This window comes from Kitasatospora sp. NPDC041988 (assembly GCF_055588525.1).
The window spans coordinates 1-57,671 of the sequence record NZ_JBVJCO010000008.1; the positions used below are offsets into that span (position 1 = coordinate 1).

Annotated in this window: 41 protein-coding genes, 2 rRNA genes, 1 other RNA gene and 1 pseudogene (1 of these 45 running past the window's edge); 33 read left to right on the forward strand and 12 right to left on the reverse strand. The window is 73.0% G+C overall.

Annotated elements, in window-relative coordinates:
- The 3 genes from ACZ6NC_RS10435 to ACZ6NC_RS10445 all read left to right on the forward strand — a co-directional run.
- A 23S ribosomal RNA gene (locus tag ACZ6NC_RS10435) occupies nucleotides 1-93 on the forward strand; the annotation flags it as partial.
- A gap of 82 nt (nucleotides 94-175) precedes the next feature.
- Nucleotides 176-292: ribosomal RNA gene (gene rrf, locus ACZ6NC_RS10440) — 5S ribosomal RNA — on the forward strand.
- Nucleotides 293-545: 253 nt separating this feature from the next.
- Nucleotides 546-1,526: a DMT family transporter gene (locus ACZ6NC_RS10445; protein ID WP_465731025.1), complete on the forward strand. Its 981-nt coding sequence runs from the start codon at nucleotides 546-548 to the stop codon at nucleotides 1,524-1,526.
- Between the two features lie 49 nt (nucleotides 1,527-1,575).
- On the opposite strand, the gene ACZ6NC_RS10450 is transcribed toward ACZ6NC_RS10445, so the two are convergent.
- The 5 genes from ACZ6NC_RS10450 to ACZ6NC_RS10470 are packed head-to-tail and all read right to left on the reverse strand — an operon-like array spanning nucleotide 1,576 to nucleotide 7,156.
- Nucleotides 1,576-2,886 carry a DUF58 domain-containing protein gene (locus ACZ6NC_RS10450; protein ID WP_465731027.1) on the reverse strand — a complete coding sequence of 437 codons (1,311 nt, stop codon included), beginning with the start codon at nucleotides 2,884-2,886 and terminating at the stop codon, nucleotides 1,576-1,578.
- A 37-nt stretch (nucleotides 2,887-2,923) separates the two neighbouring features.
- Nucleotides 2,924-3,928 carry an AAA family ATPase gene (locus ACZ6NC_RS10455; protein WP_465731352.1) on the reverse strand — a complete coding sequence of 335 codons (1,005 nt, stop codon included), beginning with the start codon at nucleotides 3,926-3,928 and terminating at the stop codon, nucleotides 2,924-2,926.
- Nucleotides 3,929-3,954: 26 nt separating this feature from the next.
- The gene (locus ACZ6NC_RS10460) at nucleotides 3,955-5,268 is read right to left on the reverse strand and encodes a DUF4350 domain-containing protein (RefSeq protein WP_465731029.1); all 1,314 of its coding nucleotides are present in this window, start codon (nucleotides 5,266-5,268) and stop codon (nucleotides 3,955-3,957) included.
- Nucleotides 5,265-5,936, reverse strand: coding sequence for a DUF4129 domain-containing protein (locus ACZ6NC_RS10465; RefSeq protein WP_465731031.1), 672 nt, complete (start codon nucleotides 5,934-5,936; stop codon nucleotides 5,265-5,267). The genes ACZ6NC_RS10460 and ACZ6NC_RS10465 overlap by 4 nt, the downstream gene beginning before the upstream one ends.
- A gap of 5 nt (nucleotides 5,937-5,941) precedes the next feature.
- Nucleotides 5,942-7,156 carry a DUF7847 domain-containing protein gene (locus tag ACZ6NC_RS10470; protein ID WP_465731033.1) on the reverse strand — a complete coding sequence of 405 codons (1,215 nt, stop codon included), beginning with the start codon at nucleotides 7,154-7,156 and terminating at the stop codon, nucleotides 5,942-5,944.
- Between the two features lie 287 nt (nucleotides 7,157-7,443).
- On the opposite strand from ACZ6NC_RS10470, the gene mtrA reads away from it, so the two are divergent.
- From mtrA to ACZ6NC_RS10485, 3 genes are read left to right on the forward strand one after another with little or no spacing between them, the layout of a single operon-like run.
- Nucleotides 7,444-8,121 (forward strand): MtrAB system response regulator MtrA, encoded by a 678-nt coding sequence (gene mtrA / locus ACZ6NC_RS10475; protein WP_030061806.1) that lies wholly within the window; start codon nucleotides 7,444-7,446, stop codon nucleotides 8,119-8,121.
- A gap of 1 nt (nucleotide 8,122) precedes the next feature.
- Entirely contained in the window at nucleotides 8,123-10,273 is a 2,151-nt protein-coding gene (gene mtrB / locus ACZ6NC_RS10480) for an MtrAB system histidine kinase MtrB (RefSeq protein ID WP_465731035.1), read from the forward strand.
- A gap of 16 nt (nucleotides 10,274-10,289) precedes the next feature.
- Complete coding sequence (locus tag ACZ6NC_RS10485) at nucleotides 10,290-12,125, forward strand: LpqB family beta-propeller domain-containing protein (protein WP_465731037.1); 1,836 nt, start codon at nucleotides 10,290-10,292, stop codon at nucleotides 12,123-12,125.
- Here ACZ6NC_RS10485 and ACZ6NC_RS10490 read toward each other — a convergent pair.
- Nucleotides 12,109-12,894 (reverse strand): ComF family protein, encoded by a 786-nt coding sequence (locus ACZ6NC_RS10490; protein WP_465731039.1) that lies wholly within the window; start codon nucleotides 12,892-12,894, stop codon nucleotides 12,109-12,111. The genes ACZ6NC_RS10485 and ACZ6NC_RS10490 overlap by 17 nt on opposite strands.
- 368 nt (nucleotides 12,895-13,262) lie before the next feature.
- Between ACZ6NC_RS10490 and hpf the strand changes: the two genes are divergently transcribed.
- Both hpf and ACZ6NC_RS10500 read left to right on the forward strand, forming a co-directional pair.
- Nucleotides 13,263-13,955 (forward strand): ribosome hibernation-promoting factor, HPF/YfiA family, encoded by a 693-nt coding sequence (gene hpf, locus ACZ6NC_RS10495; RefSeq protein ID WP_465731041.1) that lies wholly within the window; start codon nucleotides 13,263-13,265, stop codon nucleotides 13,953-13,955.
- A 230-nt stretch (nucleotides 13,956-14,185) separates the two neighbouring features.
- The gene (locus ACZ6NC_RS10500) at nucleotides 14,186-14,944 is read left to right on the forward strand and encodes a response regulator (protein ID WP_465731043.1); all 759 of its coding nucleotides are present in this window, start codon (nucleotides 14,186-14,188) and stop codon (nucleotides 14,942-14,944) included.
- A 47-nt stretch (nucleotides 14,945-14,991) separates the two neighbouring features.
- On the opposite strand, the gene ACZ6NC_RS10505 is transcribed toward ACZ6NC_RS10500, so the two are convergent.
- Both ACZ6NC_RS10505 and ACZ6NC_RS10510 read right to left on the reverse strand, forming a co-directional pair.
- A complete protein-coding gene (locus ACZ6NC_RS10505; protein WP_465731045.1) occupies nucleotides 14,992-16,185 on the reverse strand; it encodes a winged helix-turn-helix domain-containing protein in 1,194 nt (397 codons plus the stop codon).
- 179 nt (nucleotides 16,186-16,364) lie between these two features.
- Complete coding sequence (locus ACZ6NC_RS10510) at nucleotides 16,365-16,931, reverse strand: GNAT family N-acetyltransferase (RefSeq protein WP_465731047.1); 567 nt, start codon at nucleotides 16,929-16,931, stop codon at nucleotides 16,365-16,367.
- 251 nt (nucleotides 16,932-17,182) lie between these two features.
- Between ACZ6NC_RS10510 and secA the strand changes: the two genes are divergently transcribed.
- Entirely contained in the window at nucleotides 17,183-19,945 is a 2,763-nt protein-coding gene (gene secA, locus ACZ6NC_RS10515; protein WP_465731049.1) for a preprotein translocase subunit SecA, read from the forward strand.
- Between the two features lie 173 nt (nucleotides 19,946-20,118).
- On the opposite strand, the gene ACZ6NC_RS10520 is transcribed toward secA, so the two are convergent.
- Nucleotides 20,119-20,646 carry an Rv3235 family protein gene (locus tag ACZ6NC_RS10520; protein WP_465731051.1) on the reverse strand — a complete coding sequence of 176 codons (528 nt, stop codon included), beginning with the start codon at nucleotides 20,644-20,646 and terminating at the stop codon, nucleotides 20,119-20,121.
- Between the two features lie 405 nt (nucleotides 20,647-21,051).
- Between ACZ6NC_RS10520 and ACZ6NC_RS10525 the strand changes: the two genes are divergently transcribed.
- The 7 genes from ACZ6NC_RS10525 to ACZ6NC_RS10555 all read left to right on the forward strand — a co-directional run bounded on the left by ACZ6NC_RS10525 (nucleotide 21,052) and on the right by ACZ6NC_RS10555 (nucleotide 32,343).
- Nucleotides 21,052-22,128, forward strand: a complete 1,077-nt coding sequence (locus tag ACZ6NC_RS10525) for a patatin-like phospholipase family protein (RefSeq protein WP_465731053.1) — start codon at nucleotides 21,052-21,054, stop codon at nucleotides 22,126-22,128.
- Between the two features lie 220 nt (nucleotides 22,129-22,348).
- On the forward strand, nucleotides 22,349-22,858 hold the full coding sequence (locus tag ACZ6NC_RS10530) for a DUF6912 family protein (RefSeq protein ID WP_465731055.1): 510 nt from the start codon (nucleotides 22,349-22,351) through the stop codon (nucleotides 22,856-22,858).
- A gap of 76 nt (nucleotides 22,859-22,934) precedes the next feature.
- Entirely contained in the window at nucleotides 22,935-23,591 is a 657-nt protein-coding gene (locus ACZ6NC_RS10535) for an HAD family hydrolase (RefSeq protein ID WP_465731057.1), read from the forward strand.
- Between the two features lie 142 nt (nucleotides 23,592-23,733).
- Entirely contained in the window at nucleotides 23,734-25,359 is a 1,626-nt protein-coding gene (gene pruA / locus ACZ6NC_RS10540) for an L-glutamate gamma-semialdehyde dehydrogenase (protein WP_465731354.1), read from the forward strand.
- A gap of 326 nt (nucleotides 25,360-25,685) precedes the next feature.
- Nucleotides 25,686-30,650 (forward strand): NAD-glutamate dehydrogenase, encoded by a 4,965-nt coding sequence (locus tag ACZ6NC_RS10545; RefSeq protein WP_465731059.1) that lies wholly within the window; start codon nucleotides 25,686-25,688, stop codon nucleotides 30,648-30,650.
- Between the two features lie 230 nt (nucleotides 30,651-30,880).
- Nucleotides 30,881-31,435 carry a hypothetical protein gene (locus ACZ6NC_RS10550; protein WP_465731061.1) on the forward strand — a complete coding sequence of 185 codons (555 nt, stop codon included), beginning with the start codon at nucleotides 30,881-30,883 and terminating at the stop codon, nucleotides 31,433-31,435.
- A gap of 95 nt (nucleotides 31,436-31,530) precedes the next feature.
- Nucleotides 31,531-32,343, forward strand: a complete 813-nt coding sequence (locus ACZ6NC_RS10555) for a hypothetical protein (RefSeq protein WP_465731063.1) — start codon at nucleotides 31,531-31,533, stop codon at nucleotides 32,341-32,343.
- 196 nt (nucleotides 32,344-32,539) lie between these two features.
- Here the strand turns inward: ACZ6NC_RS10555 and ACZ6NC_RS10560 are convergent, their stop codons facing one another.
- The gene (locus ACZ6NC_RS10560) at nucleotides 32,540-35,425 is read right to left on the reverse strand and encodes an FtsK/SpoIIIE domain-containing protein (protein WP_465731065.1); all 2,886 of its coding nucleotides are present in this window, start codon (nucleotides 35,423-35,425) and stop codon (nucleotides 32,540-32,542) included.
- A 426-nt stretch (nucleotides 35,426-35,851) separates the two neighbouring features.
- On the opposite strand from ACZ6NC_RS10560, the gene ACZ6NC_RS10565 reads away from it, so the two are divergent.
- The 3 genes from ACZ6NC_RS10565 to prfB all read left to right on the forward strand — a co-directional run bounded on the left by ACZ6NC_RS10565 (nucleotide 35,852) and on the right by prfB (nucleotide 40,415).
- A complete protein-coding gene (locus ACZ6NC_RS10565) occupies nucleotides 35,852-37,750 on the forward strand; it encodes a serine/threonine-protein kinase (RefSeq protein ID WP_465731067.1) in 1,899 nt (632 codons plus the stop codon).
- 213 nt (nucleotides 37,751-37,963) lie between these two features.
- On the forward strand, nucleotides 37,964-39,220 hold the full coding sequence (locus ACZ6NC_RS10570) for a serine/threonine-protein kinase (RefSeq protein WP_465731069.1): 1,257 nt from the start codon (nucleotides 37,964-37,966) through the stop codon (nucleotides 39,218-39,220).
- Nucleotides 39,221-39,299: 79 nt separating this feature from the next.
- On the forward strand, nucleotides 39,300-40,415 hold the full coding sequence (gene prfB, locus ACZ6NC_RS10575; protein WP_465731071.1) for a peptide chain release factor 2: 1,116 nt from the start codon (nucleotides 39,300-39,302) through the stop codon (nucleotides 40,413-40,415).
- Between the two features lie 126 nt (nucleotides 40,416-40,541).
- Here prfB and ACZ6NC_RS10580 read toward each other — a convergent pair whose 3' ends face one another.
- Complete coding sequence (locus tag ACZ6NC_RS10580; RefSeq protein WP_396250233.1) at nucleotides 40,542-40,736, reverse strand: hypothetical protein; 195 nt, start codon at nucleotides 40,734-40,736, stop codon at nucleotides 40,542-40,544.
- Nucleotides 40,737-41,085: 349 nt separating this feature from the next.
- On the opposite strand from ACZ6NC_RS10580, the gene ftsE reads away from it, so the two are divergent.
- The 8 genes from ftsE (at nucleotide 41,086) to ACZ6NC_RS10620 (ending at nucleotide 50,310) form a co-directional block, all read left to right on the forward strand.
- Nucleotides 41,086-41,775, forward strand: a complete 690-nt coding sequence (gene ftsE / locus ACZ6NC_RS10585) for a cell division ATP-binding protein FtsE (RefSeq protein WP_148644607.1) — start codon at nucleotides 41,086-41,088, stop codon at nucleotides 41,773-41,775.
- Between the two features lie 76 nt (nucleotides 41,776-41,851).
- Nucleotides 41,852-42,763 (forward strand): permease-like cell division protein FtsX, encoded by a 912-nt coding sequence (gene ftsX / locus ACZ6NC_RS10590; RefSeq protein WP_465731073.1) that lies wholly within the window; start codon nucleotides 41,852-41,854, stop codon nucleotides 42,761-42,763.
- 143 nt (nucleotides 42,764-42,906) lie between these two features.
- Complete coding sequence (locus ACZ6NC_RS10595) at nucleotides 42,907-44,049, forward strand: S41 family peptidase (RefSeq protein ID WP_465731075.1); 1,143 nt, start codon at nucleotides 42,907-42,909, stop codon at nucleotides 44,047-44,049.
- A 203-nt stretch (nucleotides 44,050-44,252) separates the two neighbouring features.
- The gene (gene smpB / locus ACZ6NC_RS10600) at nucleotides 44,253-44,729 is read left to right on the forward strand and encodes an SsrA-binding protein SmpB (RefSeq protein WP_396322759.1); all 477 of its coding nucleotides are present in this window, start codon (nucleotides 44,253-44,255) and stop codon (nucleotides 44,727-44,729) included.
- Between the two features lie 108 nt (nucleotides 44,730-44,837).
- Nucleotides 44,838-45,219, forward strand: a transfer-messenger RNA (tmRNA) gene (gene ssrA / locus ACZ6NC_RS10605).
- A gap of 184 nt (nucleotides 45,220-45,403) precedes the next feature.
- Nucleotides 45,404-47,707: a HelD family protein gene (locus tag ACZ6NC_RS10610; protein WP_465731077.1), complete on the forward strand. Its 2,304-nt coding sequence runs from the start codon at nucleotides 45,404-45,406 to the stop codon at nucleotides 47,705-47,707.
- 338 nt (nucleotides 47,708-48,045) lie between these two features.
- On the forward strand, nucleotides 48,046-49,518 hold the full coding sequence (locus tag ACZ6NC_RS10615; RefSeq protein ID WP_465731079.1) for an NAD-dependent malic enzyme: 1,473 nt from the start codon (nucleotides 48,046-48,048) through the stop codon (nucleotides 49,516-49,518).
- A 510-nt stretch (nucleotides 49,519-50,028) separates the two neighbouring features.
- Nucleotides 50,029-50,310, forward strand: coding sequence for an HU family DNA-binding protein (locus tag ACZ6NC_RS10620; protein ID WP_030059737.1), 282 nt, complete (start codon nucleotides 50,029-50,031; stop codon nucleotides 50,308-50,310).
- Between the two features lie 75 nt (nucleotides 50,311-50,385).
- Here the strand turns inward: ACZ6NC_RS10620 and murA are convergent, their stop codons facing one another.
- Nucleotides 50,386-51,726, reverse strand: coding sequence for a UDP-N-acetylglucosamine 1-carboxyvinyltransferase (gene murA, locus ACZ6NC_RS10625; protein ID WP_465550090.1), 1,341 nt, complete (start codon nucleotides 51,724-51,726; stop codon nucleotides 50,386-50,388).
- Between the two features lie 312 nt (nucleotides 51,727-52,038).
- On the opposite strand from murA, the gene ACZ6NC_RS10630 reads away from it, so the two are divergent.
- The 6 genes and pseudogenes from ACZ6NC_RS10630 to ACZ6NC_RS10655 all read left to right on the forward strand — a co-directional run.
- A complete protein-coding gene (locus ACZ6NC_RS10630) occupies nucleotides 52,039-52,623 on the forward strand; it encodes a YqgE/AlgH family protein (RefSeq protein WP_465731081.1) in 585 nt (194 codons plus the stop codon).
- Between the two features lie 63 nt (nucleotides 52,624-52,686).
- The gene (locus tag ACZ6NC_RS10635; RefSeq protein ID WP_174315682.1) at nucleotides 52,687-52,968 is read left to right on the forward strand and encodes a DUF3039 domain-containing protein; all 282 of its coding nucleotides are present in this window, start codon (nucleotides 52,687-52,689) and stop codon (nucleotides 52,966-52,968) included.
- 85 nt (nucleotides 52,969-53,053) lie between these two features.
- Nucleotides 53,054-54,664, forward strand: a complete 1,611-nt coding sequence (locus ACZ6NC_RS10640; RefSeq protein ID WP_465731083.1) for a beta-N-acetylhexosaminidase — start codon at nucleotides 53,054-53,056, stop codon at nucleotides 54,662-54,664.
- A gap of 311 nt (nucleotides 54,665-54,975) precedes the next feature.
- On the forward strand, nucleotides 54,976-55,842 hold the full coding sequence (locus ACZ6NC_RS10645; protein ID WP_396322794.1) for an FAD binding domain-containing protein: 867 nt from the start codon (nucleotides 54,976-54,978) through the stop codon (nucleotides 55,840-55,842).
- Nucleotides 55,843-55,913: 71 nt separating this feature from the next.
- A pseudogene (locus tag ACZ6NC_RS10650) lies at nucleotides 55,914-56,358 on the forward strand ((2Fe-2S)-binding protein); the annotation flags it as partial.
- An 865-nt stretch (nucleotides 56,359-57,223) separates the two neighbouring features.
- Nucleotides 57,224-57,671, forward strand: partial view of a xanthine dehydrogenase family protein molybdopterin-binding subunit gene (locus ACZ6NC_RS10655; protein ID WP_465731085.1) — the 5' end (the start) only. 1,880 nt of this gene lie beyond the right edge of the window; the window shows 448 of its 2,328 coding nt (coding positions 1-448); the start codon lies at nucleotides 57,224-57,226; its stop codon lies beyond the right edge, outside the window.

A 57,671-nucleotide genomic window follows, 5' to 3' on the forward strand; every position in this document is an offset into this window, starting at 1 on the left:
GGCTCCCAGTAGACGACTGGGTTGATAGGCCGGATATGGAAGCCCTGTGAGGGGTGGAGTTGACCGGTACTAATAGGCCGAGGGCTTGTCCTCAGTTGCTCGCGTCCACTGTGTTGTTCTGAAACAACGACCCCATGCATACACGTGCATGGTGCGGTTGACAGTTTCATAGTGTTTCGGTGGTCATAGCGTGAGGGAAACGCCCGGTTACATTCCGAACCCGGAAGCTAAGCCTCACAGCGCCGATGGTACTGCAGGGGGGACCCTGTGGGAGAGTAGGACGCCGCCGAACAATCATTCACAGAGAACCCCCGATCCATCACGGATCGGGGGTTCTTTGCGTTTTCCGGAGACTTCCCGCAGGTACGATCAGCGGGTGAACAGTTATTGGCACGTCGTTCTGCCACCGCTCTGCGCCTGACCGGGCGCCGACGCTGATGGTTTGACCCGGGATCCCGGCCGGCCCGCAGGGCGGTCAGGGGTTTCGTCGTGCGCCCGTTTCGAATCCGGCCCTTTGACGCATTCGACGACGGAAGACCACGACTGTGCCGAACCGCACCTCTCCCCGAGCCCTTTCCCGCCCGACCAGCGACGCCTCGCAGACGAAAAGCGCGGGCCTCCTGGGCGGGCCAGTACCCATCCTCACCGCCGCCGTCCTCTGGGGGACGACCGGGACCGCCGGGTCGCTGGCCCCAGCCGGTGCGCCGGTGGCGGCCATCGGCTGTGCCGGCCTCGCCCTCGGCGGCCTGCTGCTGTTCCTGACGTCCCGGGGTGCCCGCGCGCTGCCTGCAGCCTGCACGCGTGCCGAGCGTCGGCTGCTCGCCGTGGGCGCGTTGGCGGTGGCGGGGTACCCGGTGACCTTCTACCCGGCCGTGGGCCGCACCGGCGTGGCCGTGGCCACCGTGATCGCGCTGGGCAGCGCGCCGGTCTTCGCCGGCCTGCTGTCCTGGATCGCCGGAGACGGCCGGCCGGCCGCGCGTTGGGCCGGTGCCACCGCCGCCGCTGTTCTGGGCTGCACGCTGCTGGTGCTGGGCCCGGGGCTGAGCGGCCATGCCACGCCCATGGACCTGACGGGCATCGCCCTCGCGGCAGGCGCCGGGCTGTCCTACGCCGTGTACTCCCTGATCGGGGGCCGCCTCATCACGCGTGGGTACCCGTCCGACGCGGTGATGGGGGTGCTGTTCGGCGCCGCCGCGCTGCTCGTCCTGCCGATCGTGCTGTCCACCGGCCCGCAGTGGCTCGCCAGTATCCGTGGCGCGGCGGTGGCCCTGCACCTCGCCGTGTTCACCGTCTACCTGGCCTACCAGCTCTTCGGGCAGGGTCTGCGCCACACCGGCGTCTCGGTGGCCACGACGCTGACCCTGGCAGAGCCGGCCGTCGCCGCGGTCCTGGGCGTGGCCGTTCTCGGTGAGCGCCTGCCGCCGGCCTCGTGGTGCGGGCTGGCCGTCCTCGCCCTGGGGCTGGCCCTCCTCACGGCTCCCACCGGCAGTAGGCGCATCAGCCGCAGGGAGCGGCAGCAGCGGTAAGCAGCGGTAGGCAGCACGGGTAGCCGGAGCGGGCAGGGCCGCCCGGGCGTCAGAGGCGGCCGGCGGCCTTGAGAGCGAGGTAGGTGTCGGCGAGGGCGGGGGCCACCGCGGCGGGCGGGGCGTCGAGGACGGTGATGCCGGCGCGGGTGAGCCGGTCCGCGGTGAGGCGGCGGTCGGCGCGGGTCTGTTCGGCGGCGGCCGCGCCGTACACGGCCTCGACGGTGCCGCGGCCGGCGGCCAGTTCGTCCAGGTGCGGGTCGGAGACCGAGGCGAGGACGACCTCGTGGCGCTTGGTGAGGAGTGGCAGCAGCGGCAGCAGGCCGTCCTCGACGGGGGCCGCGTCGAGCCCGGTCAGCAGGACGATCAGTGAGCGGTGCGGCGCCATCTTCAACGCGGTGGCGACCAGCGAGCGCATGTCGGTCTCGTAGAGCGCGGGTTCGAGGGTGGCCATCGCGGTGGTGAAGGCGGGCAGGATCTCGTTGGGGGCGCGGCCGGCCACGGAGACGCGCTTGCGCAGGTCGTGGGCGAGGAGGTCGACGCGGTCGCCGGCCTTGGTGGCGAGCGCGGTGAGCAGCAGCGCGGCGTCGAGCGAGGCGTCCAGGCGGGGGGCGTCGCCGACCCGGCCGGCGGAGGTGCGGCCGGTGTCGAGGACGACCAGGATGTGCCGGTCGCGCTCGGGGCGCCAGGTGCGGACGGCGACGGTGTGGCGGCGGGCGCTGGCGCGCCAGTCGATGGAGCGGATGTCGTCGCCGGGCAGGTACTCGCGCAGGGAGTCGAACTCGGTGCCCTGGCCGCGGGTCAGGACGGAGGTGCGGCCGTCGAGTTCGCGCAGCCGGGCGAGCCGGGAGGGCAGGTGCTTGCGGCTGTTGAAGGGTGGCAGGGCACGGACCGTCCACGGGACGAGGTGCGAGCCCTGACGGCCCGCCAAGCCGAGCGGGCCGAGGGAACGGATCGTCACCTTGTGGGCGTGGTGGTCGCCGCGCCGGGTCGGGGTGAGCACGGTGGTGACGCGGCGTCGTTCGCGGCCGGGGATGCGAAGGGTGTGCCGGGAGGCGGCGATCTCGGTGCCTGGCCGCCAGGCGGAGGGGGCCCAGGCGTCGCGGACGTGGGCTCTGAGCGGGCGGCCGGCGGGGTTGGTGACGGTCAGTTCGACGGAGACGGGCTCGCCGAGCCGGACGGTGGTGTCGCCGCCCCGGGTGATCCGCAGCCTGCGGACCGGGGCGGCGATGACGAGGTCGGCCACGACGGCGAGCAGGATCGCGCCGGTGACGGCGGCGATCCCGGCCCAGGAGGGCAGGAGCAGGCCCACGACGAGCGCGCCGAGTGCGGCGAGCAGGGCGGTTCGCCCGGTGAGGGCCATGCGGTGCGCTCCTTCGTGAGCGAGGCGGTGGAGGCGGTCAGCGGGGGGCGGGCGTCTGGGCCAGGACGGCCTGGATGACGGAGTCGGCGGTGACGCCCTCCATCTCGGCTTCGGCACGGAGCGCGACGCGGTGGCGCAGGGTGGGCAGGGCCAGGGCCTTGACGTCGTCGGGGGTGACGTAGTCGCGGCCGGCCAGCCAGGCCCAGGCACGGGAGGCCGCGAGCAGGGCGGTGGCGCCGCGCGGGGAGACGCCGATGGAGAGCGAGGGGGACTGCCGGGTGGCCCGGCAGAGGTCGACGATGTAGGCGAGGACCTCGGGCGAGACGGTGAGCTTGGCGATCTGCTCGCGGGCGGCGGCGATGTGCTCGGGGCCGGCGACCGGGCGGACGCCGGCGGCGGCGAGGTCGCGCGGGTCGAAGCCGGAGGCGTGCTTGGCGAGGACCTGGTACTCCTGGTCGCGGTCGGGCAGCGGCAGTATGAGCTTCAGCAGGAAGCGGTCGAGCTGGGCCTCGGGCAGCGGGTAGGTGCCCTCGTACTCGACCGGGTTCTGCGTCGCGGCGACCAGGAACGGGACGGGCAGCTTGCGGGGCTCGCCGTCGACGGTGACCTGGTGTTCCTCCATGGCCTCCAGCAGGGCGGCCTGGGTCTTCGGCGGGGTGCGGTTGATCTCGTCGGCGAGCAGCAGGTTGGTGAAGACCGGGCCGGGCTGGAAGGAGAACTCGGCGGTGCGGGCGTCGTAGACCAGCGAGCCGGTGACGTCGCCGGGCATCAGGTCGGGGGTGAACTGGATGCGCTTGGTCTCCAGGCTGAGCGCCGTCGAGAGGGTGCGGATCAGCAGGGTCTTCGCCACTCCGGGGACGCCCTCCAGCAGGACGTGGCCGCCGCAGAGCAGGGCGACGACGAGGCCGGTGACGGCGGCGTCCTGGCCGACCACGGCCTTGGCGATCTCGGAGCGCAGGGCGGTCAGCGCCTGGCGCGGGTCGCCCGCGGTGCCGGGGACGGCGGTGGTGCCGGGGGTGGCGGGTGCCGTGCCGGGGGTGATGCGGAGCTGGGCGGTGGCCTGTTCGGTCACGGCTTCCGTACCTGCCTTTCGAGGGCGTCGAGGTCGTCGGCGAGTCGCAGCAGTGCGGCGTCGTCGGTCGGGGGCGGGCCGTACAGGAGGGTCCGTACGTCTCCGGCGGGTCGGTCGGGGAGGCGGTCGACGACGGCCGCGCAGAGTGCGGTCGGGTCGGGGGCGCAGGCACTGAGCGGAAGGCCGAGAACCGGGGCGAGGCGGTGGACCGTGGCGCGGCGCAGGGCGTCGGCGGCACGGCCGCGGGCCTTGGCCCGGCGGTAGAGGCGGGCCCGGCCCTCGGTGGTCTCGGCGGCGCGGACGACCACGGGCAGGTTCTCGCTGATCACGGGGCCGAGCCGGCGGGCGCGCCAGACGGCGGCCAGCAGGACGGCGACGGCGAGCTGGTACGCGCCCCAGCGCCAGCCGTCGGGGATGTAGTCGGTGAACCGCTTGTCGCCGCCTGCGGCCACCGGGGCGGAGTAGTCGGGCAGGTGCCAGGTCAGGTTGGGCTGGGAGCCGAGCAGGCCGAGGGCGAGCGAGGCGTTGCCGTCCTTCTTGATCAGCTCGTTGCTGAGGAAGTCGCCGCTGCCCAGGACGACGACCTCGGTGCCCTTGCCGGTCGGCACGACCACCAGGGGGTAGCCGTGGCCGCGGGGGTAGCAGCCCTCGCCGCGGCTGCCGGTGGTGTAGAGCAGGCCGCCGAGGTGGGCGGTGCCGGCCCGGACGGCCTCGGTGAGCGAGCACTGGGCGGCGGTGCTGCGGACCCCGGCGTACGGCACGCCGCCGCCCTCGTCGGAGGTGCGGACGCCGGGGGCCAGCGCGCTGAGCGCGGCCGGGCCGGGGGAGAGGAGGATCAGCCGGGAGTGCTTGGCGGCGGCGACGGCGCGCAGCTGGTCGGCGCTGAGCAGGTCGGGTTCGGGGACGACGAGGGTGTCGTTGCCGGCGGGGCGGGCGGTGGGGTCGGTGGTGATGTCGACCTTGAGGCCTTCGTGCTGGAGCAGGGCGACCACGGCGTGGGCGCCGGAGGGGTCGTAGGAGCGCGGGTCCAGCGGCGGGTACCGGCGGTCCTGGCCGAGGGCGGCCAGCAGGGCGCCGGCGAGCAGGACCAGCACGGCGGTGAGCAGGAACCAGCGCGAGCGGTACCAGAGGCTGCGGCCGGTGGGCGCGAGGCTGCTGGGGCTGACACGGGGCTCGGGCGGTGTGGGCGGCCCGGCGGGTGCGGGCACTGCGGCGGCGGTGGGCACGCCGCCGGGCGGTACGGACGGTGCTCCGGTCGGCGCCGGCGCTGCTGCGGGGCCGGGGGCGGCGCCGGGGGTGGTGGTGGTCATGCCGCTCCTCCCGGGGCCGCGGCGAGGGCCGGGCGGGCGCGTTCGAGGGCCTGGTCGAGGTCGCGGAGCAACTGGTACGCGGACTGGTCGGCGGTGCGCTCGCCGTACGCGATGTCGTCGAAGGTGCGGGCGGCCGTGGTGAGGGCAGCGGCGTGTGCGGGCAGCATGCGGCCCGCCTCGGTGGCGGCCTCGTCGGCGGTGCGGCCGGGGCGGGTGTCGAGCAGGGTGCGCTCCTCCAGGGCCCGGACGATGGCGCGCATCTGCTCGCGGACGGCTTCGGCCCACTGGCCGGCGGCGGCGTGCCGTTCGGCGTCGGCCCGGTACTGGGCGGCGCTTCGCGGGCCGGCGGTGCCGAAGACGTCGAGGGTGGTGCGGGCGGCCCGCTTGGGCGCGCCGAGGCGCCACCAGAGGGCGGCCGCGATCACGACGGCGACCACCAGGAACAGGATCAGGCCCGTGGTGCCGGTGGTGCCGTCACCGGTGATGGCGTTGAGCGCGTCGTCGATCCGGTCCATGATCCAGTCGAAGACCCGCTGCTGGAGGCTCGGATCGTGCCGGTGGTAGTCGGCCTTGAGCAGTTCGTCGCGGACGGCGTCGCGGGCCGGGTCACGCGGAGTGGTGACCGGGGCCCCGCCCGCGGCCAGCACCTTCTCCCCCCAGTTCGGCATCCGGCTCAGAGCCTCGCCGGGTTCTGGCCGACCGGGCCGCTCCAGCCGGTGCCGCCGTACTCGGGCAGGCCGGCGGCGCGGGCGAGCTCGATGTCCAGGGCCTCGCGGCGGATGCGCTGGTCGACGTAGAGCAGGACGCCGATGGTTGCGGTGAACGGGATGGTGAGGGTGGAGGAGAGCACCCCGGCGATCGCGTTGCTGATCAGCATGGCGACGGGCAGGGTGGCCGGCTCGCCGGAGTCGACCTGGTTGGAGAGGTCCTCGAAGCCGAGGACCAGGCCGATGACGGTGAACGGGATGCTGAGCATTCCGGCGACGATGCCGGCCAGCAGCCGGCTGAGGATGTTGATGCCGAACAGCCGCCACCAGGAGCCGCGGACCAGGCGGCGGGAGCGGGAGAGGGCCGTCAGGACGCCCTGCTTCTCCAGCATCAGGGCGGGGGCGGCCAGGCTGAGCTGGATCCAGATCCAGAAGGCGACCGGGATGCTGAGGAGGCCGACCACGGCCAGCAGGCCCACGATGATGGGTTCGTCCGCGCCGGCCACCAGGTAGCCGATCAGCGGGGCGAAGCCGAGCAGGACGATGCCGGCGCCGATCAGGCCGGTCAGCAGGGTCAGGCCGATCAGCTGGAGCAGCCGGGGGCGGGCGTCGCGCCAGGCGTCGCGGATGGTGGCGGCCTGGCCGAGGATGGCGCGGCTGACGACCATGGTCAGTAGGGCGGCGGCGACCACGCCGAGCAGCATCGCCACCGGCAGGCTGACCAGGGCGGAGACCACCGGGGTGAGGTCGCCGGTGTTGCCGTCGACGGCCAGCTGGGTGCCGACGACCGCGGCCTCCTGGACCACGGCGACACCGAGGGAGAGGCCGAGCGTGGTGCGCCAGTGCTTGCGGATGGTGGAGACGGCTCCGTCGAGGATCTCGCCGAGGCCGAGCGGGCGCAGCGGGATCACGCCGGGCTTGGGGCTGGCCGGGGCGCCCCAGCCGTACTGGCCGGGCTGTCCGTAGGGGCCCTGGCCGCCGTACTGGGGACCGCCGTACTGGGGGCCGCTGCCCGACTGCGGGCCGCCGTGGCCGGCGCCCCAGGCGGGGGGCGCGGCGGGCGCGCCGTGGGGTGGTACCGACTGCCCGGGCACGGCGGCGGGTGCGTCGGCCGGGGGCCGGGCCTCGTCGCGGGGCGGCTCGGACGAGCTGGGCGAGGCCCAGCCCGGGGTGTCGGTCATCACTGCTCCTCGGAGGGGCGTCAGGGTTCGCGGGGCCGGGTGGATCTTCACCCGCGCGCAGCGCCCATCGTGCCATGGTGGTCGGACGGGCCCCAGGGGTATCCGGTTGCTGAACCGCAACGGGGGGCCGGCGGGCAGTCGGCGGGAGGTCTGCGGGGCTCGGGTGACGGTTCGGGTCAGGACATTCGTCCGGTATGGCCGGAATTCGCCAGGCCGGGACTTGGCCGTTCTGGCGCATTGGGACTGCTGTGCGGCAGGTCACAATCCGGTAATGAGAGGATGGAGGCATGAAGGGACGCGTCCTCGTCGTTGATGACGACTCCGCACTGGCCGAGATGCTCGGCATTGTGCTGCGTGGTGAGGGTTTTGAGCCGTTTTTCGTCGCGGATGGGGACAAGGCGCTAGCCGCGTTCCGGGAGACCAAGCCCGACCTGGTCCTGCTGGACCTGATGCTGCCCGGACGGGACGGCATCGATGTCTGCCGGCAGATCCGGGCCGAGTCGGGCATTCCGATCGTCATGCTGACCGCCAAGACGGACACCGTGGACGTCGTGGTCGGCCTGGAGTCGGGGGCCGACGACTACGTCACCAAGCCGTTCAAGCCGAAGGAGCTGGTGGCCCGGGTACGAGCCCGGCTGCGCCGTGCCGAGGAGCCGACGCCAGAGCAGCTGACCATCGGCGATCTGGTGATCGACGTGGCCGGCCACTCGGTGAAGCGGGACGGCCGGGGCATCCCGCTGACTCCGCTGGAGTTCGACCTGCTGGTCGCGCTGGCCCGCAAGCCCTGGCAGGTGTTCACCCGTGAGGTGCTGCTGGAGCAGGTCTGGGGGTACCGCCACGCGGCGGACACCCGGCTGGTCAACGTGCACGTCCAGCGGCTCCGCTCCAAGATCGAGAAGGACCCGGAGCGCCCCGAGATCGTGGTGACCGTCCGTGGCGTCGGCTACAAGGCCGGACCCAGCTGACGTGACGTACCAGGCTGACGAGACCCCGTCGGGTACCGCGACCGACGGGGGCGCCGCCGTGCGCGGGGACGTGCTGAGCTCGACCACGCGCAGCCGCCGCCGACGCGGCCCCGCGGGCCTGCTCGCACCGGTGATCCGTCAGCTGCGCCGGCCCGTGAACCGGGTCATGGCGCTGTACCGGCGTTCGATCCAGCTGCGGGTGGTCGCGGCCACCCTGATGCTGTCGGTCGTCGTGGTGCTGGTGCTGGGTGTCGTGGTGGTGGCCCAGGTCCGCAACGGGCTGCTGGACACCAAGCGGGACTCGGCGCGCAGCCAGGCCCGGGCCGGCTTCCAGACCGAACAGAAGAAGATCGACGAGGCCAAGGAGCTGCGCCTCAAGGTCGCTCCGACCGCCGATCCGACCACCGAGGAGATCGGCACCTGGCTGCTGAAGCAGGTCGGCGACCTCGCGGCCAGCGGGCAGAACGTCTATTCGGTGATCGCCATCATGCCCGGCAGCGAGCAGCCGGTCTCGCTGGAGAACACCGGCCTCGGGCCGCGTTACTCCGGCGACATCCAGCCGAGCAGCATCCCCGACTCCCTGCGCGCCAAGGTGACGTCCGAGGCCGGGATCTTCGACCAGCCGACCGTCATCCAGCGCGCCCCGGAGGGCGGTGGCCGGACCGAGCCCGGTCTGGCCATCGGCATGCAGTTCTCCGGGCCCACCGGCGCCCCCTACCAGCTGTACTACGTCTTCTCCTTCGGCCAGGAGACCAACACCCTCGGCCTGGTCACCGGCACGCTGGCCACCGCCGGCGTCTTCGTGGTGATCATGATGGGCGGCATCGCCTGGCTGGTGGTGCGCCAGGTGGTGACCCCGGTCCGGATGGCCGCCGGGATCTCCGAGCGGCTGGCCGCCGGGCACCTGGAGGAGCGGATGAAGGTCACCGGGACGGACGACATCGCCCGTCTCGGCGAATCGTTCAACCGGATGGCCAACGCACTGCAGGCGCAGATCCGCCAGCTGGAGGAGCTCTCCCGGGTGCAGCGGCGCTTCGTCTCGGACGTCTCGCACGAGCTGCGCACCCCGCTCACCACCGTGCGGATGGCCGCCGACCTCATCTACGACAGCCGCGAGGACCTGGACCCGATGGCGGCCCGCTCCGCCGAGCTGCTCCAGGGCCAGCTGGACCGCTTCGAGTCGCTGCTCGCGGACCTGCTGGAGATCAGCCGCTTCGACGCCGGCGCCGCGATCCTCGACGCCGAGCCGGTCGACCTGCGCGAGATCGTCGGCCGGGTGATCGAGGCCGCCGACCCGCTGGCCCAGGCCAAGGGCAGCGCCGTGGTGGTCCGCGGCGACGGCGAGCCGGTCCTGGCCGAGGTCGACTCCCGCCGCATCGAGCGCATCCTGCGCAACCTGGTCGTCAACGCGCTGGAGCACGGCGAGGGCCGCGACGTCGTGGTGCGGCTGGGCTCGGCCGACGGCGCGGTCGCGGTCGGCGTACGCGACTACGGCATCGGACTCAAGCCCGGCGAGGCGTCCCGGGTGTTCCACCGCTTCTGGCGGGCCGACCCGTCCCGGGTGCGGACCACCGGCGGCACCGGGCTCGGCCTCTCCATCGCGGTCGAGGACGCGCACCTGCACGGCGGCTGGCTGCAGGCGTGGGGCGAACCCGGCGGCGGCTCGCACTTCCGGCTCACCCTGCCTCGCACCCGCGGCGGCGAGATCAGCCGGGCGCCGTTCCGGCTGGAGCCGGAGGACTCCCGCAACAACCGGGGCCTCGGCTCGTACGGGACCCCGTACCGGCGGGCGATCCGTCCGTCCGGCGCGACCGCGCTGACCGCCACCGAGGACCCGGCCGTGCCGGAGACCCCGGAGGGCGCCGGCAGCGCGTTCGGCAGCGGGCTCGGCGGTGTGCTGAGCATCGGCCCGCTACTGGGCACCCCCCGGTTGCCCGAGGGGCCGCGCTCCGACCCCTCGGACGTGCGGACCGTGGGGGCCGGGTACGGTGCCACCGGAGCCCAGGTCATGGTGGACCCGACGCCCGGACGGCCGTCGGTGGCGCAGCGGACGGCGGATCCGGACCTCGCGGGTGTGGCGGAGGCCGCGATCGGCACGGGCGGGACGGACACGGAGGGGTCGCAGCGTGCGAAGGACCAGCAGCAGTACTGAACCGCGGACGGCCGCGGTGACCGGCACGGTACTGGTTGCCCTGCTGGCGGGTGGCTGCGCGGCGATGCCGGACTCCGGCGGCATCGGCAAGGTCGAGCTATCGCAGGGCTCCGCGGACAAGAACCTCCAGGTCAGGGTCTTCCCGGTGGGGCCGGTCAAGGGCGCCAAGCCGGACGGCCTGCTGACCGGCTTCCTGGACGCGCTGACCGCGGACGAGAGCTACGACACCGCGCGCAAGTACCTCACCGACGAAGCGGCCGCCCGCTGGAACCCGGACGCCGGCATCCAGGTGCTGGAGGCCAACCCCATTCCGCGGTCCAACCAGACCGTGACGGACGCCGACACGTCGTACTCCACCCAGGTCCCCGGCAAGGTCGTCGCCAAGGTGGACGACAAGCACTCCTACGCCTTCTCGGGCGGGCAGCTGGACGTGGACCTCCCGTTCACCTTCGTCCGCGAGAAGGGCGGCGAATGGCGCATCGCCAAGCTGCCCGACGGTCTGATCATCAACCAGACCAACTTCCGCAACAGCTTCCGCCAGGTGGACCGTTTCTTCTACGCGGCCCAGGACTCGTCGGCGGCTGGCACCACGGCGGTCAGTACCCAGGAGGTGCTGATCGCCGACCCGATCTACCTGCGGCGCCGAATAGACACGCTGACCTCGGCCGCCAAGGCCGTGGTCGCCGGTCCGTCCGACTGGCTGTCGCCGGTGGCCCGGACCGCCTTCTCGCCCGGCGCCACCGTCGACCGGGTCAGCGTCGACGAGGGCCGCACCGCCCATGTGGTGCTCAACGGCGTCGACCTCGGCAACCAGATGGCCTGCCGGCAGATGGCCACCCAGCTCTTCTACACCCTCGCCGACCAGGGCAAGGGGCAGGTGGAACGGGTGGAGCTGAAGAGTCCGCGCGGCAACGGCTGCCAGGCCGCCCACCTCGACATACCCGCCACCGGCCCCGGCACGCTGGCCGGCTCGGCCGCGGCCAAGCAGTACTTCCAGCGCGCCGAGGACGGCGTGCTGATGGAGGCCCGCGACACCGACGGCACCGCCGTCCGCGGCCCGCTCGGCAAGCCCCAGCCCAACAAGCAGCCGGCGCTCGGCACGATCGCGGTGGCACGGGACGGCGAACGCGCCGCGGCGATCAGCGGCAACGGCCACCAGCTCTACTCGGTGGCCCTCTCGGACAGCGTGCCGACGATGCCCGAACCGCTGCTCGCCACCCCGACCCGGCCCGGCGACCGGACGGAGGACGCGCTCGCCTCCCCCAGCTGGGACGGCCGCGGCGACCTCTGGCTGGTGGACCGCGACCCGCAGAACCGGCGGGTGCTGATGGTGCGCGGCAGCAAGGTGTACACCGTGCCCGTCGACGGCCTCGACGGCAAGGTCGTGCAGGACCTCAAGGTCTCCTCGGACGGCGTCCGGATCGCCCTGGTCCTCAAGAACCCGGCCGGTGTGCGGTCGCTCTGGCTCGGCCTGGTGGTGCACGGCGGCACCAAGGAGGCGCCCACCGCACGGATCACCGGGCTGCGCGGGGCCGCCCCGCTGCTCACCGAGGTCGCCTCGGTGTCCTGGGCGGAGACCGACCAGCTGCTCGTGCTGGGCAAGGAGAACGGCCGCATCCAGCAGCTGCACTACATCAGCACCGACGGCTCGCAGAGCAGCGAGGCCTCGCTGCAGGGCGGGGAGGGCATGTCCTCGGCGGAGGCGTCGGAGTTCCGCGCGGAATCCCCGAACCAGGTGCCGCCGGTGATCGCACGGCAGGCCTCCACCGGCACGATCTACCGGCTGACCAACAGCCAGTGGCGGGAGGTCAACCCGAACCTGCGGGCGACCTCCTTCATCTACCCGGGCTAGGACCGGCCCGGCCGGCCGGGTTCGTACGGGCCGTGCGGCGCTCCGGCCCGGCGGGGCGGTGCGGGACGGCGGCCGCGACGGTGGCGGCCGCCTTCGGTGGGAGGCCGGCGGCGGCCAGGGCGCGGGCGGCCTCGGCGAGGCTGGTACCGGTGGTCACCAGGTCGTCCACCAGGACCGGCTGACGGCCGGTCAGCCGGTGGTCCGCGCGCGGCAGGACGGTCAGTGCGCCGTGCAGGTTGCGCCGGCGCTCGGCGGCGGTGAGGCCGGCCTGGTCGGCGACCGGCCGGGTGTGCCGCAGCAGCGCCGCGGCGCGCGCGTCCAGCCCGGCCCGGCGCAGCGACCGGGCGGCGGCGCCGGCCAGCCGCAGCGTCGGGTCGTGGCCGCGGGCGCGGACGGCGGCTCGGGCGGACGGCATCGGGACCAGCAGCAGCGGCGCGAGCCCGGCGCGCGGACCGAGCGAGGAGCGCACGGCCCGGGCGAGCGCATCTCCGAGCGGGCCGGCCAGCCGCAGCGCGCCGCGCTCCTTGTGGGCCAGCAGCAGCTGGCGGACCGGGTCGGCGTACGGGGCCGCGGCGTGCACCCAGGGCAGGGCGGTGGGGCCGGGGCGGGCGGTGGCCAGGGCGTTCCGGCAGGCCGGGCAGAGCTGCGCGCGGTCGGCGCCGCAGCCGGCGCAGCGGGCCGGCAGCAGCACGTCCAGCAGCCCGGCCAGTGCGTTGGCGAACGGCCCTTGGGCGGTCTGCGGGCGGGCGGTGCTGGGGGTGGGCGGCACGGCTGCTCCTGGCGGCGGCAGGCACGGAGAGTGAGCAAAGAATGCGCCGTACGGGGGGTGTTGTCCAGGCATTTACCCATGTTTCACTCGCGGGAGGGTAGACAGGGTGCAACAGCTTGACCGCCAGCCCACAGCATCGGGTCCTACCCGCTTTCCCGCCTGGGGAGGCGAAAACCCCCTGTGAGGTGTTCGATGAGGCTCCAGGGGGTTTCAACCGGCCCTGGTGGGGAGGTAGTGAGGTGAGGGCCAGTCGTTTCCGTCGCTCGCGGCGGGGCGGAGGGCCGGCAGTGGATTGGCTGGTCCGGCTGGGTCTCAGCCCGATCCGGTAGCACCCGGATCGGCGTCAGCACGAGGGATCGGAGTTCTGCGTGGACATCGTCGTCAAGGGCCGCAAGACCGAGGTGCCCAAGAGGTTCCGCGAGCACGTGGCCGAGAAGCTGGAGAAGGTCCAGAAGTTCGACGGCAAGGTGATCAGCCTCGACGTCGAGGTGTCCAAGGAGCACAACCCGCGGCAGGCCGACCGGTCCGAGCGGGTGGAGATCACTCTCCGTACCCGTGGGCCCGTGATCCGGGCCGAGGCCGCCGCCGGAGACCCGTACGCGGCGCTCGACCTGGCATCGGCGAAGCTCGACGCGCAGCTGCGCAAGTCCGCAGACCGGCGCCGGGTGCACAAGGGCGGCAACGGCCGCACCCCCATCAGCGTCGCCGAGGCGACCGCGGCTCTGGCCGCGCTGCCCGACACGACGCGGCAGGAGAGCGAGACCAACGGGGCCGTCCGCAAGACCATGATGGGATCCCTGGAAGTGGAGGGCGAAGGCCCGCTGGTGGTCCGGGAGAAGACCCACCCGGCCGCCCCCATGGCGCTGGACCAGGCGCTCTACGAGATGGAACTGGTCGGCCACGACTTCTACCTGTTCGTGGAGAAGGACAGCGGCCTGCCGAGCGTCGTCTACCGCCGGCACGGTTACAACTACGGTGTCATCCACCTGAAGGCCGACGGCTCGTCCACGGCCGGTGGTGGCGCAGGCGGCGCGATCGGCGGGTCCGACGACGAGGACTGACCGTCCGAGCAGTGTTGGGAGAGGGTGACCCCGGCGGCCGTTGCCGCCGGGGTCACCGGCGTTCCGGGGTGGCGTGGCGGCCCCGGGACCGGCCCCTGGCTGCCCCAAGGCCGCCCCTCCGATGCCCTCGGGGTCACCCGCTGCAGAGGAATCGGCGTCGGAGGGTGACCGGAGGGCGTCCGGGCCGTGGAATGATTGGCGGACGACGACAGGCGACGGGGGAGGAGCGGATGGGGGATCACTTCGGGCTGGGGCCCGCTACGGGGCCGGTCACGGGGGTGGCGCCCGGGCGGGGGGACGAGCCCGAGTACGCCCCGCACCGGGGGGAGCCGATCCGCGTCCTGGTGGTGGACGACCATGCGCTGTTCCGCCGCGGGCTGGAGATCGTGCTCGCGGAGGAGGAGGACATCAAGGTCATCGGTGAGGCCGGAGATGGTGCCGAGGCCGTGCTGAAGGCGGCCGACCTGCTGCCCGACATCATCCTGATGGACGTCCGGATGCCCCGCCGCAGCGGGATCGAGGCCTGCACCGCGATCAAGGACGTGGTGCCCAGCACCAAGATCATCATGCTGACGATAAGCGACGAGGAAGCCGACCTCTACGAGGCGATCAAGGCCGGCGCGACCGGTTACCTGCTCAAGGAGATCTCCACCGACGAGGTCGCCACCGCGATCCGCGCGGTCGCCGACGGGCAGTCCCAGATCAGCCCGTCGATGGCCTCCAAGCTGCTCACCGAGTTCAAGTCGATGATCCAGCGCCGCTCCGACGACCGGGACCTGGTGCCCGCACCCCGGCTGACCGACCGGGAGTTGGAGGTGCTCAAGCTGGTGGCCACCGGGATGAACAACCGGGAGATCGCCAAGGAGCTGTTCATCAGCGAGAACACCGTGAAGAACCACGTGCGCAACATCCTGGAGAAGCTCCAGCTGCACTCCCGGATGGAGGCCGTGGTCTACGCGATGCGGGAGAAGATCCTCGAAATAGGGTGACGAAACAGGGTGGCGCGGGCTGCAGTTGAGGGCCCGGGCGAGCCGACCTAGCTCGTGAGCAGCTTCTCCAGGGTCGGGCGCAGCGACTCGTCGTGCAGCGCCTCGACCCGGACGGCGTCGCAGCCCACCCACTCGGCGGCCTCGCGCAGGGCGGCCGCCAGCGCCCCGACGTGCCGCGCGGAGTCCAGCGAGATCTGACGGGCCACCAGCGTCCTTCCCTCGCGGGCCGGATCGACCCGGCCGACCAGCTGCCCGCCGGCCAGCAGCGGCATCGCGAAGTAGCCGTGCACCCGCTTGTGCTTGGGTGTGTAGGCCTCCAGCCGGTGCGCCATGCCGAAGATCCGCTCGGTGCGGGGACGGTCCCAGATCAGCGAGTCGAACGGGGAGAGCAGCGTGGTGCGGTGGCGGCCGCGCGGCAAGGTGGCGAGAGCGGCCGGATCGGCCCAGGCCGCCGCGGGGGCGCCGGCCGGACCCCAGCCCGCCACCTCCACCGGGACGAGGCCGGAGTCGGCCAGCACCGCGTCCAACTGGTCGGCGCGCAGCCGGTGGTAGTCGAGCAGGTCGGCCCGGGTGGCCACACCGAGTGCGGCGCCGGACTGCGCGACGAGGGTGCGCAGGCACTCCTCGTCGGTCGGCTCGGGCTCGAACAGCTCGGCGGGGACGGCCTGTTCGGCCAGGGCGTAGAGCCGCTTCCAGCTCCGGCGCTCGGTGCAGACCACGTCGCCGAAGGCCAGGGCCCGCTCCACCGCGATCTTGGTGTCGGACCAGTCCCACCAGTCGGCCGTCTTCTTGGCGCCGCCCAGCTCGGTGGAGGTGAGTGGCCCCTCGGCGCGCAGCTGGTCCAGCACCGAGCGGTAGGTGGCCTCGTCCACCTGCTTGCCCCAGACGTGCGCGCGCTCGCGGTAGCGGCGGCGGCGGAACGCGAACAGCGGCCACTCCTCGATCGGCAGGATGCAGGCCGCGTGCGACCAGTACTCGAAGCTCGCCCCCGAGCCCCAGTACGCCGCCTCGACGGCCGGGCGGCCGACCGCGCCGAGCCGCGCGTACGGGATCAGCTCGTGCGAGCGGGCCAGCACCGAGATGGTGTCGAGCTGGACGGCGCCCAGGTGCCGCAGCACCCCGCGGACCCCGCCACGGCGGTCCGGCGCGCCGAGCAGGCCCTGGGCGCGCAGGGCGATGCGGCGGGCGTCGTCGGCGCCGAGGGTGGCGACGGGGGCCGGGGCGGGAGTCGGGGCGGTCATGCCGGCGAGCGTAGACCGGGGCACTGACAACGCGCGCCCGCCGGCGTCCGCCCGCCGGCGTCCGCCCGCCGGCGTCCGCCCGCCCGCGTCCGCGCGCGACGGGCGGGTACGGGTGAGGGTGCGGGCGGCGCGCGGGACGTCCAGCGGCGGACCGAGCCGGCGAGCTGGGGCGGGTGAACTCAGCCGGTCAGGTCGGTGGCGAGCAGCCCGGCGACCCAGGAGTCGCGGAACTCGCCGCGCTGCTCCGCGAACGAACGCAGGGTGCCCTCGAAGCGGAAACCGACCTTCTCGGCGACCGCGCGCGAACCCTCGTTGCCCACGTACGCCACCCACTCCAGCCGGCGCAGGCCCAGCTCGGTGAGCCCGTAGCGGGCCACCTCGCGGGCGGCCTCGACGGTGTACCCGCGACCGCGGAACTCCTTGGTCGCCCACCAGCCGACCTCGGCGGTACCCGGGCGCCCGGGGCAGCGGACGAGCCCCTGGGTGCCGACCAGGGCACCGGTCTCGCGCTCGAGCACGCACCAGATGAGGTTGTCGCCGGTACGCCAGCCGTTGAGGGCCAGGTCGTTGACGAAATACTCCGCGTCCTCGCGCCGGTAGGGGCTCGGGACCACTGTCCAGCGCTGGATCTCCGCCTCCTGGCAGGCCTCGAAGATCGCGTCGAGGTCGGACTCCTGCGGCGGCCGCAGGACCAGGCGCTCGGTGCCGAGGGTGACGGGGCTGGAGGTGTCGGGTCGCTCTGTCATGCGCGGATTATTCCGTGCAGGGAGGAATGGGAGCATCCGATTAACCGGCTAAACCGCCCAACTGCCCGCAGCGCCGACCGTTTTGCCCCGGTGGGCGGTGCTATCAGGCCATGTGCTCGCACGAGTGACACGGGAATAGCGTGCTGACGCACCTCCCGGGGGGTTGGACTCCTCGCATACGATGGCCCGTGCGGTGGGGTGGACCCCCCGTGCAGTCGTCCAGTGCCAATACAGGCAAGGAGCCCGCTCAAGTGTCCGTCTTCGACAAGATCCTGCGCGCCGGCGAAGGCAAGATCCTTCGCAAGCTGCAGCGGATTGCTGCCCAGGTCAACTCCATCGAAGAGGACTTCGTCAACCTCACCGACGCCGAGCTGCGCGCCCTGACCGACGAGTACAAGCAGCGACTCGCCGACGGCGAGAGCCTGGACGACATCCTCCCCGAGGCGTTCGCCACCGTCCGCGAGGCCGCCAAGCGCGTGCTCGGCCAGCGGCACTACGACGTCCAGCTCATGGGTGGCGCCGCGCTGCACTACGGCTACGTCGCCGAGATGCGCACCGGTGAGGGCAAGACCCTGGTCGGCACCCTGCCCACCTACCTCAACGCGCTGACCGGCAAGGGCGTGCACCTGATCACCGTCAACGACTACCTCGCCGAGCGCGACTCGGAGTGGATGGGCCGGGTGCACCGCTTCCTGGGCCTGGAAGTCGGCGTGATCCTGGGCAACATGACGCCCGCCGAGCGCAAGCGCCAGTACGGGATGGACATCACGTACGGCACCAACAACGAGTTCGGCTTCGACTACCTGCGCGACAACATGGCCTGGTCGAAGGACGAACTCGTCCAGCGCGGCCACAACTTCGCCGTGGTCGACGAGGTCGACTCGATCCTCATCGACGAGGCCCGTACCCCGCTGATCATCTCCGGCCCGGCCGACCAGGCGACCAAGTGGTACGCCGACTTCGCCAAGCTGGTGCAGCGCCTGAAGATCGACCGCGACTACGAGGTCGACGAGAAGAAGCGCACCGTCGGCGTGCTGGAGGAGGGTGTCTCCCGGGTCGAGGACTACCTCGGCATCGACAACCTCTACGAGTCGGTGAACACCCCGCTGGTCGGCTTCCTGAACAACGCCATCAAGGCGAAGGAGCTGTACAAGGCGGACAAGGACTACGTCGTGATGAACGGCGAGGTCATGATCGTCGACGAGCACACGGGCCGTATCCTCGCCGGCCGCCGCTACAACGAGGGCATGCACCAGGCCATCGAGGCCAAGGAGGGGGTGGAGGTCCAGAACGAGAACCAGACGCTGGCCACCATCACCCTGCAGAACTTCTTCCGCCTCTACGACAAGCTGGCCGGTATGACCGGTACCGGTACCACCGAGGCGGCCGAGTTCCACCAGATCTACAAGCTCGGCGTGGTGCCGATCCCGACCAACAAGAACCCGCTGCGCATCGACCAGCCCGACCTGATCTACAAGTCGGAGCCGGCCAAGTTCGCCGCCGTGGTCGAGGACATCGCCGAGAAGCACGAGAAGGGCCAGCCGGTGCTGGTCGGCACCGTGTCGGTGGAGAAGTCCGAGTACCTGTCGCAGGAGCTGCGCAAGCGCGGCATCCCGCACGAGGTACTGAACGCCAAGCACCACGAGCGCGAGGCGCAGATCGTCGCGCAGGCGGGCCGCAAGGGCGCCGTCACCGTCGCCACCAACATGGCCGGCCGTGGTACCGACATCATGCTCGGTGGCAACTCCGACCACCTCGCGGCGGCCGAGCTGGCGCAGCGCGGGCTCACCCCGACCGAGACCCCGGAGGAGTACGAGGCCGCGTTCCCCGCCGCGCTGGAGAAGGCCAAGGCCTCCGTCAAGGCGGAGCAGGACGAGGTCAAGGAGGCCGGCGGCCTCTACGTCCTCGGCACCGAGCGGCACGAGTCCCGCCGGATCGACAACCAGCTGCGCGGCCGCTCCGGCCGTCAGGGAGACCCGGGCGAGTCCCGCTTCTACCTCTCGCTCGGCGACGACCTGATGCGCCTGTTCAAGGCCGGCATGGTCGAGCGCGTGCTCTCGATGGCCAACGTGCCCGAGGACGTGCCGATCGAGTCCAAGATGGTCACCCGCGCCATCGCCTCGGCGCAGACCCAGGTCGAGCAGCAGAACTTCGAGATCCGCAAGAACGTCCTCAAGTACGACGAGGTGCTGAACCGCCAGCGCGAGGTCATCTACGGCGAGCGCCGCCGTGTGCTGGAGGGCGAGGACCTGCAGGAGCAGGTCGGCCACTTCATGGACGACACCGTCGAGGCCTACGTCAAGGCGGCCACCGGCGAGGGCTTCGAGGACGACTGGGACCTCGAGAAGCTCTGGACGGCCCTGAAGCAGCTCTACCCCGTCACCCTGGAGCTGGAGGAGCTGGAGGAGGAGGCCGGCGGCACCGCCGGGCTCACCCCGGAGTTCCTCACCAAGGTCATCCAGGAGGACATCCAGGGCCAGTACGGCGCCCGTGAGGACCAGCTCGGTGCGGAGATCATGCGCGAGCTGGAGCGCCGGGTCGTCCTCTCGGTGCTGGACCGCCGCTGGCGCGAGCACCTCTACGAGATGGACTACCTCCAGGAGGGCATCGGCCTGCGGGCCATGGCGCAGCGCGACCCGCTGGTCGAGTACCAGCGCGAGGGCTTCGACATGTTCACCGCGATGATGGAGGGCATCAAGGAGGAGTCCGTCGGCTACCTGTTCAACCTGGAGGTCCAGGTCGAGCAGCAGGTCGAGGAGGTGCCGGTCGAGGACGCCGAGGTGCTGCTCGACAAGCTGGAGAAGGACGCCGCCCGCCCGGAGATCAAGGCCAAGGGCCTGGAGGCCCCCAAGCCGCAGCGGCTGCACTACACGGCCCCCTCGGACGAGGTCGGCGGCGGTGTCGTCGAGGGCGACTTCGACGACCTCGCGCCGGAGGACGAGGGCGACGGGCTGACCCGCGCCGAGCGCCGCAAGGCCGCCAAGTCCGCCAAGGGCCGCCGTCGCAAGAGCTGAGGCGCGGCCGGTCCGCCCGGCCCGCCGCCACGCAGGGCGCCACTCCCGTACGGGGGTGGCGCCCTGCGCCGTTGCGGCGGTCGGGGCGGGGACGGCGGCTGCGGCAGGGACGGCGGCAGGGGCGGAGCGCGCCGGCGTGGCGGAGGCCGGGGGCAAGGTCGTCAGGCCGGTGCTCATCGGGCCTCCACGGCTGTGCACTGCCACTGCCCGGCAGGTCCGCGCAGCTCCAGCCGGAACGCCACCATGTGGTGCCGACTGCCGAGGTCGACCCGGACGCAGGCCTCGACCGCGTCGGGGGAGGGCGATCTGTCGTGCACGGGCCCCAGCCGCGGCCGGTCGGCGGCGCCGCCGCGCCGCAGCGTGCCCGCGCGGACGAGGGCGGCCAGCTGGCCGTAGCCGTCCAGCGAGGTGTGGCGCATCAGCTGGCCGGACGGCCGGGCGCCGGTGAGCACCTCGACCAGCTGGTGGGCGAAGCGGGTGCTCAGCCCGCTGCGGAGGTCCGGGGTGGCGGCGGAGGTGCCGGCGGGGGTGCAGGCGGCCCGGGGGTGGCGTGGACGCCGGCCGGCGGGCGGGTGGTGGCAGGCCCGGGTGGTGGGGTGCGGCTGGTGCGGCCGGGCCGACGGCGGGCCGGTCCGGCCCGGGCGGGCGACGTGGTGCGGGCCGGTGGGAACAGGGCCGGTGGGGGTCGGGCGGGCGGTCATGCGGCACTCCTCGGAGCGGGTGGTGCGAGTACGGACGGGTCCTTGGTAGTTGCGCCTCACACGGGGCGGCAACCGGGTTCCCAGGCCGCCCCCGGTCGGTCCGGAGGTTCACCTATCCGGGTGAACGGGCCAGCGTGGCAGCGGGCGCCGGCACCGCCCGAGGGGCACGAGGTTGACGTGCGGGGCCGGGTGGGAAAGCCCGAAAGAGGACGGTCGGGTTCGCCGGGACGGGTGGTCGCGCCGCGGGTGCGGCGTTGCGCTGCCGGCCGGTCGGCGCGCACGATCGGAGCCGGACCGGAAGCCACGGCGGCCGACGGCAGCACCCCGGGACGGAGGACAGCGCCCCCGACCGGTCGGCGACCCCGACACGGACGACAACCGCCCCGACGACGACAGGCGGCCGGCATGACGACACGCGTATCGGAGACACGGGAGGCGGCGGCGCCGCGCCCCGCCGACAGCGCTCCCCGGCGCGGCCTGGTGCTGGGCGGCGGCGGGATGCTCGGCGCGGCCTGGACGGTCGGCGCGCTCTGCGCCGTCGAGGAGGCGGCCGGCTGGCAGCCGGGCAGTGCCGAGGTGGTGCTCGGCACGTCGGCGGGCGCGATCCTCGGCGCGATGCTGGCCGGCGGGGTCCGCGCCGACCAGCTCCGCGACCACCAGCGCGGCCTGCCCGTCACCACCGGCCCGCTGGCCGGGGTGGACTTCGACTACGACACGGCGGTCGGCGGCGCCCTGCCCCCTCGGCCGCGCGCCGGCATCGGCTCGCCGGGCCTGCTCCGGGACGCCGTCCGGCACCCGCGCGAGTACCCGCTGCTGACCATGGTCTCGGCGATGGCGCCGCACGGCCGCGGCTCGCTGGCACCGGTCGGCGACCTGGTGCGCGGCCTGCTCGGCCCGGGCGGCTTTCCGGACGGCTCGCCGCTGCGGGTGGCCGCGGTGGACTACCGCAGCGGCCACCGGGTGGTCTTCGGCGACCCGGACGCGCCGCCCGCGGTGGTCGCCGAGGCCGTGATGGCCTCCTGCGCGATCCCCGGCTGGTTCACCCCGGTCCGGGTGGACGGCTCGGCGTATGTGGATGGCGGCTGCTGGTCGGCCACCAACGCGGACCTCATGCTCGGCCGCGGTCTGGACGAGGTCTACGTGCTCGCCCCGATGGGCCTGCGGCTGAACCCCGGTGGTCGCACCGAATCGTCCGAGGGCCCCGGCCGGGGCACCCTGGCGGCGCTGCGCGAGTGGCGCGCCCGGGACCGCCCGCGCGGGGTGCTCGCCCAGCTGGTCGGCCGCTACCGCCGGGCGGTGACCCGGCAGCTGCTGCGCGAGGCCAGGGTGTTGCGGGAGAGCGGTGTCCGGGTGCACCTGCTCGCGCCGACCCTGGCCGACTTGGCGGTGATGGGCCCGAACATGATGGACCCGGCCCGCCGCGGCGCGGTGCTCGAGAGCGCGTTGCAGACCAGTCGGGCGGCCCTGGACGGGGTCCGGTGACCGGACGCAGGGCAGCCCCCGGGTGCGGGGTGGCCGCCGGTGCGGGGTGGCCGGGCCTGCGGTGACCAGGCACGCGGCGGCCGTCGGGCTGCGCCGCCCCCTCCGTACCCGGCGCAGGGGGCGCGGGCGGGGGTGAGCGCGTGATCACGGGCGCCGTCCCGGCGCTTATTCTTGGGGGCGCTGGAAGCTGTGCCGCTGGACGAACCGGAGAGTGCCACCCATGCGCGTGTACGTGCCCACCACCCTGACCGGCCTGGCGGCGGCGCACCCGGGCGGCGCCCTGGAGCAGTCCGCGGCGTACGCCGTGACCCCCGCGCTGCGCGAGTGGTACGTCAGCGACGACCTCGAGGAGCTGGAGTACGCGGCGCTCAACCGGGCCGCCCAGTCCTCCTTGCGCCTGCTGGCCGCGGATCCGGACGCGCCGCGCCGCCGGGTGGTGGTGGCGCTCGACGTCGCCGACTCCGCGGTCGCGCCGTTCCCCGGCGACGAGTACCAGGACCAGGCCTCGCTGGGCCGCGTGGTGCTGGCCGGCCCGGTGCGGCTGGCGAAGGCGGCCGCGGTGCACGCGGACGTGGCCGACCAGGAGGTGGTCACGGACGTCGAGGCGGCGGCGGCCGCGGTGGCGGCGGCCGACGCGGGCGACCAGGACGCCCAGTTCACCGTGGACGGCGCGGAGGACCACGACCTGCTCTGGTTCGCCACCCAGGAGATCCCCTCCCTGCTGGCCTGAGCCGCCGGCCCCGGCGGGCGGTCCGCGTGAGCCCCGTCCTACCGGCCTGTCGGTGGCCGGGGTTACCGTTCCCTCCGTGCGCACTCATATCGTCTGGGACTGGAACGGCACGCTCTTTCATGACATGGAGGCGGTGCTCGGCGCGAGCAACGCCGCTTTCGCGACCGTCGGCATCGCGCCGATGACCATGCAGGAGTACCGGGAGCAGTACGAGATCCCGATTCCCCGCTTCTACCAGCGGCTGCTCGGCCGGATGCCCTCCGAGGCCGAGTGGCTGCTGCTGGACGACGCGTTCCACGACCGCTACCGGGAGCTGAGCGCGGCCTGCGGTCTGACCGACGGGGTCGTGGAGCTGCTGAAGGGCTGGCAGGCGGCCGGGCACAGCCAGTCGCTGCTGTCGATGTACGACCACGAGAGGCTGCTGCCGGTGGTCGATGCCTTCGGTCTGACCAGCCACTTCCTGCGGGTGGACGGCCGCAGCGGCCCGTCCGGCGGCCAGAAGGCGGAGCACCTGACCCGGCACCTGGCGGCGCTCGGCGCGCACGTGGACCCGGCCCGTACGGTGCTGATCGGCGATGCCGCGGACGACGCGCTGGCGGCGCTGAACGCTGGCGCCCACGCGGTGCTGTACACCGGCGGCTCGCACAGCCGGGAGAAGCTGGAGCCGGTGGGCGTCCCGGTGGTGGACAGCCTGGCCGAGGCGGTCGAGCTGGCCGGGCGGGTGGCGGGCTGACCCCCGTGACGCCCGGGCGTGGCGTGAACCACGTCCGCCGGTGGCGTGTCTGAGCAGGCGAACCGGCCCGCCGCTGGTCAGTCTGGATTGACGCCGGGCCGCTGTGGGCCCGGCCACCAGGACGAGCGGAGCCGCCATGCCCATCGACGCAGTCACCCAGGTCCCCGTCCCGGGCAACGAGCCGGTGCACGGCTACGCGCCCGGCAGCCCGGAGCGGGCCCGGCTGGTGCGCCGGCTGGACGAGCTGGCCGCCGAGCAGATCCCGCTGCCGATGACGATCGGCGGTGAGCAGCGGTTCGGCGGCGGTGAGCGGATCGACGTCGTCCAGCCGCACCACCACGCGGCCAAGCTGGGCGTGCTCGGCAACGCCACCCGGGAGGACGCCCGGGCGGCGGTGGACGCGGCGCTGGTGGCCGGGCGGGAGTGGCGCTCGCTCTCCTTCGACGATCGCGCGGCGGTCTTCCTGCGCGCCGCCGATCTGCTGGCCGGGCCCTGGCGGGAGACGCTCAACGCGGCGACCATGCTGGGCCAGTCCAAGACGGCCCAGCAGGCCGAGATCGACTCCGCCTGCGAGCTGATCGACTTCTGGCGGTTCAACGTGCACTTCGCCCGCCAGATCCTGGCCGAGCAGCCGCTCTCCTCGCCGGGGGTGTGGAACCGCACCGACCACCGCCCGCTGGAAGGTTTCGTCTACGCGATCACCCCGTTCAACTTCACCGCGATCGCCGGCAACCTGCCGACCGCGCCCGCGCTGATGGGCAACACCGTGGTCTGGAAGCCGGCGCCGACCCAGACGCTGGCCGCCCACCACCTGATGCGGCTGCTGGAGGCGGCCGGCCTGCCGCCCGGGGTGATCAACCTGGTGACCGGCGACGGGCAGCAGCTCTCCGCGGTGGCGCTGACCGACCCGGGCCTGGCGGGGCTGCACTTCACCGGCTCCACCGCCACCTTCCAGTCGCTCTGGCAGACCATCGGCGCGAACATCGGCGGCTACCGGACGTACCCGCGGATCGTCGGCGAGACCGGCGGCAAGGACTTCCTGCTCGCCCACCGCTCGGCCGACCCGGAGATCCTGAAGACCGCGCTGATCCGGGGCTCCTTCGAGTACCAGGGCCAGAAGTGCTCGGCGCTCTCCCGTGCCTACCTGCCGCGCAGCCTCTGGCAGAAGATCAAGGACGACTTCCTGGCCGAGGTGGACGCGCTGGCCGTCGGCGACGTCACCGACCTCTCCAACTTCATGGGCGCGCTGATCGACCGGCGGGCCTTCGAGAAGAACCGCGACGCGATCGAGCGGGCCAAGAGCGACCCGACGGTGGAACTGGCGGCCGGCGGTCAGTACGACGACGCGATCGGCTGGTTCGTCCGCCCGACCGTGCTGGTCTCCTCCGACCACCGCAACGAGATGTTCCGGACCGAGTACTTCGGCCCGATCCTGGCCGTGCACGTCTACGAGGACGCCCGCTGGGACGACGTGCTCGGGCGGGTCGACTCCGGCGCACCGTACGGCCTGACCGGGGCGGTGATCGCCCAGGACCGCTACGCCATCGCCCGCGCGGTGGAGGAGCTGCGGTTCACGGCGGGGAACTTCTACATCAACGACAAGCCGACCGGCGCCGTGGTCGGACAGCAGCCGTTCGGCGGCGGCCGGGCGTCCGGCACCAACGACAAGGCGGGCGCCGCGCAGAACCTGCTGCGCTGGACCTCGGCCCGGTCGATCAAGGAGACCTTCGTCCCGCCGACCGCGTACGGCTACCCGCACATGGGCTGAGCGTGAACGCCGTACGGCCGTGGGTGAACGCATTCCAGCTGATGGCGAACATGACGGGCCGGATTGGACATGGTGTCCAGGACGGAGGGATCTTCCTGCAGGATTGTGCCTCCCTGTCCCCTGACACCTTCAAATCCTCCCGTTAGGCTGGCTGGCGTCGTCGGGTGCTGCAGGCCGAACGTCTCGTCCTACCCGCTGCAGAGGTGTTTCATGCGTGCCATGAAGGCCTTTCAGTCGGTCGGTGCGGCAGGATTGCGGTGGACCCGGCGGTGCACATCCACACACCACCGAGTCACGCAACGGCGCGCGACAGGAGCCAAGAAGTCATGCAGACCAAGCTGGACGCAGCCAAGGCCGAACTGCTCACGAAGGCAGCAGCAGCCGCTGAGAACAGCCAGGTGGGGGGAGCGGCGCCGGGGGAGGGCCTGAGCAACGGCGCTCTGACCGCGTACCTGCACCACTACTACCTGCACACCGCGGCCGAGGACCTGGTGAACCGCGACCCGGTCGACGTGTACGGCGCGGCCGCCTCGCACTACCGGCTCGGGCTCAAGCGCCCGCAGGGCACCGCCGAGGTGCGGGTGCACACCCCCTCGGTGGAGGAGAACGGCTGGTCCTGCGGCCACACCGTGGTCGAGGTCGTCACCGACGACATGCCGTTCCTGGTCGACTCGGTCACCAACGAGCTGTCCCGCCAGGACCGCGCGATCCACATCGTGATCCACCCCCAGCTGGTCGTCCGCCGTGACATCACCGGCAAGCTGCTGGAGATCCTGGACATCGACGCCTGCGCCCGCAGCCAGGCCGCCGGTGCCGAGTGGCCCGCCGACGCCGTGGTCGAGTCGTGGATGCACGTCGAGATCGACCGCGAGACCGACCGCGAGGACCTCCGCGAGATCGAGACCAACCTGCGCCGCGTGCTCGGCGACGTCCGCGAGGTCGTCGAGGACTGGTCGAAGATGCGCGACTCCGCGCTCCGGCTCGCCGACGAGCTCGCCGAGGAGCCCCCGGCCCACCTGCCCGAGCAGGAGGTCGGCGAGGCCTGGGAGCTGATGCGCTGGCTCGCCGACGACCACTTCACCTTCCTCGGCTACCGCGAGTACGACCTGGTCGAGCACGAGGGCGAGGAGGTCCTGAAGGCCGTCGCCGGCACCGGCCTCGGCATCCTGCGCTCCGACCCGATCAGCCATGACGACGACCACCACCCGGTGAGCGAGGCCTTCGGCCGGCTCTCCGCGCCGGTCCGCGCCAAGGCGCACGAGAAGAAGCTGCTCGTCCTCACCAAGGCCAACAGCCGCGCCACCGTGCACCGCCCGGCCTACCTCGACTACGTCGGCGTGAAGAAGTTCGACGCCAACGGCGAGGTCATCGGCGAGCGCCGCTTCCTCGGCCTCTTCTCCGCCGCCGCCTACACCGAGTCGGTCAGCCGCATCCCCGTCGTCCGGCGCAAGGTCCAGGACGTCATCGCCAGCTCCGGCTTCTCCACCGAGAGCCACGACGGCCGCGACCTGCTGCAGATCCTGGAGACCTTCCCCCGGGACGAGATCTTCCAGACCCCGGCCGCCGAGCTGCTCCAGATCGCCACCAGCGTGCTCTACCTGCAGGAGCGCCGCCGACTGCGGCTGTTCCTGCGCCAGGACGAGTACGGGCGGTACTTCTCCGCGCTGGTCTACCTGCCGCGCGACCGCTACACCACCCGCATCCGGCTGCGCCTGATGGACATCCTGATGCAGGAGCTCAACGGCGCCTCGATCGACTACACGGTCTGGTCGACGGAGTCCGTGCTGACCCGTCTGCACTTCGTCGTCCGGGTCACCCCCGGCAGCGAGCTGCCGCACCTGACCGACGCCGAGGTCGAGCGGATCGAGGGCAAGCTCGCCGAGGCCGCCCGGTTCTGGATGGACGGCTTCAACGACCAGCTGCACCTGGAGCTGGGCGAGGAGCGGGCCGCCGAGCTGTCCCGCAAGTACGCCAACGCCTTCCCGGACGGCTACCGCGCCGACTTCACCGCGCGCACCGCCGTCGCCGACCTGAAGCAGATCGAGTCGCTGCACGGCGAGGGCGACTTCCGCCTGAACCTGTACCAGCCGGTCGGCGCGGGCGACGACGAGCGCCGCTTCAAGATCTACCGGGTCGGCGGCCCGATCTCGCTCACCGAGGTCCTGCCGGTCCTGCAGCGCCTGGGCGTCGAGGTGCTCGACGAGCACCCGTACGCGCTGACCCGCTCGGACCACACCACCGCCTGGGTGTACGACTTCGGCCTGCGGCTGCGCGAGGCCGTCGACCTGACCGACGAGGCGCGCGAGCGCTTCCAGGAGACCTTCGCCGCCACCTGGACCGGTCGGGCCGAGAACGACGGCTTCAACGAGCTGGTGCTGACCGCCGGGCTGACCTGGCGCCAGGCGATGATGCTCCGCGCGTACGCCAAGTACCTGCGCCAGGCGGGCTCCACGTTCTCCCAGGACTACATGGAGGACGCGCTCCGCAACAACACCCACACCACCCGCCTGCTGGTCAACCTCTTCGAGGCCCGGCTGAGCCCCAGTCACCAGCAGGGCTCCGCCGAGCTGACCGAGGGCATCGTGGAGGAGCTGTCCGGCGCGCTGGACGAGGTCGTCTCGCTGGACGAGGACCGCATCCTGCGTTCCTTCCTGCACCTCATCAAGGCCACCCTGCGAACCAACTTCTTCCAGCACGACGGCACCGGCGAGTGGCACTCCTACGTGTCGATGAAGTTCGACCCGAAGGCCATCCCGGACCTGCCGGCCCCGCGCCCGGCGTTCGAGATCTGGGTGTACTCGCCGCAGGTCGAGGGCGTGCACCTGCGCTTCGGCAAGGTCGCCCGCGGCGGCCTGCGCTGGTCCGACCGGCGTGAGGACTTCCGGACCGAGATCCTCGGCCTGGTCAAGGCGCAGATGGTGAAGAACACCGTCATCGTGCCGGTCGGCGCCAAGGGCGGCTTCGTCGCCAAGCAGCTGCCGGACCCGTCGGTGGACCGCGACGCCTGGCTGGCCGAGGGCATCTCGTCCTACAAGACGTTCATCTCGGCGCTGCTCGACATCACCGACAACCTGGTCGGCGGCGCGGTCGTGCACCCGGCCGACGTGGTCCGCCACGACGAGGACGACACCTACCTGGTCGTCGCCGCCGACAAGGGCACCGCGACCTTCTCCGACATCGCCAACGGTGTCGCCGAGTCGTACGGCTTCTGGCTGGGCGACGCGTTCGCCTCCGGCGGCTCGGCCGGCTACGACCACAAGGGCATGGGCATCACCGCCCGCGGCGCCTGGGAGTCGGTCAAGCGCAACTTCCGCGAGCTGGGCCACGACACCCAGACCCAGGACTTCACCGTCGTCGGCATCGGCGACATGTCCGGTGACGTCTTCGGAAACGGCATGCTGCTCAGCGAGCACATCCGCCTGGTCGCCGCCTTCGACCACCGGCACATCTTCCTCGACCCCAACCCGGACGCGGCCACCTCCTACGCCGAGCGCCGCCGCCTCTTCGAGCTGCCGCGCAGCTCCTGGGACGACTACGACAAGTCGCTGATCTCGGCGGGCGGCGGCGTCTTCCCGCGCGGCGCCAAGTCGATCCAGCTCAGCCCGCAGGTCCGGGCCGCGCTCGGCATCGAGGAGTCCCGGCTCACCCCGGCCGAGCTGATGAAGGCCGTCCTGCAGGCGCCCGTCGACCTGTTCTGGAACGGCGGCATCGGCACCTACATCAAGGCCTCGGCCGAGACCAACGCCGAGGTCGGCGACAAGGCCAACGACGCCATCCGGGTCAACGGCGAGCAGGTCCGGGCCCGGGTCATCGGCGAGGGCGGCAACCTCGGCTGCACCCAGCTCGGCCGCATCGAGTACGCGGCCACCGGCGGCCCCGAGGCCCCTTCGGTCGGTCAAGGGGGCGGCGGCTGGATCAACACCGACGCCATCGACAACTCGGCCGGCGTGGACACCTCGGACCACGAGGTCAACATCAAGATCCTGCTCAACCAGGTCGTCGCCGACGGCGACATGACGGTCAAGCAGCGCAACGCCCTGCTGGCCGAGATGACCGACGAGGTCGGCCACCTGGTGCTGCGCAACAACTACGCGCAGAACGTGGTGCTGGCCAACGCGGTCGCCCAGGCCGTCAGCATGGTCAACGTCCACTCCCGGATGATCAACCGCCTGGAGCGCGACGGCCGGCTCGACCGGGCGCTGGAGTTCCTGCCCACCGAGCGGCAGATCCGCGAGCGCCAGCAGAACGGCCGGGGCCTCTCCCAGCCCGAGCTGTCGGTGCTGCTCGCCTACACCAAGATCACGCTGGCCGACGAGCTGCTCGCCACCGAGCTGCCCGACGACCCGTTCTTCCGCACCGCGCTGCACGAGTACTTCCCGAGCGCGCTGCGGGCCAAGTTCGCCGACGCGATCGACAACCACGCGCTGCGCCGCGAGATCATCACCACGCTGATCGTCAACGACACGATCAACCGCGGTGGCTGCACCTTCGCCTTCCGGCTGAAGGAGGAGACCGGCGCCACGTACGAGGAGATCGCCCGGACGCACACCGCCGCGCGGGCCGTCTTCGGCCTGGAGGAGATCTGGTCCGAGATCGAGGGCCTGGACAACCAGGTCCCCGCCCGCGCCCAGACCAAGATGCGGCTGCACTCGCGCCGGCTCGTCGAGCGTGCCACCCGGTGGATGCTCAACAACCGCCGCCAGCCGCTCGACATCGCCGCCACCATCGAGTTCTTCCACGACCGGGTCAACCAGGTCTGGGGCTCGCTGCCCAAGCCGCTGCGCGGTGAGGACCTGGCCTGGTTCGAGTCGGTCTACAACGAGCTGGCCGCCGCCGGCGTCCCGGAGGCCCTGGCCAACCGGATCGCCGGTCTCTCCTCGACCTTCCCGACCCTGGACATCACCGAGGTCGCGGACCGGTCCGGCAAGGACGTCGCCGAGGTCGCCGAGCTGTACTACGACCTCGCCGACCGCCTCCAGATCACCCACCTGCTCGACCGCATCATCGAGCTGCCGCGCACCGACCGCTGGTCGTCGATGGCCCGCGCCGCCATCCGCGAGGACCTCTTCGCGGCCCACGCGGCCCTGACCGCCGACATCCTGGCCTGCGGCCCCGAGGGCGCCACCCCCGAGGAGCGGTACACCGCCTGGGCGGACCTCAACTCCACCCTGCTGAACCGCGCCAAGAGCACGCTCGACGACATAAGGGGTTCGGACAACTACGAGCTGTCCAGCCTGTCGGTGGCCATGCGCGTCATCCGCACCCTGCTCCGCACGGGGTCGATGCGCTGACGATCCGGAGTCGGTAACGGCGGGCCCGCGTCCTCGGACGCGGGCCCGTCCTCGTTGCTGCCGTGAACACGCCGCAGCCGATCGGGAACCGGCTGGCCCCTGCGGACAGCCGGAGGTCGTGGAACTGTCGATACGAGCCCGGGTGCGGGCGGGGGACCAGGAGGCGTTCGGCAGAGACGCTGGTGGCCGACTACCGGATTATTCTGTTGCTCCACCCGGAGGGGGAGCCCGTGGACGACCTGGACATCGAGTACGACCTGGAGTGGGAGCAGCTGCCGGAGCCGGCGGCCTCCGCCCGCGCACGCTTCGAGACCTGCGTGGAACGGCTCCCCGAATGCCCGCACGCACCGCACTGCAGGGCGGAGTACGAAGCACTCGTGCCCGACTACCGGATGACCCTCGACGACTACCAGATGGACGTCTGCCGCGAGGGCATGCGCCGCACCCGGATGAGCTACGAGGCCGACGAACCGGACTTCCCCGACTGGCCGTTCGGCGGCCTGGCGGACTGGTACGCCGCACCCCAGAGCGTCCGGGACGCCCACAACGAGGCGGACCGCGCCGCCCGGGCCCACCGCGTCTTCGGCATGGTGGGGATCCCCGAGTTCAAGGTGACGGAGGGCGGCCCCTGGCTGGTCGGGCCCGAGGAGATCGCCGAAGCCCTGGCCCGCTACGCCACCGCGCCCGCCGCCGTCCGCCGCGAGCTGGAGGCCGGCCCGATCTGGCCCCTCTGGCTCGACTGGCTCCAGGAGACGGCCCAGCACGGCGGCTTCCGGGTGGACTGACCGCCCTCCCTCGCCGGGCCGGGAGCCGGATGCGGGTCGCAGATCCGGCTTCGGTACGGTGGCCTGCGGAAACAGGGGGGATGATCATCATGGGAATGACGCGCACCGGGCGTCTGACGGTGACCGTGCTGACCGCCGCGCTGGTCGTGACCGGCGTGGCGGCCTGCGACAACAGGACCAAGACCGCCGTCGCTGCCACAGAAACGGCACCGGCCGTGAGCCCGCCCCCGGAGCCGTTCGGCACCGGCGGCTACAAGGGCCTGAAGCCCGGGATGACCAAGGAAGCGGCGCTGGCCACCGGCGCCCTGGAGACGGCCCCGGTGTCGCTGCTCAACGGCTGCACCGACTTCGTCTACAAGGGCGGCCCGGCGCCGGATCCGGCCCGGATGGCGGCCGAGGCGGACGCCCGCGCCAAGTCCGACGCGCTGATGGCCAAGCTGGATGAGATCAAGGCCAAGAGGAAGCCGACGGAGACGCTGCCGCCGGGTGCGTCGCTGAAGGAGATGCAGGAGTACTACAAGCGCCAGGCGGCCCGGCTCGACCAGGACGCCGCCGACATGAAGGAGGTGTCCGAGCTCTCCAAGTCGGCGAAGGCCCTCCAGACGGCCATCGAGACCCGGGACAGCACCTTCCTGACGACTGGCCGGGCCGGGTTCGGCACGGAGGGCCTGCGCGAACTCGTCGCCCCGGCCGGGACCAGGACCGCCGAGGGCATCGGCGCCGGCTCGACGGTGGAGGAGCTCAAGCAGGCCTACGACGGCAAGGGCCTCCAGCCGGGCAAGGACGGCAAGTTCGAGATGCCCGCCGAGGGCCGGCAGAGCAGCGAGGGCTGGGTGTACGAGTTCACCATGGACGGCGCGAAGGTCGCCGGCCTGGCCCTGGTCAAGCGCGGCACGTTCTGCTCCTGACCATCCGGAAGCCGTGCGGCGCCGTCCGGCCGGGCGGCCCCTGTGATCTCGCTGATCTCGCTGCTGGACGGCTGCATCGACTTCGCCTACAAGGGCGGTCCGGCGCCGGTTCGACGGTGGACGCGCTCAAGGACGTCCAAAATCGATGGCCCCGGACCGGTGCGAGCCGGTCCGGGGCCATCGGTCTGCCGGGGGGCTACCGCCCGGCGGCCCGCTGCAGGGCGCTGGCCAGCAGGGCGAGGTCGGTCGGCCCGTTGCCCAGTTCGCGGACCGGGCGGCGGGCGGGCGGGGCGCCGAGCTGGAGCGGGTCTATGGCGACGACGGTGGGCCGCAGGGTCGCGGTGCGCGGGATGCGGCCGCTGATCCGGGCGGTCTGGAACGCGGTGACGCCGCCGTCGGGCAGCCGCAGGTAGCCGCGGCCGGGGGTGTCCTCGGCGAGCGCGGCCGCGTCGCCGAGGTGGATGAGCAGGTCGGAGTCGGCCGGGTCGTCGGTGCGCAGGGCGATCCGGAGCAGGGCGGCCTCGTCGACCTCGGTGCCGGCGCTCTCCTCCGGGCGGCTGGTGGTGACGGCGAGGTGCACGCCGAGCGGGCCGCCGCGGCGGGCGACCGCGGCCAGTGCCCGGGCGAGCGGACGGCCGGCGGGGGAGGTGGGGGCGAGCAGGGCGTCGTAGTCGTCCACCACGACGACCAGCCGGGCCGGCACCGGTGCGGCGGCGGGGGCCGGCCGGGGGGAGTCGCCGCTGCGGGGCTGTACGACCCTGGGGACGGGTCCGGCGCCGGCCGCCCCGACCACGGCGGGCACCGGGACGGCCGGGCGGTCGTCCCCCTCCAGGCCCCGCTCTCCGCCAAGGCCCCGCTCTCCGCCAAGGCCCCGCTCTCCGTCAAGGCCCCGCTCTCCGTCAAGGATCCTGGCCGCGTGCCAGGAGGCGAAGTCCAGCCCGTCGAAGAGCCGCTCGCGCAGGGCGAGTTCGTCCTCCAGGGCCTCCGCGGCGAGCAGCGCGGCCCGCGGGTCGGTGGCGGCGTTCAGATGGCCGGTGACGTGCGGCAGTTCGGTGCAGCCGTCCAGGCCGTCCTCCGCCGCCCGGCCCTCGATGATCGTGACGGCCAGCCGCTCGGGCCGCTCGGAGACGGCGAGCGAGGCGACCAGGGTGCGCAGCAGCTCGGTCTTGCCGGAGCCGCGCGCGCCGCCGATGAGCAGGTGCGGGCCGCCCGGGTCGGGGGAGGGGAGGGTGAGCTCGGGGTCGGCCAGATCGAGGGTGCAGAGCTCGTCCCGGGTGGTGCCGAGCAGGCCCGTGGCGGCGCCGATGCCGCCGGCGTGCGCCGCCCAGCGGGCGGAGAGCTTGGCGGGGGTGACGGTGTCGAGCTGGAGCAGGTCGAGCAGGCGCAGCGCGTCGGGCAGCGGGCCGCGGGCGGCCGGGACGGCCTCGCGCAGCGGGGCGAGGACGCGAGCCAGCCGCTCGGCCCAGGCGTCGGAGACGGCGTCCAGCGAGACCTCGTGCAGGGTCTCGCGGCCGCGAGCGACGGGCCGGTCGAGGGAGAGCTGGGTGCCGACCTCGCCGGTGATCAGGGCGGTGGCGCCGAGGCCGCGCGGCAGCAGCTCGGGCTGCTCGGCGAGGCAGACCGGGAAGATGCCGACGGCCGGGCCCTGGCGCAGCAGCAGGTCGAGCGCCTGCCGGGCGGCCTCGGTGGCCGGGCGGCCGTCGACCACGACGACGGTGGCGGGGTGGCCGCCGAGGCCGGTCGGGCCGCTGAGCCGGGCGGTGAGCTCGGTGAGGCGGGCGGTGGCCTGGTCGTCGTCGAGCCCGATCAGCAGCCGGCAGTCCTGGCCGTCGGCGGGGCGCAGGTGCGGCAGCCAGAGCGCCCAGGCCCAGGTGTCGGCGCGGTCCTGCGCGGGCCGGGCCGGGTCGGCGTCCACCACGACGAGGCTGAGGCCGGTGGGCGGGTGCAGGGCGGCGAGCTGGGCGACGACGGCGCGGGCGAGCGCGTCGAGGCGCTCGCGCGGGCCGCTGAGGCCGAGGCTGCCGGCGGTCTGGAGGTCGAGGGTGACGGGGACGGCGGGCAGCACGGCGCCGGGGGTGGTGCCGGGGCCGCCGGGCCGGTCGGCGGTGCCGAGGCGCAGGGTGAGCGCGTCGGGGTGGCCGGGGCCGCGCTCCCAGAGCCGGGGGCCCGGGCCGAGGGCGTTGAGCAGCAGGGTGGCGAGGTCGGGCCAGCGCTCGCGCTGGGCGGCGGCCTGCCGGGTGCGGACGGCGGCGTGGTGGCGCTCGGCGCTCTCCTGGCCGGGCGGCTCCGCGGCGGCGCGGCCGAGCCGGAGCGAGAGCAGGCCGCGGGTGCGGCCGGCGGCGGGCTCGGGTGCGGCGGGCGGTTCGACCACGGGGGGCGAGGGGCGCAGCGGGGCGGGCGGGGCGAGCTGGAGGTGGCCGTGGCCGTCGGGGAGCGCCGAGCGGGCGGGCGCCCCGGATCCGTCCCGGAGATCCGGGGCGGCGACCTGGAGGGTGGACTCGCCGATCCGCAGCAGGCCGGTGCCGTCGAGCGGGACGGCCTCCTCGGCCGGGCCGGGCGGGACGATCCGGCCGTCCAGGGTGGTGCCGTTGGTGGAGCCGAGGTCGCGGACGGCGACCCGGCCGTCCTCGCCGAGGTGGAGGGCGAGGTGGAGCCGGGAGACGTCCGGGTCGTCGAGTGGGACGTGGGCCTCGCCGGAGCGGCCGACCCGGATCTCCCGGCCGTGCAGGCGGTGCACGCCGCCGGCGTCGGGGCCGCCGATCACCCGCAGTTCGGCGGCGGCCGGGCTGTCGTCGGGGTCGTCGGCGGTCGGGTCGGGCTCGTTGAGGCTGAGCACGGCGCCGTCGAGCAGCGGGGGGTGGCCGAGCAGGGTGTGCTCGTCCACCCGGTGTGCCCCGGCGTACAGGTGCACATGGGTGGCGGCCCGTGGGCCGCGCACGCCCACGGCGCCCGCCAGCGCGCCCGCGAGGGAGCCGAGCGCGGTGCCGACGGGCGCGGTGACCAGCACGTCCACGTAGGGGATGGCGGATCCGGCGGCGGCCGGTCCGCTGCGCGGTCGGAGGACGGTCAGCCGGATCTGCATCTCGCCCGCGGTCCCTTCTGCTGGTGCTGACGCCTGATGCCGACGCTTGCTGCCCGGGCTGTGCTGCCTGCCCGTGGGCGCCTGGCGCCCTGCGGGCCGCCGCGACGGCTTTGGGCCACAAGAGTGGCGAGTGTCATCCTGCCATCCGTCACCGACAGTCCGCGCACGGTACAGGATTTGACGATCTTGCGATCATCGCCATGGTGGGGGCGACGGGGAGTCAGGTCAACCGCCGCCCGCCGGGTCCCGGCCGCCGGCCTCCGGGACCCCCTTAGGGGATGTCCCGCAGACCCGCGCCGAACCCCTCGCCGGTCGCCTCAAAAACGTGAACGGACACCGTTAGAGTGGCCGGAACACGGGCCCGGCAGGCTCACCGCACCGGCGGAGGAGCGCCCCGCGCGGGCGGCACGGCGAGGAGTGCGACAGGTGCGGCCAGTCGGCAGCAAGTATCTGCTTGAGGAGACCCTCGGACGAGGGGCCACCGGCACCGTCTGGCGCGGACGGGTGCGCGCGGATGTCGCGGTGCCCGGCAGCGAGCCCGGGCAGCCGGTCGCGATCAAGGTGCTGCGCGAGGAGCTGGCGGCCGACCCGGACGTGGTGATGCGCTTCCTGCGCGAGCGCTCGCTGCTGCTGCGGCTGACCCACCCCAACATCGTCAAGGTCCGCGACCTGGTCGTCGAGGGCGAGCTGCTGGCCCTGGTGATGGACCTGGTCGAGGGCCCCGACCTGGCCCGCTACCTGCGCGGCAACGGCCCGTTCAGCCCGATCGCCGGCGCCCTGCTGATGGCCCAGGTCGCCGACGCGCTGGCGGCCAGCCACGCCGACGGCGTCGTCCACCGCGACCTCAAGCCCGCCAACGTGCTGCTCGCCTCCACCATGGTGGACGGCACCGAGCAGATGCACCCGATGCTGACCGACTTCGGCATCGCCCGGCTCGCCGACTCCCCGGGCATCACCCGGACCCACGAGTTCGTCGGCACCCCGGCCTACGTCGCGCCGGAGTCCGCCGAGGGCCGCCCGCAGACCTCCGCGGTGGACGTCTACGGCGCCGGGATCATGCTGTACGAGCTGGTCACCGGCCGGCAGCCGTTCCAGGGCGACGGCCCGCTGGCGATCCTCCAGGCGCACCTGGCCCAGGAGCCGCAGCGCCCGTCCACCATGCCGGACCCGCTCTGGACGGTGATCGAGCGCTGCCTGCGCAAGGACCCCGCGCAGCGGCCGAGCGCCGTCTCGCTGGCCCGCGCGCTGCGCGTGGTCGCGGCCGGGGTCGGGGTGCACGCCTCGCCGGTGGCGGTGGACGCGGCGCTCGCGGTCGGCGCGCTGCTGCTGCCGGACCCGCAGCCGGCCGCGGTGCCCTCCGCCGCTCCCGGCACCCTCGGCGGCGCGCCCGCCGAGGACCGTACCCAGGTGCTCCCGGCCGGCCCGGCCGCCCAGTCGGGCCAGCAGTACGACCCGGCCGCCGCGACCGCGGTGATGAGCACCCAGCCGCCGCCGGCCGCCCCGTACGGCGCCGCGGACCGTACCCAGGTGATGCCGCCCACGGCGCCGCCGGTCCCGCCCGGGCCGCCGCAGCCGGAGGCGCCGCACCCGTGGCAGACCCAGCTGCGCGCCGCCCGGGACCGCAACCAGCAGACCGAGATCGGTTACTACGACCCGGAGGACTTCGACGCCCCGCCGGTCGCCCCACCGCCCTTCCAGGCCGGGCAGGGCGGCCCGGCGGGCGGCCGCCCGCCTGGTCCGCAGGGTTACCAGCCGCAGCAGGCGCCGGGCGGCTACCGGCAGGCCCCGCCGCCCGGGTACGCCCAGCGCCCGCCGGTGGCCCCGCCGCCCTTCCAAGCCGGGCAGGGCGGCCAGCCGGCCCCCGGCGGCCGCCCGCAGCCGCCCGGCGGCTACAACCAGCCCCCGCAGCACGGCCGCCCGCCGCAGGGCTACCAGCCTCCGCAGCCGTACCGGCAGCCGCAGGGCCGCCCGCAGCAGCCGCCGGCCGGACCGCCGCAGGGCTACCAGCCCGCTCCGCCCGCCACGCCGCGCCGGGCCGAGCCGCCCGCGCCGCAGCACCGCGAGCCCCCGCAGCGCCGGGAGGCGCCGCCGCAGCCCGCCCGCCGGGAGCCGGCGCCCCGCGAGCCGCGCCGGCGTAGCCGCAACCGGATGTACATCCCGGGCCTCGGCTGCCTGAAGGGCTGTCTGATGGTCCTGCTGGTGCTGGCCGTGGCCGCGGTGGCGCTGTGGAACTTCACGCCGCTGCCGGAGTACTGGGCCAACGTCCAGGACTGGTTCAACAGCGCGAGCGACTGGGTGAGCAGCGTCCTCGGCTCGAACAAGTGACGGCCGGGGCCCGGTGCGGACGCCAGGCGCCGGGCCCGGCAGCGACATTGACGCTTTGTCGATAATTCACAACATTTCTCGCCCGTCAGTGCCCGCCGGACCCCCTCAGGCGGCCCGCGGAGGGGGTCCGGGCGCGTAGGTTGGTCGCTGTTGTCCCGCCCCATCGAGCGCACCGGACCCTCCCCGCGCGCTCCCGCCGCCCACGGAGCAGCATTGGCACGCAAGATCGGCAGCCGCTACACCGTCCACCAGGTGATCGGCCGGGGCTCGGCCGGGACGGTCTGGCTCGGCGAGGGGCCGGACGGCCCGGTGGCGGTCAAGCTGCTGCGCGAGGACCTGGCCGCCGACCAGGTGCTGGTCGGCCGCTTCGTCCAGGAGCGCGCCGCGCTGACCAGCCTCGACCACCCCCGGGTGGTCGGCGTGCGCGACATGGTCGTCGACGGCAGCGACCTCGCCCTGGTCATGGAGCTGGTCCAGGGCACCGACCTGCGCTCCCGGCTGGAACGCGACGGCGCGCTCGCCCCGCAGACCGCCGTCTCGGTCATCGCGGACGTCGCCGACGGCCTGGCCGCCGCGCACGCCGCCGGGATCGTCCACCGCGACGTCAAGCCCGAGAACGTCCTGCTCGACCTCGCCGCCGCCCCCGGCCCCGGCGGCGCCCCGCGCGCCAAGCTGACCGACTTCGGCGTGGCCCGTCTGGTCGACGCCCCCCGCCGCACCCGCGCCACCCGGATCATCGGCACCCCCGACTACCTCGCCCCCGAGATCATCGAGGGCCTGGAGCCGCGCGCCGCCGTCGACATCTACGCCCTCGCCACCGTGCTCTACGAGCTGCTGGCCGGCTCCACCCCGTTCGGCGGCGGCCACACCGGCGCGGTGCTGCGCCGCCACGTCACCGAACAGGTGCCGCCGATCCCCGGCCTGCCGGACGGCCTCTGGCGGATCATCTCCGAGTGCCTGGCCAAGGCCCCGGCCTCCCGGCTGCGCGCCGCCGAGCTGGCCGCGCGGCTGCGCGAGCAGCTGCCCGCCCTGACCGGGCTCCCGGTGCTGGCCCTCCCGCAGCAGGGTCGGCCCCCCGCCGAGGAGCTGCTGACCCCCGGCGAGGCCGTCTACGCCGAGGTGGACGCCGGCCCCGGCACCCACAAGCGCCGCCGCGGCCCGGCCGTCCCGCTGGTGCCGGGCGTCGCCCCGGACTCCACCCGGGACACCCACACCAGCCTGCGCCGCCCCTCCGCCCAGGAGCTGGCCTCCTACGCGGCCGAGTCCCGGGCCCAGCGCACCGCCCCCACGGCCCACCGCCGGGACCGCCAGGCGCTGCTGCGCCGCCGCCGGCTGCTGGCCGTCCTGCTGGCCACGGTCCTGCTGCTGGCCGGCGCCGCCGCCGCCTGGACCGCCTTCGCCGCCACCGCCCCGGACACCGGGAAGGCGCCCCGTCCGGTGGTCCACTCCGCACCGCAGCGGGCCCCGTAAGGGACCGCGGGCACCCGGTCGAAGGGCCGGAGGCACCCGGTGTCGCCAGGAGCCCCCCCGGGGGCATTACCCTGGGTGCGTGGCAGCCGTCGATCCTTCCGAAGAGCTCAAGAACCTCGAGACGACCATGGGGTCGATCGAGGCCGTCCTCGACCTGGACAAGATCCGGGCCGACATCGCGCGTCTGGAGGAGGAGGCAGCCGCCCCCGACCTGTGGGACGACCTGGCGAACGCGCAGAAGGTGACCAGCCGGCTCTCCTTCCTCCAGGGCGAACTGCGCCGGGTCGAGAGCCTGCGCAGCCGCATCGACGACCTCGGGGTCCTCTTCGAGCTCGCCGAGGCCGAGGACGACGCGGACACCCGCGTGGAGGCCGAGAACGAGCTGGGCGCCCTCAAGAAGGCGGTCGAGGAGCTGGAGGTCCGTACGCTCCTCTCCGGCGAGTACGACGCCCGCGAGGCCCTGATCAACATCCGCGCCGAGGCCGGTGGCGTGGACGCCGCCGACTTCGCCGAGCAGCTGATGCGCATGTACCTGCGCTGGGCCGAGCGGCACGGGTACCCGACCGAGGTGTACGACACCTCGTACGCGGAGGAGGCCGGCATCAAGTCCGCGACCTTCACCGTCAAGGCCCCGTACGCCTACGGCACCCTCTCGGTCGAGCAGGGCACCCACCGTCTGGTCCGCATCTCGCCCTTCGACAACCAGGGCCGCCGGCAGACCTCCTTCGCCGGTGTCGAGGTGCTCCCGGTCGTCGAGCAGTCCGACCACGTCGACATCGACGAGTCCGAGCTGCGCATCGACGTGTACCGCGCCTCCGGCCCCGGCGGCCAGGGCGTCAACACCACCGACTCGGCGGTGCGCATCACGCACATCCCGACCGGTGTCGTGGTCTCCTGCCAGAACGAGCGCTCGCAGATCCAGAACAAGGCGTCCGCGATGAACGTCCTCCAGGCCAAGCTGCTGGAGCGGCGCCGCCAGGAGGAGCGGGCCGCGATGGACGCGCTCAAGGACAGCGGCAGCTCCTGGGGCAACCAGATGCGCTCGTACGTGCTGCACCCGTACCAGATGGTCAAGGACGTCCGGACCGAGTACGAGGTCGGCAACCCGCAGGGCGTGCTGGACGGCGACATCGACGGCTTCATCGAGGCGGGCATCCGCTGGAGGAAGCAGCGGGAAGCCGCGAACCAGGCGTGAGGACGCCGGCCTCGATGACCACGTGGGGCATCGAGGCCGCCGCCCGGTAGTGCAGTGACACGAAGAAGGCCCCGACGGTGATCCGTCGGGGCCTTCTCGTACGTCTGTCCCGTACGTCCGCCGGGCTCAGGCCAGAGCCTGCCGGGCGATCAGTGCCACCGCGAGCAGCCCGGCCAGAAGGGCAAGCAGCATTGCGGGGGAGAGCGTGGCGAACGGCCCCTGCTGCTCCTGCAGCCGGGCACGGTTGGCGCGGCACACCGGGCAGCGGCCATCGCTCACGCGGCCGTTGCAGTTGGCGCACACCAGATGGTCGCAGGTCATGCGATCTCCTCCTCGCTGCTACAGCCAACGCACCGGACGGGGCTTTGGTTCCTTTTCTTGCCCTGTGCGGGGGAGCGGCCAACCTCGGCCGCCACCTCCACTCTGCCAGGTTCTGGCCGTTCCGGCCCCCGGGCTGTGAGATGCCTCCCAATTTTCGGGGCATAACCGGTCATTCTCCCCCAAGATTCGGTTTATGTCACGGGCTGCCCCTGCAGGCCGGTCGCCGCTTCGCGTATGGTCCCAAGCCGGGAGCGGCCCTTTCCGCTCCCTCCGCCCGCCCCAGGGCCGGGCGTCCGGGGTGGACCGACCGAGGACTGGCGCCGCCTAGGATGGCCTCCGTGATGCAGCCGTGATCAGATTCGACAACGTCTCCAAGACCTATCCCAAGCAGAACCGTCCCGCCCTGGACAACGTCTCGCTGGAGATCGAGAAGGGTGAGTTCGTCTTCCTGGTCGGCTCGTCCGGCTCGGGCAAGTCCACCTTCCTGCGCCTGTGCCTGCGCGAGGAGCGCCCCAGCACCGGTGAGGTGCACGTGCTGGGCAAGGACCTGGGCAAGCTGTCCAACTGGAAGGTGCCGCACATGCGCCGCCAGCTGGGCACCGTCTTCCAGGACTTCCGCCTGCTGCCCAACAAGACGGTCGCGCAGAACGTGGCCTTCGCCCTTGAGGTGATCGGCAAGCCCAAGAGCGCCATCAACAAGGTGGTGCCCGAGGTGCTGGACCTGGTCGGCCTCGGCGGCAAGGAGGACCGCATGCCGGGCGAGCTGTCCGGTGGTGAGCAGCAGCGCGTCGCGATCGCCCGGGCGTTCGTGAACCGCCCGATGCTGCTGATCGCGGACGAGCCCACCGGCAACCTCGACCCGCAGAACTCGGTCGGCATCATGAAGCTGCTCGACCGGATCAACCGCACCGGAACCACGGTGCTGATGGCCACCCACGACCAGGCCATCGTCGACCAGATGCGCAAGCGCGTCATCGAGCTCGACAAGGGGCTGCTGGTCCGCGACCAGGCCCGCGGCGTCTACGGATACCAGCACTGACTCTCCAGCGCTGATCCCGTGGGCCCCCGGCCCGTCCTGCCCGACCAGCAGTACCGACCCTGGAGTTGTTACACGCATGCGCGCCCAGTTCGTCCTGTCGGAGATCGGTGTGGGTCTCCGCCGCAACCTGACGATGACCATCGCCGTCGTCGTCAGTGTCGCGCTCTCCCTCGCCCTCGCCGGTGCCTCCCTCCTGGTCCGTGACCAGGTCAACTCCATGAAGGGGTACTGGTACGACAAGGTCGAGGTGAGCATCTACTTCTGTACGAAGTCGGACGCCCGCAACTCGCCGCAGTGCCAGAACGGCGCGGCCACCGACCCGCAGATCGCCGACATCAAGTCCCAGCTGGACAAGATGGATTCGGTGGTCCAGTCCTCGACCTTCGAGAACTCCGCCGAGGCGTACAAGCACTGGAAGGAGATGAACCCGGACAACCCGCTCATCTCCGTCCTCGGCCCGGAGGCCATCCCGCAGTCCTGGCGGGTGAAGCTCAAGGACCCGACCAAGTACGACGTCATCCAGAGCGCCTTCGCGGGCAAACCGGGCGTCAAGTCGGTCGAGGACCAGCGGAAGATCCTGGAGAACCTCTTCGGCCTGCTGAACGGCCTCCAGACCGCGGCGTTCGTGATCATGGTGCTGATGCTGTTCGTCGCCCTGCTGCTGATCGTCAACACCGTTCGGGTGTCGGCGTACAGCAGGCGGCGCGAGACCGGCATCATGCGCCTGGTCGGTGCCTCGAACTTCTACGTCCAGATGCCGTTCATCGCCGAGGCCGCGTTCGCCGCGCTGCTCGGCGCGGTGATGGCCTCCGGACTGCTGCTCGGCGGGCACTTCTTCGTCCACAGCTGGCTGGCCGACCGGGTGCAGTTCATCCACTTCATCGGGCTCGGCTCGGTGCTGGCGGTGATACCGCTGCTCGTGGTGGTCGGGATGGGCATGGCCGGCATCGCCGCGTTCTTCACCCTCCGGAAGTACCTGAAGGTCTAGTTAACCGCCCCGAAGGTCTGATCCCGGCCCCGCCTCGGCGTTCCGACGGCCCCGGACGGCACTGCGCCGTCCGGGGCCGTCGGCGTTCCGCCGTCAGCCGTTCCGGCCCGCCGCGTCCCGCGCTGCGCCTACACTCCGATGCCATGCCAGAAACTCCGCGCAGGGCACGCCAGGCGGCCACCCTCAGCCTGGTGTTCGGCGCCGTGCTGCTGGCCGGCGCCGCCACCGGCGCCTGGGGCGACCCGAACAAGCCGGTGCACCCGTCCGCCGACGCGGTCCCGGCGTCCGTGGCCACCGTCGCGGCCGGTCAGGACCCGGCCGGGGCCGCGCTCTCCGAGCAGCAGGCCGAGCACCTGATCGGCGCCAACGGCGACCGCTGGGGCGCCTACTACAGCGCGCAGGAGTACGCCGAGTTCAGCCAGGGCCTGGGCGGCCGCTACCTCGGCGTGGGCCTCTCGGTCGGCCGCGGGCAGGACGGCGTCACCGCCGTCTCGCAGGTGCAGCCGGCCGGGCCGGCCGCCGAGGCCGGGATCGCCGCCGGCGACCGGCTGCTGCGGATCGGGCCGGACCAGGCCGACCGCCTGCCGGTCACCGACGTGGTCGCCCGGCTGCGCGGGCGCGAGGGGGAGCGGCAGGTCGGCTCCGAGGTCACCCTCGCCGTCCAGCGCGGCGACGGCGACATCCGCGAGGTCCGGCTGCACCGGGCCCTGCTCGACAGCCAGCACGTCACCGTCGAGCACCTGGAGAAGGGCGTCGTGCGGATCACCGTGCGGGCCTTCACCAGCGGCGTGGCCGAGCAGGTGCGCGCCGCCCTGCGCGCCCCGCACGCCGGGGTGGTGCTGGACCTGCGCGGGAACTCCGGCGGGCTGGTCGACGAGGCCGCCGGCACCGCCGCGGTCTTCCTGGACGGCGGCCCGGTCGGCTCGTACCAGGAGCGCGGCGGCACCCGCGAGCTGACCGCGCCGTCCGGCGGCGACCAGCGCACCCCGCTGGTGGTGCTGGTGGACGGCGGCACCATGAGCGCCGCCGAACTGCTCACCGGCGCGCTCCAGGACCGCAGCCGGGCCGTCGTGGTGGGCGGCCGGACCTTCGGCAAGGGCACCGTCCAGCAGCCCAGCCGGCTCGCCGACGGCGCGGTGCTGGAGCTGACCGTCGGCCGCTACTACACCCCCGCCGGCCGCTCCCCGGAGGGCACCGGCCTGACCCCCGACGTGCCCGCGTCCGGCTCGGAGGACGCCGGCGCACTGGCCCTGCGGGTCCTGGCGGGCCTGGGGACGAGGGCTTAGGGGCTGCTTTTAAGGAGCTGCCCCACCCGGCGTCGAAGTGCGAGAATGACTGCGCTGTGACTCCTCCCCCACGGCTGAAGCCGGGGGGCTTCCCTCTCGGCCCGACGGCCGAGGCGCGGACAAGCCCTGCCCGCTGCCCGAAGGCAGGTGGTCTCGGTATCAGTGCTGCGTCGCTCCCCGACGCTGGATCAAGAAAAGGTCTGATGGCAAAGGAAACCGGACAGAAGCTGATCGCGCAGAACAAGAAGGCGCGACACGAGTACACCATCCTCGACACCTACGAGTGCGGTCTCGTGCTCACCGGCACCGAGGTCAAGTCACTGCGCGAGGGGCGGGCCAACCTGGTCGACGGGTACGCCTACATCCAGAACCACGAGGCGTGGATCGACAACGTCTTCATCCCCGAGTACACCCAGGGGACGTGGACCAACCACGCCGCGCGGCGCAAGCGCAAGCTGCTGCTGCACAGGATGGAGATCCACAAGATCGAGGCCAAGGTCCGGGACGCCGGCCACACCCTGATCCCGCTCTCGCTGTACTTCAAGGACGGCCGGGTGAAGCTCGAACTCGCGCTCGCCATCGGCAAGAAGCTGTACGACAAGCGGCAGACGCTGCGCGAGAAGCAGGACACCCGCGAGACGGCCCGTGCGGTGGCGGCGGCGCGACGCCGCCAGGGCTGACACCCGGCGGCGCCGGCGTTAATCCGCTGGACCCTCGCTGGTCGCCTCGCGTAGTATGGCGCCAGCAACACGGACGGCCACCGTCCGAGCTGTTTCTCAACAAAACATGGGGATGATCGGTTTCGACAGGGGAAGTCGAAACAGGAGAAGCGAGCCGAGGAACGCGGCAATGATCTCGTTAACCATCTGTCGCAAAAAAATAATCGCCAACTCTAAGCGCGATTCCCAGCAGTTCGCTCTCGCTGCCTAATAACAGCTAAGAGTGCTTGGGTGTCAGACCGGGGAGTTCCCGACCCGGACCCTGGCATAATCTAGGGAACTCAACCGTCCACCCGGGCTGCGAGGGTGGATGGGAAATCAAACAGCAGCTGGGCCTGTTGGCGGCTTGTCCGCGTGACTGCCAGGGCCGAGAAACTCACAGCGGACTGCGCTCGGAGAAGTCCTGAATCCACTCCACTGGACCCGGGTTCGATTCCCGGCATCTCCACCACCCCATGTTGCACAGCGAAGGCCGCCCACCGCTCAGCGGAGGGCGGCCTTCGCGTTTCCCCGCCACGCTTCGCCCCACTTCGCGTTTTCTTCCGTCCCGGTGCGGCGCAGCGGAGCGGCGGGGGCGTAGGATCTTCCGTCCGCTCGTTTCCCAGAGCCGGACTCCCGCCGCTACCACCGAGGCCATGCAGAGCAATACGGACACCACCGCCGCCACCGACTCCGAGACCGTCCGCGAGCGCGAGATCGCCGGGGAGCAGCGTCACCTCGACACGGTCTACCACCGCCTTGAGGAGAAGCTCGCCGAGGCCGAGTACATCCTGGAGGACGCCGCCAAGCGCGTACAGGTCGGTACCCCCGGCGCGCTCGCCGAGCGGGACGCCCAGGTCTACCGGGCCGGCGCCCACCTCCAGCGGCTCAACAACGAGTTCGAGGACTTCCTCTTCGGCCGCATCGACCTCCAGCAGGCCGACGCGCCGGAGGAGCACGGCATCCCCTCCGACACCCCGCTCGACCCGGCCGACCCGGCCGTCGCCGAGACCCTGCACATCGGCCGGCTCGGGGTGCTGGACGCCGAGTACGGCCCGCTGGTGATCGACTGGCGGGCGCCGGCCGCCGCGCCGTTCTACCGGTCCACCCCGCTGGAGCCCGGCCGGGTCATCCGCCGCCGGGTGATCCGGTCCAAGGGCCGCAAGGTGATCGGCGTCGAGGACGACCTGCTCCGCCCCGACCTCACCCCCACCCTGGGCGGCCGCGAGCTGGCGGTGGTCGGCGACGGTGCGCTGATGGCCTCGCTCGGCCGGGCCCGCAGCCACTCGATGCGCGACATCGTCTCGTCCATCCAGAGGGAGCAGGACGAGGTGATCCGCGCCGCCGCGGCCGGGGCCACCCTGGTCACCGGCGGCCCGGGCACGGGCAAGACCGCCGTCGCCCTGCACCGTGCCGCCTTCCTGCTCTACCAGGACCGCCGCCGCTACGCCGGGGGCATCCTCGTGGTCTCCCCGACCCCGTTGCTGGTCTCCTACACCGAGGGCGTGCTGCCCTCGCTCGGCGAGGAGGGGCAGGTCGCCATCCGCGCGGTCGGCTCTCTGGTGGACGGCATCGAGGCGGGCACCTACGACACCCCGGAGGCGGCCCGGGTCAAGGGCTCGGCCCGGATGGTGCAGCTGCTGCGCCGGGCTGCCCGGGCGGCCCTGGAGCTGGGCGCGCCGCAGGAGCTGAAGGTGGTCGCCCGCGGCGAGGTGCTGCGGCTGGACGCGGGCCGGCTGAAGGCCGTGCGCGGCAACGTGATCGGTTCCGGCGGCACCCCGCTGAACCTGCTCCGCCCGCGCGCCCGCCGACTGTTGCTGGACGCCCTCTGGCAGGAGGTGACCCGGCACCTGCCGAAGCCGACCGACCACTACGCCCGCGAGCAGCGCCAGGAGGAGAAGGAGGCCTTCGACGAGTACGTCTCGGACGAGGCGTCGTTCCTGGACTTCCTGAACGCCTGGTGGCCCGCGGTGACCCCGCGGCGGGTGCTCGGCACGCTGAAGCAGAGCCGGCACACCAACCGGATCGCCCGGCGCGCCGTCACCCCGGAGGAGGCCCGGCTGCTGGCCGGCTCCTGGCGGCATCTGACCGAGCGCGGTGAGGGCGGGCTGTCGGCGCACGACGTGGCGCTGGTGGACGAGCTCCAGGTGCTGCTCGGCGAGCCGGTCCGCCCGAGGGTCCGCGAGGTGGACGCGGTGGACCTGCTGAGCGGCCTGGACGAGGTGACCACCTTCGCCGACCGCAACTCCAGGCAGCGCGAGAGGGTGCCGGTGGAGCGCACCGAGTACGCGCACATCATCGTGGACGAGGCGCAGGACCTCACCCCGATGCAGTGGCGGATGATCGGCCGCCGGGCCCGGATGGCCACTTGGACGATCGTCGGCGACCCGGCGCAGTCGTCCTGGCCGTTCCCGCAGGAGGCGCAGGCCGCGCTGGACGAGGTGCTGTCCGGCAAGCCGCGCCGCCGCTACACGCTGACCGTCAACTACCGGAACCCGGCGGAGATCGCCGAGGTGGCGGCCAAGGTGCTGGCGCTGGCCGCGCCGGGTACGCCGTCGCCGAGCGCGGTGCGCCGGGTCGGTGTGGAGCCGCGGTTCGCGGCCGTCACGGACCCGTCGCCGGAGGCCTTCGGCGCGGCGGCCCGGGCGGAGCTGGAGCGGCTGCTGGCGGAGGTGGACGGCACCGTGGCGGTCGTCGTGCCGATGGATCGCCGGGCCGAGGCGGCCGGGTGGATCGCCGGCCTGGGCGAGCGGGCGGTGGCGCTGGGCAGCCTGGAGGCCAAGGGCCTGGAGTACGACGCGACCGTGGTGGCCGACCCGACCGGGATCGCCGGCGAGTCGGAGGCGGGCCTGCGGGTGCTGTACGTGGCGCTGACCCGGGCGACCCAGCGGCTGACCGTGCTCTCCGGCCCGGACGACCTGCCGGACGCGGACGGCGTCCCGGCGTTGCTGGACGGCTGACCGGCTGACCGCCCGTCATGCCGGGCGGCACACGAAGAAGGCCCCTCACCGATGGTGAGGGGCCTTCAGACGTTGATGACACCGACCCGCCATGCTCGCCTCGCGGCAAGTGGTCCCTCGAAGGGACGAAGGTTGGGCCCGGGGGCTTGGATCGAGCCGGTGTCCCGTCCAATGTAACGCATCGGCCCGCTGAGGCAAGAAGTTGTCGACTTCGCACACTCAATGAACATTATTTCTGGCTTCAGCCTGGTAGGTGCGACGATCGAGGTCTAGCATGCGCAGGCGTAGGCCTTCAACAATATGTTGAAGCGACTGACCGGACGGAAGAAGGAACGTCGATGGCGACGGTGCCCAGTGTCTCCAACTCGATCACGGTGCGGCTGGAGGTCCCGGCCAGGGGCAACGCCGTCAGTGCGATCACCACGGCCGTCGAGTCCTCCGGCGGTTCGGTCACCGGCCTCGACGTCACCGCTTCGGGCCTGGAGGCGCTGCGGATCGACGTGACCGTGGCCGCGTCCTCCGTCGCCCACGGCGAGGAGATCGTCGAGAAGCTCCGCACGATCGACGGCGTGTCGATCGGCAAGGTCTCCGACCGCACCTTCCTGATGCACCTCGGCGGCAAGATCGAGATGTCCTCGAAGCTGCCGATCCGCAACCGTGACGACCTCAGCATGATCTACACCCCCGGTGTCGCCCGGGTCTGCATGGCGATCGCTGAGAACCCCGAGGACGCCCGCCGCCTCACCATCAAGCGCAACAGCGTCGCCGTGGTCACCGACGGCTCGGCCGTGCTGGGCCTGGGCAACATCGGCCCGGCGGCCGCGCTGCCGGTGATGGAGGGCAAGGCGGCCCTGTTCAAGCGCTTCGCGGGCATCGACGCGTGGCCGATCTGCCTGGACACCCAGGACACCGACGAGATCGTGGCCATCGTCAAGGCGATCGCCCCGGGCTTCGCCGGCATCAACCTGGAGGACATCTCCGCGCCGCGCTGCTTCGAGATCGAGGCCCGGCTGCGCGAGGCCCTCGACATCCCGGTCTTCCACGACGACCAGCACGGCACCGCGATCGTGGTGCTGGCGGCGCTGACCAACGCGCTCAAGGTGGTCGGCAAGGACATCTCCGGGATCCGCGTGGTGATGTCGGGTGCCGGCGCCGCCGGCACCGCGATCCTCAAGCTGCTGCTGGCGGCCGGCGTCGAGCACGCCACCGTCGCGGACGTGCGGGGCGTGGTCCACCAGGGCCGTGAGGACCTCAACGACTCGCTGCGCTGGATCGCCGAGCACACCAACCGCTCGGGCCGCACCGGCACCCTCAAGGAGGCCGTGGCGGGTGCCGACGTCTTCATCGGCGTCTCCGCCCCGAACGTGCTGGACGGCGACGACCTGGCCACCATGGCCGACGACGCGATCGTCTTCGCGCTGGCCAACCCGGACCCCGAGGTCGACCCGGCGATCGCCCGGCAGACCGCCGCCGTGGTCGCCACCGGCCGCAGCGACTTCCCGAACCAGATCAACAACGTGCTGGTCTTCCCGGGTGTCTTCCGCGGCCTGCTGGACGCCCAGAGCCGGACGGTCAACACCGAGATGATGATCGCCGCCGCCCGGGCGCTGGCCACCACCGTCGCGGACGACGAGCTGAACGCGAACTACATCATCCCGAGCGTCTTCCACAAGGACGTCGCCAAGACGGTGGCCTCCGCCGTCCGTGACGCCGCGCTGGCCGGCCCGCAGGAGGACCGCGAGCCGTCCCGCCCGACCCCGGGCATCGTCGGCACCCTCGACACCGCGTCCTTCCCCTCCGTCAAGCTCTGACGGCAGCGCCGCGGCACGTGTCGCGGATCGGTCAAATGACCGATTACCGCGCTTACCCGCCCAAGTCCGCCCCGAACCCTTGCGACACAAGGGCGAGGGGCGTGTTTGGGCTTGTCGTGCCTAGGGCGTACGGTAGCCCTGCACGGGGCAGGCGTGTCCGACAAGTACGGAACGTCCCCCTGGTCTTCCGGCGTGTCGTCCCGACCGCCGCCCGCGCCCGGTCCGCCGGAGCCGACGGAGCATCACACCTCCGGCGGGCGGGCGTTGTTCGGGTGGCGCTGCCGGGGCCCGATTGGCTTTCTCGGGGCCGGTCGGGGCAGGATTCGTATCCGGGCAGGCAGGCGGGCCTTCGACGGTACCGGCGCCGCGGCACGGGGTACGAACCCGGCCTGCGACCACGCATTGCCTGAATGAGCACTGTGTGCGGACCTGCGGCCTATCCGGGTGCCCCCCGGAGGGAGCACCGATGGGCCCCCGCACACCGCAAGCGAACAGACCACAGGAGTACACATGAACCGCAGTGAGCTGGTGGCCGCGCTGTCCGAGCGCGCCGAGGTGACCCGCAAGGACGCCGACGCCGTTCTGGCCGCCTTCGCCGAGATCGTCGGCGAGGTCGTCGCCAAGGGCGACGAGAAGGTCACCATCCCCGGTTTCCTGACCTTCGAGCGCACCCACCGCGCTGCCCGCACCGCCCGCAACCCGCAGACCGGTGAGCCGATCCAGATCGCGGCCGGCTACAGCGCCAAGGTGAGCGCGGGCTCCAAGCTCAAGGAAGCCGCCAAGGGCGCCTGAGCAACCCCTTGAACGCCGAGAGGCCGGGTTCCCTTCGGGGAGCCCGGCCTCTCGCCGTGTGTGCGGGGCCGCCGGTCAGGCGGTGACCAGCCGCTCGCTGGGCAGCTCGACGTGGGCGCCGAGGTCGCGCAGCTTCTCCATGAAGTTCTCGTAGCCGCGGTTGATCAGGTCGATGCCGTGCACGGTCGAGGTGCCCTCGGCCGCCAGCGCCGCGATCAGGTACGAGAAGCCGCCGCGCAGGTCCGGGATGACCAGCTCGGCGCCCATCAGCTTGGACGGGCCGGAGACGACCGCGGAGTGCAGGAAGTTGCGGGCGCCGAAGCGGCACGGCGTGGCGCCCAGGCACTCGCGGTAGAGCTGGATGTGGGCGCCCATCTGGTTGAGCGCGCCGGTGAAGCCGAGCCGCGACTCGTACACCGTCTCGTGGACGATGGACAGGCCGGTCGCCTGGGTCAGCGCGACCACCAGCGGCTGCTGCCAGTCGGTCTGGAAGCCGGGGTGCACGTCGGTCTCCAGGGCGATCGCCTTGAGCTCACCGCCCGGGTGCCAGAAGCGGATGCCCTCGTCGTCCACCTCGAAGGCGCCGCCGACCTTCCGGAAGGTGTTGAGGAAGGTCATCATCTCCAGCTGGCGGGCGCCGCGGACGTAGATGTCGCCCTTGGTGGCCAGCGCCGCGCAGGCCCAGGAGGCGGACTCCAGGCGGTCCGGCAGCGCGCGGTGGTTGTAGCCGGAGAGCTCGTCCACACCCGTGATCAGGATGGTGCGGTCGGTGCCCATGGTGATGATCGCGCCCATCTTCTGCAGGATGCAGATGAGGTCGACGATCTCCGGCTCGACGGCCGCGTTGCGCAGCTCGGTGACGCCCTCGCAGAGGACGGCGGTGAGCAGGACCTGCTCGGTGGCGCCGACCGACGGGTAGGGCAGCTCGATCCGGGTGCCGCGCAGGCGCTGCGGGGCGACGAGGTAGGTGCCCTGCGGGTGCTTCTCGATGGTGGCGCCGAACTGGCGGAGCACCTCGAAGTGGAAGTCGACCGGCCGGCCGCCGATGTCGCAGCCGCCGAGGCCCGGGATGAAGGCGTGGCCGAGGCGGTGCAGCAGCGGGCCGCAGAACAGGATCGGGATGCGCGAGGAGCCGGCGTGCGCGTCGATGTCGGCGACGTTGGCGCTCTCCACGTGGGAGGGGTCGAGGATCAGCTCGCCGTCCTCGTCACCGGTGCGCACCGTCACGCCGTGCAGCTGGAGCAGGCCGCGGACCACCTTGACGTCGCGGATGTCCGGGACGTTGCGCAGTCTGCTGGGTCCCTGCCCGAGCAGGGCGGCGACCATGGCCTTGGGGACCAGGTTCTTCGCACCACGGACGCGGATCTCGCCTTCGAGCGGGTTTCCGCCGTGTACCAGCAGGACGTCGTCGGTCATCGTTCTCGCAATCCGGGGTGCCAGAGGAGTGGGTGTGGCTCCAGGAGGGGAGCCGGCGGTGGACCGGTCGTACGGGCGCGTTCGGGCCCCCGGCGTGACCGAGTCGGCACCGTATAAGGGCGTCCACCATCAGTAGATGGTAGTGGGCGTCCAGGTGGTTCCCGTGAGCCTCTCCCGTGATGGTGCTCTCTTGGGGTGGTGATCCGCCCGCCGGTGCGTCCGTACGGGTGTTCGTACGGCGCGGTGGCGGGCGTCCCGGGGCCTTCGTGTTGCGGTGTCCGCCCCCGGGGGTTCTGCGGGATCATGTGAGGCATGACGGCGGCCCATTCGCACGGAGGCCGGTCCCACACCGGCCGTTTGCTCGTCGCGACCCCCGTGCTCACCGACCCGAACTTCGCGCGGGCGGTGGTGCTCCTCCTCGACCACGACGCCGAGGGGGCGCTCGGCGTCGTGCTGAACAGGCCGACGCCGGTCGAGGTGGGCAGTGTGCTGGACGGCTGGGGCGGCCTGGTCGGGCCGCCGGCCGTGGTGTTCCAGGGCGGGCCGGTGGCCCTGGACTCGGCACTGGGGCTGGCGGTGGCACCGGGGGAGCCCGGCACCGTCGAACCGCTCGGCTGGCGGCGGGTGCACGGCGCGATCGGCCTGGTGGACCTGGAGGCGCCGCCCGAGGTGCTGGCCGGGGAGCTGGGCGGGCTGCGGATCTTCGCCGGGTACGCGGGCTGGTCGCCGGGCCAGCTGGAGGCGGAGATCTCCTCCGGTGCCTGGTACCTGGTGGACTGCGAGCCCGGCGACATCTCCAGCCCGGAGCCGGAGCGGCTCTGGCGTGCGGTGCTGCGCCGCCAGCGCGGCCCGCTGGCGCTGCTCGCGACGTACCCGGACGACCCCACGCTGAACTGACGTGCGACCGCCCCGGGCACGACACTGGCCCGCTTTCCCGGAGCCCCCATAGACTTGGCACTCATGAGCACTCTTGAGCCCGAGCGCGGCCTCGGCACCGGCACCCTGGTCGAGCCCGTCCCGCAGGTGTCCAACGGCGACGGCGACCACGAGCGCTTCGCGCACTACGTCCAGAAGGACAAGATCATGGAGAGCGCGCTCTCCGGTTCCCCCGTGGTGGCGCTCTGCGGCAAGGTCTGGGTGCCCGGGCGCGACCCGAAGAAGTACCCGGTCTGCCCGATGTGCAAGGAGATCTACGACGGCATCGGCAAGCCGCAGGACGGCAAGGGCGGCGACGACAAGTAGCCCGCCGGCCCGGACCGTTTTGCACAGCGGACCATTTCGCCAAGTGGTCTATGCCAATTGAGCCGGACGGGGGCAGGATGGCGGAATGGACCTCATTCCCGCCCCCTTGAGCTCCGTCCGCCTCCAGGACCAGGACTTTCCCCTCGACCGCGGTACCGCCCTTACCGCCCCGCCCGCGCTGGCCGGCGCCGAGCGGTGGCTGCGGACCTCGCTGACCGCCGCGACCGGACTGCCGCTCGCCCCCGGCCGGCCCGGGGAGGGCATCGAGCTGGTCCACGACGGGACGCTGGCCGGCGAGGCGTACCGGCTCTCGGTGCGCCCCGGCCGCGCCGTGATCACCGCGGGCGGCCCGGCCGGCGCGCTCTGGGGCGCGCAGACGCTGCGTCGGCTGCTCGGCCCGGACGCCTACCGCCGGGCCCCGCTGCGCGACGGCGGCTGGGTGCTCCCCGGTACCGACATCGAGGATGCCCCCCGCTTCGCCTGGCGCGGCGCGCTGCTGGACGTCGCCCGGCACTTCCTGCCCAAGGCCGACGTGCTGCGCTTCATCGACCAGCTCTCCGCGCACAAGCTCAACGTGCTGCACCTGCACCTGACCGACGACCAGGGCTGGCGGGTGGAGATCAAGCGCTACCCGAACCTGGCCGAGCAGGCCTCCTGGCGCGAGCGCTCGATGGTCGGCTACCGGGCCGGCGGGCGCCGCGACGACCGCCCGCACGGCGGCTTCTACACCCAGGACGACGTGCGCGAGATCGTCGCCTACGCCGCCGAGCGGGCGATCACCGTCGTCCCGGAGATCGACCTGCCGGGTCACTCGCAGGCCGCCATCGCCGCCTACCCGGAGCTGGGCAACACCGATGTGGTGGACACCGCGGCGCTGGGCGTCTGGACGGACTGGGGCGTCAGTCACAACGTGCTCAACCCCTCCGAGGCCACCCTGCGTTTCTTCGAGGGCGTGCTGGAGGAGGTGCTGGAGCTCTTCCCGTCCGAGTTCATCCACCTCGGCGGTGACGAGTGCCCCAAGGAGCAGTGGAAGGACAGCGCGGCCGCCCAGGCGCGGATCCGGGAGCTGGGCCTGGCCAACGAGGACGAGCTGCAGAGCCATGTGATCCGGCACTTCGACCGCTGGCTGGCCGGGCGCGGGCGCCGGCTGATCGGCTGGGACGAGATCCTGGAGGGCGGCCTGGCCCCCGGTGCGGCGGTCTCCTCCTGGCGCGGCTACGGCGGCGGGATCGCCGCCGCGCAGGCCGGGCACGACGTGGTGATGTGCCCCGAGCAGCACGTCTACCTGGACCACCGGCAGGCACCGGGCCCCGACGAGCCGATCCCGGTCGGCTTCGTCCGCACCCTGGAGGACGTGTACCGCTTCGAGCCGGTGCCGGCACAGCTGGACGAGGCCGCGGCCCGCCGGGTGATCGGCACCCAGGCCAACCTGTGGAGCGAGTTCACGGACAGCGCCCGGGACGTCGACTACCGGGCCTTCCCCCGGCTCGTGGCCTTCGCCGAGGTCGCCTGGTCCGCGCTGCCCGCCGACCCGGCCGCGCGCGACTACGCCGGCTTCGAGCGCCGGATGGAGACGCACCAGGCCGTGCTGGACGCGCTCGGCGTCGAGTACCGCCCGGCCGACGGGCCGCACCCGTGGCAGCGCCGGCCCGGCGTGGCCGGCCGCCCGCTCGACGGGCCGCCGCCGGCGGTCTGACGGCAGAGTGCCCGTGGCACTCGGGAACTTCTGAGTGGTCATCTGACGTCAAGAACAGATGAACATCTGCTCCGGTCCGGTCCGGACCGGAGCAGATACCGCCCGGTATCCGTCCCAATCGGGCAGTTCCGTACGCCCGCCCCGAAATGATCATCGAGCATTGTGTGCCAGAGTTGCCCAACCCGGCCCGATCGCCCGTACCCTACGGGCCAGGCCGGGCTGCCGACGCGGACACCCCGGCCGAGGGCCGCGGGCGGCAGGCGATCGATGAGCAAGTGGAGCACGGTGGGACCCAGGTGAACCGGACGATCATGCTGCCGGCCTCCCTCGACGAGGCCGTCGACGCGCTGGCCGCCACCCCGGCCGCAGTGCCGGTGGCCGGCGCCACCGACCTGATGGAGGCCGTCAATGCCGGACGGCTGCGCCCCGCCGCCCTGATCGGCCTGGGCCGGATCACCGAGCTGCGCGGCTGGCGCTACGAGGACGGCGGAACCGCCGTCCTCGGCGCGGGGCTCACCCACGCCCGGATGGACCGCCCCGACTTCGCCGCGCTCATCCCCGCCCTCGCCGACGCCGCCCGCACTGCCGGACCGCCGCAGGTGCGCAACGTCGGCACCCTCGGCGGCAACATCGCCACCGCAGCCCCGGCCGGCGACACCCTCCCGGTGCTCACCGCGCTGGAGGCCACCGTCACCCTCGCCCGGGCCGGCGCCACCCGCGAGGTCCCGGTCAGCCACCTGCTCACCGGCCTCGACCCGCTGCGCCCCGGCGAACTGCTCACCTGGGTCCGCGTCCCGCTGCTGCACGCCCCGCAGGTCTTCCTCAAGGCCACCGGCCGCAGCGGCCCGGCCCGCGCCACCGCCTCCGTCGCCCTCGTCCTCGACCCCGCCCGGCGCGCCGTGCGCTGCGCCGTCGGCGCCGTCGCCCCCGTCCCGCTGCGGCCGCTGGAGGCCGAGGCCTGGGTGGCCGGCTGCATCGACTGGGACGGCAGCCGGGAGATCGACCCCGCCGCGACCGCCGCCTTCGGCGAGTACGTGGCCGCGGCCTGCGTACCCGACAGCTACGGCGCCGAGGGCGCCTGGGAGGCCGTGACCGAGGGGCCGAGCGCGGCCGCCGTTCGGCTACGGCGTACCGTATCGGTGCTGGCCCGACGGGCACTGGGAAGGGCGCTGAAGTGACCACTGACCCCATCGAAACCCTCGACGCGGGCCTGTTCGACCACGCGCCGCAGGTCAGCCGCGAGCTGCGCCCCTGTGCCTCGTACACGCTGCGGGTCAACGGTTTCGAACGACCTGTCACCGACGCCTGGATCGGCGAGAGCCTGCTCTACGTGCTGCGCGAGCGGCTCGGCCTGGCCGGCGCCAAGGACGGCTGCGAGCAGGGCGAGTGCGGCGCCTGCTCGGTGCAGGTCGACGGGCAGCTGGTGGCCGGCTGCCTGGTGCCCGCCGCGCTGGCCGCGGACAGCGAGATCAACACCGTCGAGGGCCTGTCGGCCGGCGGCGGCGCCAGCGACGTCCAGCAGGCGCTGGCCGAGTCCGGCGCGGTGCAGTGCGGCTACTGCACGCCCGGCATGGCGATGGCCGTGCACGACCTGCTCCAGCGCAACCACCGGCCCACCGACGTCGAGGCCCGGCAGGCGCTCTGCGGCAACCTCTGCCGCTGCACCGGCTACCGGGGCGTGCTGGCCGCGGTCCAGACCATCGCCGACGCGCGCGCGGTGGAGGCCGAGGGCGCGGACGAGTCACCCGCCGAGGAGCCGGCCGGGGAGGCCGGCCCCCGGGCCGCCGGGGCCCCGGCCGCGGTCGAGGAGCCCGGGCCGGCCGCCGACCTGCCGGTGTACACCGACGAGGACGCCTGGATCGAGCACGTCCCGCAGCCGGCCGCCGAGGCGGTACCGGCCGGCGGGGCAACCGTCGGGACGACCGCCGGGACGGGCGTCGGCGTCGGCATGCAGTACGGCACGCCGGACGGCCACGGCGGCTACGACACCGGCGTCTACGACACCGCGGTGCTCCCGCCGATCCCGGGCATCCCCGCCCAGGCCGACGGCGGTCAGGGCTACTACCCGCAGCAGGGCTACCCCGAGCAGGCCGGCTACCCGGAGATGAGCGGGCAGGAGCCGGGCGCGCAGGACATGGGTGGCCTGCACGCCCCGGCCCACGGCAGCTACCCGCCCGGCGCCTTCCCCGACGGCGGCTACCCGCAGCAGCCCGGCTACGACGCGGCCTCGCCCTACGACCCCGCCTCGGCCTACGACGGCCCGGTCTACGAACCGACCCCCGCACACGGCACCGCCGTGCCCGGCCCTGCCTTCGACGGCACCGGTTACGGCGGTCCGGGTTACGGCGGTCCCGGTTTCGACGGCCCTGGTTTCGACGGTCCCGGTTTCGACGGCCCTGGTTTCGACGGTCCCGGTTTCGACGGCACGCCCGCGCACGGCACGCCGTACGTCCCCACGCCCCCGCACGGCGTCCCGGCCGAGGGCACCGCCCCCGCCGGCATCCCGTACGGTGCCACCCCCGCCCACGGCATCCGGCTCCCCGAGGACGACCACGCATCATGACGTCGCCTACCGACATCGGCGCAGCACCCCGGCAGGACGGCGACGAGGGCGGCGCACCGGAGCCGTTCGGGCTCGGCAGCTCCCCGCTGCGCAGCGACGCCCTGCCCAAGGCGCTCGGTATCTACCCGTACGCCGCCGACCTCTGGGCCGAGGGCCTGCTCTGGGGCGCGGTGCTGCGCTCGCCCCATCCGCACGCCCGGATCAACGGCATCGACACCTCGGCCGCGCTCGCCCTGCCCGGCGTGCACGCCGTGGTCACCGCCGCCGACCTTCCGGCCGGCCCGGACGGCGGCCCCGACGGCGCCCCGGCCGGCCCGATCGTCGCCGACCGGCCGGTACTCGCCGCCGGCGTGGTCCGCCACCACGGCGAGCCGGTCGCCGCGGTCGCCGCCGACCACCCGGACACCGCCCGCCTCGCCGTCGGCCTGATCACCGTCGACTACG

Coding starts and splice junctions, on each gene's coding strand:
- ACZ6NC_RS10450 (WP_465731027.1), bottom strand. CDS start 2,886: ATGGCCCTCACCGGGCGAACCGCCCTGCTCGCCGCACTCGGCGCGCTC.
- ACZ6NC_RS10460 (WP_465731029.1), bottom strand. CDS start 5,268: ATGACCACCACCACCCCCGGCGCCGCCCCCGGCCCCGCAGCAGCGCCG.
- ACZ6NC_RS10465 (WP_465731031.1), bottom strand. CDS start 5,936: ATGCCGAACTGGGGGGAGAAGGTGCTGGCCGCGGGCGGGGCCCCGGTC.
- ACZ6NC_RS10470 (WP_465731033.1), bottom strand. CDS start 7,156: ATGACCGACACCCCGGGCTGGGCCTCGCCCAGCTCGTCCGAGCCGCCC.
- mtrA (WP_030061806.1), top strand. CDS start 7,444: ATGAAGGGACGCGTCCTCGTCGTTGATGACGACTCCGCACTGGCCGAG.
- ACZ6NC_RS10500 (WP_465731043.1), top strand. CDS start 14,186: ATGGGGGATCACTTCGGGCTGGGGCCCGCTACGGGGCCGGTCACGGGG.
- ACZ6NC_RS10505 (WP_465731045.1), bottom strand. CDS start 16,185: ATGACCGCCCCGACTCCCGCCCCGGCCCCCGTCGCCACCCTCGGCGCC.
- ACZ6NC_RS10510 (WP_465731047.1), bottom strand. CDS start 16,931: ATGACAGAGCGACCCGACACCTCCAGCCCCGTCACCCTCGGCACCGAG.
- ACZ6NC_RS10520 (WP_465731051.1), bottom strand. CDS start 20,646: ATGACCGCCCGCCCGACCCCCACCGGCCCTGTTCCCACCGGCCCGCAC.
- ACZ6NC_RS10525 (WP_465731053.1), top strand. CDS start 21,052: ATGACGACACGCGTATCGGAGACACGGGAGGCGGCGGCGCCGCGCCCC.
- ACZ6NC_RS10530 (WP_465731055.1), top strand. CDS start 22,349: ATGCGCGTGTACGTGCCCACCACCCTGACCGGCCTGGCGGCGGCGCAC.
- ACZ6NC_RS10545 (WP_465731059.1), top strand. CDS start 25,686: ATGCAGACCAAGCTGGACGCAGCCAAGGCCGAACTGCTCACGAAGGCA.
- ACZ6NC_RS10555 (WP_465731063.1), top strand. CDS start 31,531: ATGACGCGCACCGGGCGTCTGACGGTGACCGTGCTGACCGCCGCGCTG.
- ACZ6NC_RS10560 (WP_465731065.1), bottom strand. CDS start 35,425: ATGCAGATCCGGCTGACCGTCCTCCGACCGCGCAGCGGACCGGCCGCC.
- ACZ6NC_RS10580 (WP_396250233.1), bottom strand. CDS start 40,736: ATGACCTGCGACCATCTGGTGTGCGCCAACTGCAACGGCCGCGTGAGC.
- ftsX (WP_465731073.1), top strand. CDS start 41,852: ATGCGCGCCCAGTTCGTCCTGTCGGAGATCGGTGTGGGTCTCCGCCGC.
- ACZ6NC_RS10595 (WP_465731075.1), top strand. CDS start 42,907: ATGCCAGAAACTCCGCGCAGGGCACGCCAGGCGGCCACCCTCAGCCTG.
- smpB (WP_396322759.1), top strand. CDS start 44,253: ATGGCAAAGGAAACCGGACAGAAGCTGATCGCGCAGAACAAGAAGGCG.
- ACZ6NC_RS10610 (WP_465731077.1), top strand. CDS start 45,404: ATGCAGAGCAATACGGACACCACCGCCGCCACCGACTCCGAGACCGTC.
- ACZ6NC_RS10615 (WP_465731079.1), top strand. CDS start 48,046: ATGGCGACGGTGCCCAGTGTCTCCAACTCGATCACGGTGCGGCTGGAG.
- ACZ6NC_RS10620 (WP_030059737.1), top strand. CDS start 50,029: ATGAACCGCAGTGAGCTGGTGGCCGCGCTGTCCGAGCGCGCCGAGGTG.
- murA (WP_465550090.1), bottom strand. CDS start 51,726: ATGACCGACGACGTCCTGCTGGTACACGGCGGAAACCCGCTCGAAGGC.
- ACZ6NC_RS10630 (WP_465731081.1), top strand. CDS start 52,039: ATGACGGCGGCCCATTCGCACGGAGGCCGGTCCCACACCGGCCGTTTG.
- ACZ6NC_RS10635 (WP_174315682.1), top strand. CDS start 52,687: ATGAGCACTCTTGAGCCCGAGCGCGGCCTCGGCACCGGCACCCTGGTC.
- ACZ6NC_RS10640 (WP_465731083.1), top strand. CDS start 53,054: ATGGACCTCATTCCCGCCCCCTTGAGCTCCGTCCGCCTCCAGGACCAG.
- ACZ6NC_RS10645 (WP_396322794.1), top strand. CDS start 54,976: ATGCTGCCGGCCTCCCTCGACGAGGCCGTCGACGCGCTGGCCGCCACC.